General features: G+C 56.1%; 40 protein-coding genes, 1 tRNA gene and 2 pseudogenes (1 of these 43 running past the window's edge). 15 read left to right on the forward strand and 28 right to left on the reverse strand.

Going from position 1 to position 57,671, the window contains the following annotated elements:
• Positions 1 to 13: 13 nt before the first annotated feature.
• The 7 genes from DW189_RS04015 to DW189_RS04045 all read left to right on the forward strand — a co-directional run bounded on the left by DW189_RS04015 (position 14) and on the right by DW189_RS04045 (position 12,912).
• On the forward strand, positions 14 to 3,247 hold the full coding sequence (locus DW189_RS04015) for a SusC/RagA family TonB-linked outer membrane protein (RefSeq protein ID WP_117506956.1): 3,234 nt from the start codon (positions 14 to 16) through the stop codon (positions 3,245 to 3,247).
• Positions 3,248 to 3,272: 25 nt separating this feature from the next.
• On the forward strand, positions 3,273 to 4,898 hold the full coding sequence (locus tag DW189_RS04020; RefSeq protein ID WP_117506957.1) for a RagB/SusD family nutrient uptake outer membrane protein: 1,626 nt from the start codon (positions 3,273 to 3,275) through the stop codon (positions 4,896 to 4,898).
• A gap of 43 nt (positions 4,899 to 4,941) precedes the next feature.
• A complete protein-coding gene (locus tag DW189_RS04025; protein ID WP_117506958.1) occupies positions 4,942 to 7,434 on the forward strand; it encodes a hypothetical protein in 2,493 nt (830 codons plus the stop codon).
• A gap of 83 nt (positions 7,435 to 7,517) precedes the next feature.
• Positions 7,518 to 9,551 carry a S8 family peptidase gene (locus DW189_RS04030; protein ID WP_117506959.1) on the forward strand — a complete coding sequence of 678 codons (2,034 nt, stop codon included), beginning with the start codon at positions 7,518 to 7,520 and terminating at the stop codon, positions 9,549 to 9,551.
• A gap of 28 nt (positions 9,552 to 9,579) precedes the next feature.
• Positions 9,580 to 10,044 carry a lipocalin family protein gene (locus DW189_RS04035; RefSeq protein ID WP_022332947.1) on the forward strand — a complete coding sequence of 155 codons (465 nt, stop codon included), beginning with the start codon at positions 9,580 to 9,582 and terminating at the stop codon, positions 10,042 to 10,044.
• A gap of 339 nt (positions 10,045 to 10,383) precedes the next feature.
• On the forward strand, positions 10,384 to 11,571 hold the full coding sequence (locus DW189_RS04040) for an FprA family A-type flavoprotein (RefSeq protein WP_117506960.1): 1,188 nt from the start codon (positions 10,384 to 10,386) through the stop codon (positions 11,569 to 11,571).
• A 27-nt stretch (positions 11,572 to 11,598) separates the two neighbouring features.
• Positions 11,599 to 12,912 (forward strand): UDP-glucose dehydrogenase family protein, encoded by a 1,314-nt coding sequence (locus DW189_RS04045; RefSeq protein WP_174760568.1) that lies wholly within the window; start codon positions 11,599 to 11,601, stop codon positions 12,910 to 12,912.
• Positions 12,913 to 13,106: 194 nt separating this feature from the next.
• On the opposite strand, the gene DW189_RS04050 is transcribed toward DW189_RS04045, so the two are convergent.
• From DW189_RS04050 to DW189_RS04110, 13 genes are all read right to left on the reverse strand, one after another.
• Positions 13,107 to 13,556 (reverse strand): YhcH/YjgK/YiaL family protein, encoded by a 450-nt coding sequence (locus tag DW189_RS04050; RefSeq protein ID WP_117506961.1) that lies wholly within the window; start codon positions 13,554 to 13,556, stop codon positions 13,107 to 13,109.
• 11 nt (positions 13,557 to 13,567) lie between these two features.
• Positions 13,568 to 14,722, reverse strand: a complete 1,155-nt coding sequence (locus DW189_RS04055) for an endonuclease/exonuclease/phosphatase family protein (protein ID WP_117506962.1) — start codon at positions 14,720 to 14,722, stop codon at positions 13,568 to 13,570.
• 4 nt (positions 14,723 to 14,726) lie between these two features.
• Complete coding sequence (locus DW189_RS04060) at positions 14,727 to 15,332, reverse strand: rhomboid family intramembrane serine protease (RefSeq protein WP_018694885.1); 606 nt, start codon at positions 15,330 to 15,332, stop codon at positions 14,727 to 14,729.
• A gap of 38 nt (positions 15,333 to 15,370) precedes the next feature.
• The gene (gene mutL, locus DW189_RS04065; RefSeq protein WP_117506963.1) at positions 15,371 to 17,434 is read right to left on the reverse strand and encodes a DNA mismatch repair endonuclease MutL; all 2,064 of its coding nucleotides are present in this window, start codon (positions 17,432 to 17,434) and stop codon (positions 15,371 to 15,373) included.
• A complete protein-coding gene (locus DW189_RS04070) occupies positions 17,435 to 17,878 on the reverse strand; it encodes a hypothetical protein (protein WP_032135057.1) in 444 nt (147 codons plus the stop codon).
• Between the two features lie 344 nt (positions 17,879 to 18,222).
• Complete coding sequence (gene dnaJ / locus DW189_RS04075) at positions 18,223 to 19,395, reverse strand: molecular chaperone DnaJ (protein ID WP_117506964.1); 1,173 nt, start codon at positions 19,393 to 19,395, stop codon at positions 18,223 to 18,225.
• A 4-nt stretch (positions 19,396 to 19,399) separates the two neighbouring features.
• On the reverse strand, positions 19,400 to 20,011 hold the full coding sequence (locus tag DW189_RS04080) for a nucleotide exchange factor GrpE (protein WP_022332939.1): 612 nt from the start codon (positions 20,009 to 20,011) through the stop codon (positions 19,400 to 19,402).
• Between the two features lie 66 nt (positions 20,012 to 20,077).
• On the reverse strand, positions 20,078 to 20,788 hold the full coding sequence (locus tag DW189_RS04085) for an SAM-dependent methyltransferase (RefSeq protein WP_055210988.1): 711 nt from the start codon (positions 20,786 to 20,788) through the stop codon (positions 20,078 to 20,080).
• Between the two features lies 1 nt (position 20,789).
• Positions 20,790 to 21,278: a hypothetical protein gene (locus DW189_RS04090; RefSeq protein ID WP_022332937.1), complete on the reverse strand. Its 489-nt coding sequence runs from the start codon at positions 21,276 to 21,278 to the stop codon at positions 20,790 to 20,792.
• 4 nt (positions 21,279 to 21,282) lie between these two features.
• A complete protein-coding gene (alr, locus tag DW189_RS04095; protein ID WP_117506965.1) occupies positions 21,283 to 23,652 on the reverse strand; it encodes an alanine racemase in 2,370 nt (789 codons plus the stop codon).
• Positions 23,653 to 23,772: 120 nt separating this feature from the next.
• Positions 23,773 to 26,268 carry an endonuclease MutS2 gene (locus DW189_RS04100; RefSeq protein WP_117506966.1) on the reverse strand — a complete coding sequence of 832 codons (2,496 nt, stop codon included), beginning with the start codon at positions 26,266 to 26,268 and terminating at the stop codon, positions 23,773 to 23,775.
• Positions 26,269 to 26,288: 20 nt separating this feature from the next.
• Positions 26,289 to 27,290 carry an MlaD family protein gene (locus DW189_RS04105; protein WP_117506967.1) on the reverse strand — a complete coding sequence of 334 codons (1,002 nt, stop codon included), beginning with the start codon at positions 27,288 to 27,290 and terminating at the stop codon, positions 26,289 to 26,291.
• A 13-nt stretch (positions 27,291 to 27,303) separates the two neighbouring features.
• Positions 27,304 to 28,566, reverse strand: coding sequence for an N-acetylmuramoyl-L-alanine amidase (locus tag DW189_RS04110; RefSeq protein ID WP_117506968.1), 1,263 nt, complete (start codon positions 28,564 to 28,566; stop codon positions 27,304 to 27,306).
• 142 nt (positions 28,567 to 28,708) lie between these two features.
• Between DW189_RS04110 and DW189_RS04115 the strand changes: the two genes are divergently transcribed.
• The 3 genes from DW189_RS04115 to DW189_RS04125 all read left to right on the forward strand — a co-directional run bounded on the left by DW189_RS04115 (position 28,709) and on the right by DW189_RS04125 (position 34,966).
• Positions 28,709 to 31,579, forward strand: coding sequence for a putative LPS assembly protein LptD (locus tag DW189_RS04115; protein ID WP_117506969.1), 2,871 nt, complete (start codon positions 28,709 to 28,711; stop codon positions 31,577 to 31,579).
• A 456-nt stretch (positions 31,580 to 32,035) separates the two neighbouring features.
• A complete protein-coding gene (locus DW189_RS04120; protein ID WP_117506970.1) occupies positions 32,036 to 34,138 on the forward strand; it encodes a BACON domain-containing protein in 2,103 nt (700 codons plus the stop codon).
• 63 nt (positions 34,139 to 34,201) lie between these two features.
• Positions 34,202 to 34,966, forward strand: coding sequence for a DNA/RNA non-specific endonuclease (locus DW189_RS04125; RefSeq protein WP_117506971.1), 765 nt, complete (start codon positions 34,202 to 34,204; stop codon positions 34,964 to 34,966).
• Positions 34,967 to 35,126: 160 nt separating this feature from the next.
• Here DW189_RS04125 and DW189_RS04130 read toward each other — a convergent pair whose 3' ends face one another.
• On the reverse strand, positions 35,127 to 35,990 hold the full coding sequence (locus tag DW189_RS04130) for a nitroreductase family protein (RefSeq protein WP_117506972.1): 864 nt from the start codon (positions 35,988 to 35,990) through the stop codon (positions 35,127 to 35,129).
• Positions 35,991 to 36,035: 45 nt separating this feature from the next.
• Between DW189_RS04130 and DW189_RS04135 the strand changes: the two genes are divergently transcribed.
• Entirely contained in the window at positions 36,036 to 36,479 is a 444-nt protein-coding gene (locus tag DW189_RS04135; protein ID WP_117506973.1) for a GNAT family N-acetyltransferase, read from the forward strand.
• 67 nt (positions 36,480 to 36,546) lie between these two features.
• Here DW189_RS04135 and DW189_RS04140 read toward each other — a convergent pair whose 3' ends face one another.
• Positions 36,547 to 37,791 carry a nucleoside permease gene (locus DW189_RS04140; RefSeq protein ID WP_022332926.1) on the reverse strand — a complete coding sequence of 415 codons (1,245 nt, stop codon included), beginning with the start codon at positions 37,789 to 37,791 and terminating at the stop codon, positions 36,547 to 36,549.
• A gap of 138 nt (positions 37,792 to 37,929) precedes the next feature.
• Here DW189_RS04140 and DW189_RS04145 point away from each other — a divergent pair.
• Positions 37,930 to 38,000: transfer RNA gene (locus DW189_RS04145), tRNA-Gln, on the forward strand.
• A 387-nt stretch (positions 38,001 to 38,387) separates the two neighbouring features.
• On the opposite strand, the gene DW189_RS04155 is transcribed toward DW189_RS04145, so the two are convergent.
• On the reverse strand, positions 38,388 to 39,395 hold the full coding sequence (locus DW189_RS04155; RefSeq protein ID WP_022332925.1) for a hypothetical protein: 1,008 nt from the start codon (positions 39,393 to 39,395) through the stop codon (positions 38,388 to 38,390).
• 444 nt (positions 39,396 to 39,839) lie between these two features.
• Between DW189_RS04155 and DW189_RS14205 the strand changes: the two genes are divergently transcribed.
• On the forward strand, positions 39,840 to 40,139 hold the full coding sequence (locus tag DW189_RS14205) for a helix-turn-helix domain-containing protein (protein ID WP_138265195.1): 300 nt from the start codon (positions 39,840 to 39,842) through the stop codon (positions 40,137 to 40,139).
• Positions 40,136 to 40,483, forward strand: coding sequence for a hypothetical protein (locus DW189_RS04160; RefSeq protein ID WP_015546599.1), 348 nt, complete (start codon positions 40,136 to 40,138; stop codon positions 40,481 to 40,483). Before DW189_RS14205 ends, DW189_RS04160 begins: the two co-directional genes overlap by 4 nt.
• 51 nt (positions 40,484 to 40,534) lie before the next feature.
• Here DW189_RS04160 and DW189_RS04165 read toward each other — a convergent pair whose 3' ends face one another.
• The 12 genes and pseudogenes from DW189_RS04165 to mobA all read right to left on the reverse strand — a co-directional run bounded on the left by DW189_RS04165 (position 40,535) and on the right by mobA (position 56,431).
• Entirely contained in the window at positions 40,535 to 43,702 is a 3,168-nt protein-coding gene (locus tag DW189_RS04165) for a helicase-related protein (protein WP_259295427.1), read from the reverse strand.
• Positions 43,703 to 43,873: 171 nt separating this feature from the next.
• On the reverse strand, positions 43,874 to 45,790 hold the full coding sequence (locus DW189_RS04170) for an N-6 DNA methylase (RefSeq protein WP_259295428.1): 1,917 nt from the start codon (positions 45,788 to 45,790) through the stop codon (positions 43,874 to 43,876).
• A gap of 27 nt (positions 45,791 to 45,817) precedes the next feature.
• Positions 45,818 to 45,994 (reverse strand): hypothetical protein, encoded by a 177-nt coding sequence (locus DW189_RS14370; protein WP_018697339.1) that lies wholly within the window; start codon positions 45,992 to 45,994, stop codon positions 45,818 to 45,820.
• Positions 45,981 to 46,421 carry a DUF1896 domain-containing protein gene (locus tag DW189_RS04175; protein WP_117506975.1) on the reverse strand — a complete coding sequence of 147 codons (441 nt, stop codon included), beginning with the start codon at positions 46,419 to 46,421 and terminating at the stop codon, positions 45,981 to 45,983. Before DW189_RS04175 ends, DW189_RS14370 begins: the two co-directional genes overlap by 14 nt.
• A 5-nt stretch (positions 46,422 to 46,426) precedes the next feature.
• Positions 46,427 to 47,449: a DUF4099 domain-containing protein gene (locus tag DW189_RS04180; protein ID WP_310590948.1), complete on the reverse strand. Its 1,023-nt coding sequence runs from the start codon at positions 47,447 to 47,449 to the stop codon at positions 46,427 to 46,429.
• A 12-nt stretch (positions 47,450 to 47,461) separates the two neighbouring features.
• On the reverse strand, positions 47,462 to 47,692 hold the full coding sequence (locus DW189_RS14210) for a hypothetical protein (RefSeq protein WP_147326490.1): 231 nt from the start codon (positions 47,690 to 47,692) through the stop codon (positions 47,462 to 47,464).
• Between the two features lie 214 nt (positions 47,693 to 47,906).
• Complete coding sequence (locus DW189_RS04190; protein ID WP_044054139.1) at positions 47,907 to 50,447, reverse strand: DEAD/DEAH box helicase; 2,541 nt, start codon at positions 50,445 to 50,447, stop codon at positions 47,907 to 47,909.
• Positions 50,448 to 50,454: 7 nt separating this feature from the next.
• Positions 50,455 to 51,354, reverse strand: a complete 900-nt coding sequence (locus tag DW189_RS04195; RefSeq protein ID WP_015546603.1) for a DUF1837 domain-containing protein — start codon at positions 51,352 to 51,354, stop codon at positions 50,455 to 50,457.
• A gap of 18 nt (positions 51,355 to 51,372) precedes the next feature.
• Positions 51,373 to 52,512 carry an ATP-binding protein gene (locus DW189_RS04200; protein WP_117506978.1) on the reverse strand — a complete coding sequence of 380 codons (1,140 nt, stop codon included), beginning with the start codon at positions 52,510 to 52,512 and terminating at the stop codon, positions 51,373 to 51,375.
• Between the two features lie 179 nt (positions 52,513 to 52,691).
• Positions 52,692 to 54,707, reverse strand: a pseudogene (gene mobC / locus DW189_RS04205) (conjugal transfer protein MobC).
• Positions 54,708 to 54,728: 21 nt separating this feature from the next.
• Entirely contained in the window at positions 54,729 to 56,021 is a 1,293-nt protein-coding gene (gene mobB / locus DW189_RS04210) for a conjugal transfer protein MobB (protein ID WP_117506979.1), read from the reverse strand.
• Positions 56,006 to 56,431 (reverse strand): annotated as a pseudogene (gene mobA / locus DW189_RS14590) (conjugal transfer protein MobA). Before mobA ends, mobB begins: the two are co-directional and overlap by 16 nt.
• 581 nt (positions 56,432 to 57,012) lie before the next feature.
• On the opposite strand from mobA, the gene DW189_RS04215 reads away from it, so the two are divergent.
• Positions 57,013 to 57,671, forward strand: the 5' portion of a protein-coding gene (locus tag DW189_RS04215) for an AAA family ATPase (protein ID WP_117506980.1). 115 nt of this gene lie beyond the right edge of the window; only the first 659 of its 774 coding nucleotides appear in the window; it begins with the start codon at positions 57,013 to 57,015; the stop codon falls past the right edge of the window.

The following is a 57,671-nucleotide window of genomic DNA, read 5'->3' on the forward strand; positions in this document are numbered from 1 at the left end:
AAAATTAACGCTTATGGTAAGAAAAATTGTACTATCGTTAATTGCTGTTTTGGTACTCGGGCTATACGCATTCGCCCAAAACAAGCAGGTCTCCGGTACAGTTTCTGACGCAAACGGGAATCCCGTTGCGGGCGCTACTGTCATGGTAGACGGTACTTCGATCGGTACTACGACCAACGCGGCAGGCCAGTACTCACTTTCGGCTCCGGCTGACGGCACCCTTTCGGTGACGTTCATCGGATATGTAGGGCAGCAGCTCCCTATCGCTGGCAAATCGCGCATCGACGTGACTATGCACGAAGATACACAGGCGATCGACGACGTGATCGTCGTGGCGTTCGGTACCTCCAAAAAGGAGGCGTTTACCGGTTCTGCGACCGTCATCAAGGCGGACGACATCGCAAAGTCGCAGCAGTCGAACGTCGCCCAGTCGCTGGCCGGTAAGGTTGCCGGTGTCCAGATATCCAACGAATCGGGTAAACCGGGTGCCAACCCGATCGTCCGCATCCGTGGATTCAGTTCGATCAACGCCGAGAAAGACCCCCTGTGGATCGTGGACGGAACTCCCTACGAAGGAGACCTGAACAACCTGAACCCCAACGACATCGAGTCGATGACCGTTCTGAAGGACGCAGCATCCAACGCCCTTTACGGTGCGCGTGGTGCCAACGGTGTCATCATGGTCACGACCAAAAAGGCCCGTGGACAGGAAGCCACCGTCACGGTAGATGCCAAGTGGGGTGTGAACTCGCGCGCGATGCAGTCATACGACTACATCAAAAACCCGGCCCAGTATTATGAAACATACTACACGGCCCTGAACAGCTACTACCGGTCACAGGGCATGAGCGAGAGCACGGCACACGCCATGGCCAACAAGAACCTGGCCGCCTCGAAGAACGACGGCGGTCTGGGCTACATGGTTTACAGCGTGCCCGACGGCCAGTCGGTTATCGGCACAAACGGGAAACTCAATCCCAATGCTACGCTGGGCAACCGGGTCGTTTATAACGGACAGGACTACCTGCTTACCCCCGACGACTGGGAAGATATTGCTTTCCGCTCTTCGATGCGTCAGGAGTACAACGTGAGCGTATCGGGCGCCACGGATCGCAGTACGTTCTACGCCTCGTTCGGCTACCTGAATAACGAAGGTATCACCGAAAACTCGAATATGGAACGCTACACCGCCCGTCTGAAAGCCGATTACCAGGCCAAAAAATGGCTGAAGGTCGGGGCCAACGCCGGTTACGCCAACTTCACCTACAATTCGCTGAGCGCGGACGGGCAGGGAAACTCTTCGGCCAACCTCTTCGCCTTCACCTCGTCCATACCCCCCATCTATCCCCTCTACGTCCGTGACGGGCAGGGAAATATCATGAAGAACGACGCCGGCATCACGATGTACGACTACGGAGACGGAATGAACGCCGGTTTGACCCGTCCCCTGCTGCCGAATGCGAACGGTCTGGCGGATTCCCGCCTGAACACCGACCGTTCGGAAGGCAATGCCTTCAACGGCACGGGATTCTTCGACATATTGTTCCTGAAGGATTTCAAATTCACTTTCAATGTAGGTGTTTCGCTCGACGAGACCCGCCGGACGACCGTACAGAACCCCTATTTCGGACAGTTCGCCGACGAGAACGGTATCATAGGCAAATACCATACGCGTGATTTCTCGCACAACCTTCAGCAGATCCTCAACTACACCAAAGTCATCGGCAAGCACAATGTCAATGTAATGCTCGGCCATGAATACTACCAGCGCAGGCAGTACCTGCTTTACGGCAGCACGGGCAACATGTTCTCGCCCGACAACGACGAACTGGCCGGTGCGATAATCGACAAGCAGAGCGCAACCTCGTATGTCATCACCTATAATAATGAAGGCTATTTCGGCCGCGCGCAGTACGATTACGACGGTAAATATTTCTTCTCGGCTTCGTACCGCCGCGATGCCTCGTCGCGCTTCCATCCCTCGCACCGCTGGGGCAACTTCTGGTCGGTAGGTGCCGCATGGATCGTAACCAAGGAGAATTTCATGTCCGGGACACACGGCTGGCTCGACATGCTGAAGGTCAAGGCATCGATCGGTTCGCAGGGTAATGACAAAATCGGTGACTACCGTTATGTGGATACCTACCGGCTCGCCTCGTCGAATGGAGAGATGTCCGTGGCATTCCTGGAGAAAGGTAATCCCAACATCACCTGGGAGACCAATACCAACTTCAACGCCGGTATCGAATTCGGCGTGCTCCAAAACCGCATATCGGGTAGCATCGAGTACTTCAACCGCAAGACGACCGACATGCTGATGGCATTCCCCACGGCACCGTCGCTGGGTTACTCTTCCTACTATGCCAACGTCGGCGACATGTCCAACAAAGGTATCGAGGTCGACCTGAACTTCACCCCGATCCGCAGCAAAAACGTGCAGTGGGACATCAACGTCAACCTGACGCACCTCAAGAACAAGATCATTTCATTGCCTCCCGAACGCCGCACCATAGAGGTGGAGGGTTATTACGGCTACGGCGGCAGTAGCTTCTTCTACGGCGAAGGGCTGCCGCTGTATACCTTCTATATGAAGAAATACGCCGGCGTCTCGGAAGACGGACGTTCCATGTGGTATAAGGATGTAAAGGACAAGGACGGGAAGCCGACGGGTGAACGAACGACCACCACAGCCCATTCGGAAGCTAGCGATTACCTCTGCGGCAATGCGATCCCCGACCTTTACGGCGGCTTCGGCACGAGCGTTTCGTTCTTCGGGTTCGATTTCGGCATCAACTTCAACTACCAGATCGGCGGCAAGATCTACGACTCGGGGTATGCCGCAGCGATGAGCACGCCGACCCCGACCGGCAGCATCGGCGTGAACTGGCACAAGGACATACTCAACGCATGGACACCGGAGAATCCGAACTCGAACATTCCGCGTATGCAGTACGGCGATTCGAACACGACGGATACCTCCGACCGTTTCCTGATCGACGCAAGCTACCTGACCCTGCAGAACATCAACTTCGGCTATACACTGCCGTCGAAGTTCACCCAGAAATTCGGAGTCGGCAAGATGCGTATCTACCTCGCCTGCGAAAACGTATTCTATTGGTCCAAGCGTAAGGGACTGGATCCGCGCTACGCAGACAATACGGACAACCAGGGCGTTCTGGGAACCTCGAATTACGCAACCTATTCTCCGATACGCACCATCTCGGGCGGTATCAATATCCAATTCTAATCCATAACCAGCTAATTATTCGGATATGAAAAATATACTGAAAATATCTATAGCAGCCCTTGCTTCGGCTGCACTGCTTAGCGGGTGCATCAAGGAAACATTCCCGACCGACAGGGCCACATCCGACCAGATCGCAGGTTCCCCCTCGGCCCTCGAAGCGATGGTGAAAGGTATCCCCACGGCGCTTATCCAGGTTAAGTCGCTTACCGACTACGGCAATATGCACTGGAATTTCTCCCTCCCGGCCATCCACCTCGCTACCGATTCAGCAGCAGGCGACATGGCCATAACGGGCGATACGGGCTACGACTGGTTCAGCCAGTGGGGCGCCAACGATGCTCTCGCAGAGAACTACGCGGCCAATCTCCTGACCTGGAACAACTATTTCACTTGGATCAAGTCGACCAACGACATCATCAGCACCATCGACCCGGAAGCTCTCACGACCACGACCAAGCATATCCTCGGCTTCGCTTACGCTTACCGGGCTTCGTTCTACCTCGACCTGGTACGTCTCTATGAGTTCAAGGAGAATAAATACACGTCCGCAGACGGAGTGCTCGGCCTTGCCGTACCTATCGTAACCGAGACCACGACCGAGGCCGAAGCTAAGGCCAATCCCCGTGCGTCGGCAGCCGACGTCTACGAGAAAGTGATCTTCCCCGACCTCGAAAAGGCGGCGACATACCTTTCCGATTACTCGGCGACAGATCCCTACACGCCCAGTTTGGCTATGGTCTATGGGCTCCAGGCTCGTGCTTATCTGGAACGCGGTACTGCCGACAACAATCCCGATGCTTACAAGAAGGCAGCAGAGTATGCCCGCAAAGCCATCACCACGAGCGGTTGCACACCCCTGACCCAGGCACAGTGGGAGGATCCGACGACCGGTTTCAATAGTGCGACGGCAAACAAATCGTGGATCTGGGGCCTGCCGATCACCAGCGACAACGTTTCCAACCTGCTGAACTTCCAGGCCCACATCGGTAACGAGGAGTCGTGGGGATACGGACACCAGGTAGGCCGTGCCATTGACAAGGCCCTCTACAACAAGATCGACGACAAGGATTTCCGCAAGCATTCGTGGCTCGATCCCGACCGCAATTTCTACGCGTACAAGAGTTGCCGCCCCAACGGCAGTGCATACTTCGCAACGCTGAAAGACTATGTCAATATCAAGTTCCGTCCCGCCCAGGGCAACTATACCGACTTCAAAGTCGGCGGGGCTACGGATATTCCCTGCATGCGCGTCGAGGAGATGTACCTTATCGAAGCGGAAGCTACGGCGCAAAGCAATATCGTCGCCGCCCGTGAACTGCTCAACGAATTCATGAAGTACCGTTTCACCGACGGCTCGTACGATTGTAGCGAACGCACGCCGACACTCAAGAGTTTCATCGAGGAGCTGATCCTCCAAAAACGCATCGAGTTCTGGGGCGAGGGTATCATCATGTTCGACCTGAAACGTCTGGATATGTCCATGACCCGCGGCTACAAGGGTACCAATTCTCCTTCCGATTATCGTTTGAACACCGACGGCCGCGCTCCCCACTGGAATTTTGTCATTACCCGTGGTGAAATCCAGAACAACCCCGCCGTAGTCAACAACCCCGACCCCTCGGGCAAGATAACGCCTTGGACGGATAAGTAACGGCAATATGCAAAATTTGCTTTAATACCAAAGACCGAATAGTATGAAAACAATCAAATATATATTGTACGCGCTCACAGCGACATTCGTGCTCGCAAGTTGCTCGGACGACATTAAGTATACTCCCGGCGAAGGCGAAGACACGGACTGCTACGGCGTTTATTTTCCCTCGCAGGAAAATGCCGGCGACCAAGAGCTCGATCCGGCGGAGCCTACGACCCTGACCTTCACGGCCATGCGCAAGAACTACAACGATGCGATCACCGTGCCTGTGGAAGTCAGCAGCACCCAGGACGGCCTTTTCACGGTCTCGGAAATCAAATTCGAGGCCGGACAGGAAGCAACCACGTTCTCGGTGGACTTCCCCGGAGCTGAGGTCGGTAAGACCTACGATTGCTCCATCGTGGTGAAGGACAAGAAATACGCACTGCTTTACGGAGAATATTCCAACGGGCTCGATTTCAGCGTCACCCGCGTCCAGTGGGATCTCGTGAAGGGCCCCAACGGTGAAACCAAAGGCACGTGGCGCGACGACTTCTTCACGGCGATAATGGGCTCCAACATAAAGGAAAACGGTGTCCCCAATGCAGAAAAGGAAGTCGAGATTTACGAACGTGCCGACATGAAGGGTTACTACCGTATCAAGGATATTTATGACGAAGCCTACATGGCCAAAATCGTCGGTGGAAGGTATTCCAACGTTCCCTCCGTTCCGACCTATACCATCATCGACGCGCGGGATCCCGAAAAAGTATGGTTCCCGGTACAGCCGACAGGTTTTGAGATCAACGACGTAGGTTACGAAGACAACGGCGCATTCGTGATCGTTTCGTTCTGCCAGGAGAATTATCCCGGCATGGCTTCGGCCACGATGTACGGCACGCTGGAAAACGGCGTCCTCACCTTCCCGCCGAAGGCGATCCTTCTGACGACACCTTCGCTATGGGAAGCAACCAGCTACTTCAAGGCCAATACCGAAATGACCCGCCTGTTGTTCCCGGGCGCGGTAAGCTACGATTACTCGGTAGCCTTCGAGAAGTCGGCGCCCGCAGACGGCAAGGTCGCCATCACGGCTACGCTCGGCAGCGACGTCGACAAGGTGAAATATGCCTTCTTCGAGGGTGCGCTCAGCGAGTCGCTCGCTGCGGCCAAATCGGGAGACATCGACGCAGGGACGATCCCGAGCGAGGAGATCACGGCTTCGGGTACGATCACCGCCGTCATGGAGAAGACCGGCATCTACACCATCGTCGGCAATTCTTATGACGAAAAAGGCAACCTCCAGAAATACGGGTACGTATCGTTCGGTTACGTCAAGGCCGGCGAGGAGAAACCCGTCATAATGAGCGTCCGCACAGAGCTTACGTGGGAGTATGAGTCCCAAGGCTACACCCCGGAAAACTCGATCAAGGGGATCCTGTTCGGCGAGGAGATCGCATCGGGGTACATCGGCCTGTTCACGACGGCTTCGACCCAGGACATGAACGAATCGCAGCTGATCGCGGGTGTCAAGGCATCCGGCAAGGCACTTACCACAGCTCAACTCGAAAAGATTAACGGCACAGGTTACGCTCCGTTCTATACGGGTCTGTCGGCAGGTACAAGTTACACCCTGCTGGTATACGCCGACAACGGTTACAACGGCAAACTGTTCGCCGTAGAACAGACTACTGCCGGCAAGGCAGATCCGCTGCAGCGCAAATACACGATCGACGACCTCTATGTGTTCAGCGATAAAGCCCAACTGTTCAAGACATGGAACCTGTGGGGAATCAGCAACGACGGCTCCGGTAAAACGGATCGCAGCAAGATCGGCCAGGTCGTCTTCTCGGAGAATGAGACCGACGACACCAACAATCTGGATGCAATCAATGTTGCGGGCCTCTCGCTCGGAGCCAATAACGAAGACACGGTTGTCTGGGAGTGGTATAACGGGATCATCTATGTTCTGAAAGGGCAGCCCATGGGCACCATTCCGTACCTGGGAGCGACGCTCTATCTCAAGTATTACATTCTGGACAAAGAAACGGGCATGGGTTCCGACACAATCGACGGCATGATGATCGGAGGTGTCACGGAAGACGGGTATCTCGCCCTGATTTGTGGCCCCGACTGGTCGGATCAGTATAATTTCGACACCATATTAGTCAAGGCATACACGGATGCCAACTATACGAACTCGATCGGCAACTGGGAAAGCTATACGTCCCCGCTGATGGTACCGGCGACCGGTAGCAACACGGGAGCAGCCGCACCGCGCAAGGTTGCTTCGGATAAGATGCTGACCCTCTCGAAGGAAATTTCCATCAACCCCTCGAACTATGTCGAACTGCGCGGCCGCGAACGTGCTCACGCCCTGATCGACGAACTGTTCGGCAAGCCCGTCAACCGCGGCGCGAACCCGCTCGAAGGTGAGGTGTCCGTTCGGATCGCAACTCCCGCGATGAGTTCATTCTCCGAAGGTTTTGTACCCCGGGCAAACACTCTGCAAAGCGGAGGCATGGAGAAAATGCCCCTGAAAAAAATGGCTAAATAATTTCAGTCGTTCACCCAATTAGTGATCAAGAGCGGTCTCCCCTTCCACCGGGGAGGGGAGACCCTCAAAAAATAACTCGGATTATGATTGATAAAAAATTACTACTCATTGCGGCGTTTCTGCTTGCGAGTTGTACGTCAGACCCTATGACCGACGCAACCGACGGCGGTTCGCAGATACCCGCCACATCGCATAAGATCGTCAACACCTCGATCAACGCCGAAGCGGGCAGCCTGCTCGTTTATTTCGACGACGCAGCCATCGGCAGCCTCGAACAGGCCGCCGAAGCCGCCGCCAAGACACGTTCGGTCGCTACCCGCGCGGGTATCGTCTCCGTGGATGAAATACTTTCGGAGCTGAACGTCAGCTCCCTGAACCGCCTGTTCCCGGTAGACACACGCAACGAGGAGCGCACGCGCGCAGCCGGCCTGCACAAGTGGTACGAATTGCAGTTCGACACCGAAGTCGACCTGGATCTCGCCGCACAGAAACTGTCGGCCGTAGCCGAAGTGGCGAACATCCAGTTCAACACGAAGCTCGAAAAAATGTGGGACGGCAAGGCCACCCCGCTCCGTTCGGATGCGCCCGCCATGTCGGCAGACACACGTTCGATCGTATGGCCGTTCAACGACCCGGAATTGAAGCGCCAGTGGCACTATATCAACAAAGGCGACAAGGCCGTGGCACAGACCGCGCGCGAAGGTGCGGACATCAACGTGGAAGAGGCATGGAAACTCACGGCCGGAGATCCCAAGATCATCGTAGCCGTAGTCGACGAAGGCGTGAAATATACGCACCCCGACCTGGCTGCGAACATGTGGGTCAACACCAGGGAGATGACCGGAACCACGGGCGTCGATGACGACGGCAACGGTTACGTGGATGATTATTACGGGTACAATTTCGTTACGAACGGCCCCATCTCCTGGGATGTGGTCGACGCAAAGGGCGACGGCGACTCCGGCCACGGGACGCATACCGCAGGCACGGTAGCAGCGGTCAACAACAACGGCATCGGTGTCTGCGGAGTAGCGGGCGGCTCGGGCAACAACGACGGTGTACGGCTCATGTCGTGCCAGGCCCTGTCCGGTACGGCAGCCGGCTCGGGCACGACGGCCGTCATGGCAAGGGCATTCAAATACGCGGCCGACAACGGTGCTTCGATCATCCAGTGCTCGATGGGTATCAAGGGCGGTGGCTACACCTCCGACGACCAGTACGCCAAAAATGCCAAAGCGGAGCACGACGCACTCGCCTATTTCATCGCCACGTCGAACTGCGACGCGATAGACGGCGGTCTGGTCATCTTCTCGGCCGGCAACGACGCACTCGACCGTGCCGGGTACCCCGGGGCGTTCCGCGATTATATTTCGGTAACCTCGTTCTCGCCCGACTTCCTGCCTGCAAGCTACACCAACTACGGCCCCGGCTGTAACATCTCGGCGCCGGGCGGCGACGCTTACATTGCAAGCAATTCGACCGCTACGGTACTTTCGACGATGCCTTCGGAAATGAACGAGGGTTCGGATTACGGCTATATGCAGGGAACCTCGATGGCCTGCCCGCACGTATCGGGCGTCGCCGCACTCGGCCTCTCCTATGCCGTGGCAAAAGGCAAGCACTACACCCGCAACGAGTTTATCAGCATGCTCCTCACCTCGGTGAACGACATGGAACGGTATCTCGACGGCACCAAAGAATCGAACGGCACGATGTACCTCGAAAACTACCGTAAGCAGTTGGGTACGGGCGCAGTAGACGCTTATCAACTGCTGATGCAGATCGAAGGCACGCCGTGCCTCAAGGTCGGTGTAGGGGCTGAAGAGCTCATTCCCCTGACGCAGTTCTTCGGCGGCAGCGCAACGAACCTCACCTACACCGATGTTTCGATGTCCGCAGCCGACATGGCCAAACTGGGGATCGAGGCTGCACCCACGATGGCGTACGGCAAACTGAAGATCAAATGCACCAAGTCCGGCGTGGCGAAGATCACGGTTACGGCAATCGGCGGCGGCGACAAGGTCGGCACGGGCAGCGTGATGGGCGGCATGACGATCACCAAGGAATTCGCCGTCATCGCCCGCGGCGTACAGGCCGGGAACGGAGGTTGGTTATAATACGAATTACGATAACAGCAAAAAGATCATGAGAAAGACTATCTATATTCTCTTTGCCATACTCGGCATGAGCCTGTTCGCAGGGTGCGACGACGACAACAAAGACAACAACACGCCGTTGGCCAAGCAACTCGTCGGAGAATGGCGCCTGACCTCATGGACAGGCCAGGCTCCGCAGGTGTTCGACGCCTACATCGCATTCGACGGCGGGTCGTTCACCATCTACCAGAAGATCGAATCCGTAAAGTACCAGAAATACACGGGCAGCTACTTGCTCAAAGGCGATGTACTTTCGGGAAATTACAGCGACAACACCCCCTGGGGAAGCTCGTACACGGTCACGGCAGACGAATCGTCCAACACCATCACGCTGACCAGCACGGCCGACACCGGCGACGTGTGCGTATACACTCGTGCGACGATTCCGGAGTCGGTAAAGAATGACGCGGTAAGCATGCAGGGCGTACGCTCGGATTTCTTCCGGTTGCTCTAAGCCCCGGCTTGTAATATTTCCAAAGCCTTCGGCACTTGCCGAAGGCTTTTTTTTACGCCTGTCCCCGATGCCGCAGTGCGGGTTCGCCATGCGCAAACGGCAAGCCCCCGGTCAACGCCACAGGCACCCCGCAGGCCGGAAAACCAGCTGCCCAGCCACCGCATCATGCGGGAATCGCTTTTTTTTCGGAAACAGATTTCACGCATATCCGAAAAAACGGTTATCTTTACGCAAATTTTTAATATCCGACGATAGGGAAAAATCCGGCAAGCAGGAAGGCACGCGCCGCTCCACTTTGGCACATTTTTCACTATCTTTGAAACAAATACGCCACGCACCATGAATATCACCGAAATTTTGCCCGGCATCCATTACGTCGGGGTCAACGATCGCACAACCACCCGTTTCGAAGGTCTCTGGTCGCTCCCGCAGGGGGTTTCATACAATGCCTATCTGGTTGCCGACGAGAAGGTCGCACTGATAGATACGGTCGAAGAGGGCTTCGGCAGCCGTCTGACAGAGAACATCCGCGAGGCCATCGGCGACCGCAAGATCGACTACCTGGTCATCAACCACATGGAACCCGACCACTCGTCGTCCGTGCGCGCACTGCGCATGCTCTACCCCGACATCCGAATCGTGGGCAACGCCAAGACGCTGCAGATGCTCCAGGGATTCTACGGCATCGACACCGGGACGCTCGAAGTCAAGGAGGGCGACAGCATATCGCTCGGCTCGAAAACGCTCTCGTTCTACATGGCGCCGATGGTACACTGGCCCGAAACGATGGTGACATGGTGTGCCGAGGCCGGCACGCTCTTCTCGGGCGATGCCTTCGGCACGTTCGGCGCCATCGACGGCGGCATCACCGACTCGCAGGTAGACCCGTCGCGCTACTGGGACGAAATGCGCCGCTACTACGCCTGCATCGTCGGCAAATACGGAGGGCCTGTACAAAAGGCGCTCGCGAAGGTACGGGGCCTGAACCCCACGACCATCTGCTCGACCCACGGCCCCGTATGGCAGCGCGAGATCCCGCAGGTGATCGACGTCTACGACCGTCTGAGCCGCTACGAAGGCGAACCTGGCGTGGTGATCGCCTATGGCTCGATGTACGGCAATACGGAGCAGATGGCCGAGCGCATAGCGCGCGAACTGGCCGCCGAAGGCGTGGGCCCGATCGTCGTCCACAACATGTCCTACGCCGATGAATCCATCGTCCTGCGCGACGTGTTCCGTTACGACACGCTCATCGTGGGCGGCCCGACCTATAACGGCGGGCTCTACCCGCCCGTGGCACGCCTGCTCGACCTGATCGCGGCACGCTGCGTCCCGCAGCGCAACTTCGGTTGGTTCGGCTCCTTCTGCTGGGCGAGCGCCGCCGTGCGCTGCCTGGGCGAATTCGCACAGAAGATGAAGTGGGAGGCGATCTGCGAACCCGTGGAAATGAAGCAGGGTTTCTCGCCGGCATGGCATGAGGCATGCCACGCGCTCGCCGGGCGGATCGCCGGGTGCATGCACCGCTAAACCAACCAAAATCTTGGACATAATATGATGAAAATCGCAGTCGTAGGTACGGGTTATGTCGGCCTCGTATCGGGTGCCTGTTTCGCAGAAATGGGGCTCGATATTACGTGCGTCGATGTCGACAGGAAAAAGATCGACGCCCTGAACAACGGCCTCATCCCGATTTACGAGCCGGGGCTCGAAGAACTCGTCAAACGCAATGTCGAGGAGGGGCGCCTGCACTTCACGACCGAACTGACGGACTGCCTGGACAAGGTGGAAGTAGTCTTCTCGGCCGTCGGCACACCGCCCGACGAAGACGGTTCGGCAGACCTGAAATACGTGCTCGAAGTCGCCCGTACGTTCGGTCGCAACATCAAGAAGTATACGGTGCTCGTCACCAAAAGCACCGTACCCGTCGGTACGGCGCAGAAGGTCAAGGCCGTGATCCGGGAAGAGATAGACAAACGCGGCTGCAAGGTGCCGTTCGACGTGGCCTCGAACCCCGAATTCCTGAAGGAAGGCGCGGCCATCAAAGATTTCATGTCGCCCGACCGCGTGGTCGTAGGCGTCGAGAGCGAACGGGCGCGCAAGCTGATGACCCGCCTGTACCGTCCGTTCCTGATCAACAATTTCCGGGTGCTGTTCATGGACATCCCCTCGGCGGAAATGACCAAATACGCGGCCAACGCCATGCTGGCGACCCGCATTTCGTTCATGAACGAGATCGCCAATCTCTGCGACCTGGTAGGGGCGAACGTCGAAATGGTGCGCAAGGGCATCGGATCCGATGCCCGCATCGGCAGCAAGTTCCTCTACCCCGGCTGCGGCTACGGCGGCTCGTGCTTCCCCAAGGACGTGAAAGCCCTGGCCCGTACGGCCCAGGAACACGGTTATACGATGCAGGTCATCGAGGCGGTGGAACGGGTCAACGAAGGGCAGAAATCCATCCTGTTCGGCAAACTGCAACGGGCGCTGGGCGACCTGCGCGGGAAAACCATCGCGATATGGGGCCTCGCGTTCAAGCCCGAAACGGACGACATGCGCGAAGCGCCGGCACTGGTGGTGATCGACCTGTTGCGTAAGGCGGGCGCCACGGTTCGGGTTTACGACCCCGTGGCGATGGAGGAAGCCCGCCGCAGGATCGGCGACGAAGGGGTGCATTACGCTGGTTCGATGTACGAAGCCGCGGAGGGTGCCGATGCCATCGCGCTCGTCACGGAGTGGAAACAGTTCCGGATGCCCGACTGGCCGCAATTGCTCACGCTCATGCGCGACAACATCCTGGTCGACGGCCGCAACATCTTCGACAAGGAAGAGGTGCTCAACGCCGGGCTGCGCTACTACGGCATCGGAAAATAATACTCTTACGGCACAGGCATAACGACACAATCCCCGGAGCTTCTGCTTCGGGGATTGTCCTTGTCGCCTACACCGCCTGCTACACCTACCCCGCGATGCGGCTCGCATCCCGAAAACCCGACGCAGCATAACGGCAAAACGAGAGGCGGTTCCGCAGGGAACCGCCTCTCGCGCATCCGTAATCCGGCCCGCCGTTACTTGCGAACCTTCACAATGATCTTGCGCACATCGCCCTCGCCGATCATCGGCGCATGGCCGTCCTCGGGGAAGAAGATCGTGAACTGCCCCGGGCGCAGCGTATAGAAGGTCTGCGGCTCATCGTCGAAGAAACGGATATCCTTCTGGGCATCGAATTCGCCCAGCGGCTTGCGCAGGTCGGCACGCTCGCTCCACCCGAAGGTCTCCTGCTCACCGCGGATCAGCACCTGGATGTCGATATAGGCGTCGTGTATTTCGAGTTTGGCATCCGCCGGTTTTTTCAGCTCAGGTTCCATTACGTTGACATAGATGTCCTTGCCGTCGAGTTCATGGATCCCCGGCTCCATCGTTTCCCAGTCGGTCGAAGCGATGAAGCCGAAGGCTTTTTCCAGACGCGGGCTCACCGGATAATAGAGCGCGCTGTTCTTCAAAGAGTCGAAAATCATAGTTTATCGGATTAGTTATTCAGTAGATTCTTTTGGAGACGCACCACGACGGGCAGGTGATCCGAATATTCGACCTGCGGCACCTCGTAGGAAACCGGGTCGAAACTGTCGGAGCAGAGGACATAGTCGATGCGCAGCGTATTGAAGAAGCCGCGGAAAGTATGCGAATAGCCCGAACCGCTCTTGCTGAAAGCGTCGTTCAGCCCCCCGGCCATCGTGCGGTAGACATAGGACATCGGCGTATCGTTGAAATCGCCGCAGACGATGCACCGCGCACGCGCGTCGGCGATGACATCGGCAATGCTGTCGACCTGTGCGGCACGCAGGATGCTGTTCTCGCGCAGGCGGCTCACGATGCTGCGGATCTTGACTTCGCGTGCCGTGTCGGAGATGAAATCGCGGTTGGTGATATATTCGTTGTCGGCCGCCTTGATCGCCGTCGAACGCAGGTGGTTGTTGAACACGCGCACCGTATCGTCACCGATCAGCAGGTCGGCCCAGACCGACGTATTGGGGGTCAGGACGATGCCCGAGCGCAGGATACGGTATTTGCTCAGGATGAAAAGCGATGCCCCATACAGCGAATCGGGAGCCTGCGTGCGGCCGAAGGCCGCGCTTTCGTATTTCTCGTCCAACAGGGCGAAATCGTCGGATTTCTCGGCCAGGCGGGCATTGAACTCCTGCATGCAGACGATATCGGGATCGTATTCGCCGATCAGGCGCACGATGTCATCAACATTGCTGGCTCCGCTTTCGCCGAAGAAACTGCGCACGTTATAGGTCATGACCTTGAAAGCCCGGCGGTCGTAGCTCTCCTCGCCGTAGCTGCGGCGGAATTCGGGCTTATAGAAGAGCGAAACCTTGAAGAGGCCGATGACGACCAGCGCCAGCATCGTTCCGGCGCGGAGCAACCGCCAGCGGATGACCCAGTAGAGCGCCAGGATGACCGTAGCGACGTAGATCGCCGGGGCGGCAAGCCCCAGCAGGGGAAAGAACCAGACCCCGGCGGGGTTCACATAAGGGACGAAATAGGTGACGGCCATCGTGGCCCCGACAACGACAGTCAGGAGCGTCATCACCAGGTCGAGCAGCCACATGAGCAGGCTGCGGTGCGGTTTCTCCCCGCGCCGGCCGCCGTAATCGTTCTTATAGAATTCGCCGGACATCAGCTCAGAAGCGGATTATGCCGCGCTGCTTCCACCAGTGGAGCAGCAGGAAACCCCAGAGCATACCGCCCACGTGGGCGAAATGCGCCACATTGCCTACGCCGCGCCAGCCGAGGAAAAGTTCGATGACGCCGTAGATGATGACGAACCATTTAGCCTTCATCGGGATCGGCGGGATCAGCAACATGATGACCGCATTGGGATGCATGACGCCAAAAGCGAGCAGCAGCCCCATCACCGCGCCCGAAGCACCGACCAGCGACATGGGCAGCTCGCCGAACGCCAGCGCCGTGAAATACTGGATCAGTGCCGCACCGATGCCGCAAACCATGTAATAGGTCAGGAAACGCTTCGACCCCAATTCGTATTCCAACGTACGCCCGAACATCCACAAGGCGAACATATTGAAGAAGATATGCTCGAAATTGGCATGCACGAACATATAGGTGACGAACTGGTAGGTGTGGAACAACGGCGCTCCCAGCCACAGGGCGCAATACTCCATGATGGCGTTATGTGCCGGTTGGATCAGGGCCGTAGCCATGTAGACCAGGGCATTGATGATTATCAGGTTTTTCACCACCGGGGGTGTTTGAAAATAGCTGTTCATTGCGTAAAATTTTTACAAAAGTACGTTTTTCCACCGGATTATCCCAGTTTGGTACGGATATCTTCGGGGGTTATTTCTGCTGTTATGGCTTTGCCCGAGGGCGAGAAACTGAAATTGCCCGTGGCAGCGAGCTGGGCGAGCAGTACGGCGGCTTCGTCGCGCGACATATTGCGGGGAATGCCTTTCGCCCCGCCGCGCGCCATGACGGCGGCGATCTTCTCGCGGCGCTGATCCGCAAGCGACACGGGCGTAGAAAAGGCTTGCAGCAGGTCGTAGACCATCTGGTCGACGGCATCGGCCGGCATATCGGCCGGCGTGCCCTTCACCTCGATCGTCCCCTCCCCCGCAAAGTCGATGTCGAATCCCAGCGACGCGAATTCCACGGCGTTCTCCTCGAGCAGCGCATATTCGTCGCCCGACAACACCAGCCGCTCGGGAAAGAGCAGTTGCTGGCTCACGGAAGCCCCGTTTCCGAGCATCTTCAGGTAATCCTCGTAAAGAATGCGCTCACGGGCACGCCGCACGTCCACCACGACGAACCTCCCGCCCAGCAGTGCGGCGAGGTACCCGCCGCCCAACGGCAGGGGATCGGTAAATTCCGGACGCCCCTCGACCGCCAGCCGCTGCTGCCCGGCCGTAGCCCCGGAAGGGATGAACTCCAGGGCACTCGTCCCGAACCCGGCGCCGGACTCCACCTCGAAACTGCTCCCCGAAACGAAATCCTCGAACCCGTCGGCCGCCGAGGAAGGGATGGTGAAGTCCTCCCCCGCCGGCGGGGTTTGCGGAAGGGTAAATCCGCCGCCGGCACTGCGCAGCCCGCCGGGCAGGCTGCCCCCGGACGCACTGCGCCCCGACATGCCGCCTCCCGCAGCGGCGCGCGGGGCGAAGCCCGTCCCCGCTGTGTCGGAAAGCGTCTGTCCGCGATCGTCGTACGGGACGTCGAAGCCCGTGAAATCGACATTGGGATCGGGTGCCGTAGGGTCGATATACTCCTCGCGGAACGGATTGTAGTCGCCGTTGGACATGGCGCGGGGCTCGCTGTAAACGGCCCCTTTGCTCAATGCCGGGATCTCCACGATGCCGTCGCGGTCGAAATCCATCAGCGGCACGGCCCCCGTCTTGGCGAGCGTCTCACGCACGGCGGCGTTGATGATCTGCCAGACGGCCTCCTCGTCGGCGAATTTGACTTCGGTCTTCTGCGGGTGGACATTGACGTCGATGCGCGAAGGGTCGATCGTCAGGTAGAGGAAATAGGAAGGCGAACTGCTCTCGGGGATCAGTTTTTCATAGGCCTTCATGATGGCGCTCGTGAGGTACGAACTCTTGAAATAACGTCCGTTGACGAAGAGGTACTGCTCGCCGTTGCGCCGCTTGGCGGCAGCCGGACGGCCGATATAGCCCCCGATGCGGGCGATCGAGGTGTCGGCATCGACCTCCAGCAGGTTTTGCTTGATATGGCGTCCCACCACGTCGACGATACGTCCCGCCAGCGACGTGGCACAGAGCGTATAGACCGGGGCGTCGTTGGCGTAAAGTTCGAAGGCGATATGGGGGTTGCACAGCGCAACACGCTGGAATTCGGCCTTGATCTGTGCGGCCGAAGTCGTACTCTTGTCAAGGAAACGACGGCGGGCGGGCACGTTGTAAAAGAGGTTGCGCACGAAGAACTGCGCCCCCACGGGACACATCACGGGAGTCTGCCCGGCGAACTGGCCGCCGTTGATTTCGGTCTGGGTACCCACCTCGTCGCCCTCCTGCCGCGTGCGCAATTCGACCTGCGCCACGGCCGCGATCGAAGCGAGCGCCTCGCCGCGGAACCCGAACGTATCGAGGGCGTAGATGTCTTCGACGGAAGTTATCTTGCTGGTGGCATGGCGGTCGAAGGCCATACGCGCGTCGATGGGCGACATGCCCGAGCCGTCGTCGACGATCTGGATCAAATCCTTGCCCCCGTCACGGAAGTTGACCTTCACGGTACGGGCGCCGGCGTCGATGGCGTTCTCCATCATCTCCTTGACCACCGATGCGGGACGGTTGACGACCTCGCCCGCAGCAATCTGGTTGGCGACGACTTCGGGTAATAATCTGATCTTATCTGCCATTTATTCCTGGTAATCGTTGGGAACCACCGTGATAGGCTGCTCCTGCCACTCTACGTCGGAAATACCCGTCTGGTCGAGCCCGTTGCGCGGAGCGGATTCGGTGGCAGCGGATTCGGTCTGTGCCGGCGCCGTACGGGCGCGCAGGAACACATCGGCGAGCTTAGGATAAAGGATGTAGATGAACAGCAGGACGATAACTGCGGCACCGGCCATCTTCCAGATGCGCATACGCCCCTTGTCATCCTCCTTGGAACGGCGGGCGGCACGGGCATCGCGCTGCGTACGGATATATTGTCCGGGACGGTACTCACGATCCCCGTCTTCGGCCCTTTCGCCGCGAAGTTCGGCACGGCGCTGCTCGCGCGCCTCCTTTTCGGGATCGTAGTAGCGCGGTATGTAGTTGAACTTGTTGGCGTGTCTCTTGAACGGGGTGAAACCTAACATGGCGTGTCCTCCTAATTATTTTTGGTAAAGATACGAATTCTCCGGCAATTTTATTGCCTGCAAAACCCTTTTTTCCGCCTGCGGCGCCCGTAAAGTCCTGCCGAGGATGCGGCGCCAGACGTCCGATGCCCCGCAGCAGGGAGAGAGGGGGGGGGCAAGCGGTGCGGAAGGGGAAGCACTCCTCAGACAGGCCGACAATAGCCGCGCTCCGGGAAAAGCCCGGCGGGGAATACGCCCGCAAACCTCCATGCACCGCAGCGGAAAGGTCGTTGCGAACGGCGGCGGAATGCCGTGGCCCGCAAAGTCCCCCGACATCCCGCCGCATAGGCAAACCGTTGCTTCCCCTACCGGAAGAAACTCTTCATCCGCTCGAAGATATTCTGGTTCTTGACCGATTCGGCATGCTGGAAACCGGGCTGCTGCGCCAGTTGTTCGATCAGCCGTTTCTCCTCGGCACTGAGCTTCGAGGGGATCGTGATGTCGACCACGACCAGTTCGTCACCGCGGCCATAGCCGTTGACGTCGGGCAACCCCTTGCCGCCCAGCCGCAGCACCTTGCCGGCATGCGTTCCCGGGGCGATCTTGATCTTGGCACGGCCGTCGACCGTCGGCACCTCGACCGTACCGCCCAGCAGGGCTGTCGTGACGGTGATATTGAGGTTGTGGATCAGGTCGTTGCCGTCACGCACCAGTTCGGGATTGGACTCCTCTTCGATCATGACCTGCAGGTCGCCGTTGACGCCTCCGTGACGGGCGGCATTACCCTTGCCCGTGACGGTGAGCACCATACCCTCGCCCACACCGGCCGGAATTCGGATCTCCACGACCTCCTGACCGCGGAGGGTTCCCTCGCCCTTGCACTTGTCGCAGGGTGCGGTGATGACTTTGCCCGTACCGCCGCACGTGGGGCAGACGCCCTGCGTCTGCATGCGGCCGAAGAAGGTGTTCTCCACACGCGTCACATAGCCCGTACCGTTGCAGGTCGAACAGGTCGAGTAGGAGTTGCTGTCCTTGGCCCCCGTACCGCCGCACTTATCGCAGGCGACGGTCTTGTTTATCTTGAGTTTCTTGGTGACGCCGTTGGCGATCTCGGCGAGGGTCAGCTTGACCTTGATGCGGATATCCGATCCCCGGTTCACACGACGCCCGCCGCCCGATGACGACGACGAGCGGAACCCGCCGCCGAAATGTCCGCCGAAAATATCGCCGAACTGCGAGAAGATATCCTCCATCGAGAAACCGCCGCCGCTGAACCCGCCGAAGCCGCCTGCCCCGCCACCCGCGGCGCCGCTCATCCCGGCATGGCCGAACTGATCGTAACGGGCACGTTTGTCGGGGTTCGACAGCACATCGTATGCCTCGGCCGCCTCCTTGAATTTCTCTTCGGCCTCCTTGTCACCCGGGTTTTTATCGGGGTGGTATTGGATGGCCGCCTTGCGGTAAGCCTTCTTTATTTCGTCAGCGTTAGCGTTTTTCTGGACGCCCAGCACTTCGTAGTAATCCCTCTTTTCTGCCATGGCATTATTCTCCTACAACAACTTTTGCGAAACGCAGCACCTTGTCGCCCAGCATATAACCCGTCTGGACAATGTCGACGACCTTGCCCTGCATCTCCTCCCCGGCAGCGAATTTAGCCACCGCCTCGCAGAGGTCGGCGTCGAACTCCCTGCCCTTGACGTCGATCTCGGTGACCCCTTTCTGGCGGAGCGTATCGGTAAATTTCTGTGAAATAAGCGTCACGCCGGCACGCAGCGCCTCGATGTCGTCGCTCTTCTGCATGGCATCGACGGCACGCTGCACGTCGTCGCGCACGGGGAGCATCGCCAGCAGCACGTCACGGCCCCCGGTCTGCACCAAGTCCATCTTCTCCTTGAGCGTACGCTTGCGGTAATTATCGAATTCGGCCTGCAGGCGGATGAATTTATCCTGCCACTCGGCCAGCGCCGCCGTCAGATCCGATCCCGCTCCGGCCTTGTCGCCGCCTTCGGCAGCGTCTGCCATTGTGTCAGTCCCGTCCTGCGAGTCGTCTGACACATTGGCACAGGGTTCGCCGTCGCACGAAGGGTAACCTTCACCGGGAACGAATCCTTCGTCACCGTCAACAGCCTCATTATAAGTTTTTTCCTTTTTCATATCTCGTGTTTTTCAGATTTTCCGTCTTATATTCGAACAAATTGTATACCAACCGCCGGGCCATGCCTACCCGATGATAAAAATCGCCGGGTGCCTGTTCATTTCCGGCAGCCGCACCGACCGCCACTCGCGCACGGCGAGCGTACGGATATATTCGCCGGGGGCGGTAATGTCCATCGCCAGCGTCAGGCGCGTCTCGGGGGCAAGGGTTTGCAGGAGCTGTTCCATCAGCTTCACATTGCGGTAAGGCGCCTCGATGAAGAGCTGCGACTGGCGTTCGGACTGCGCACGGCGTTCGAAGCGGCGGATCGCCTGCACCCGTTCGGGCGGCTTGACGGGCAGGTAGCCGTTGAAGGCGAACGACTGCCCGTTGAGCCCCGAAGCCATGACGGCCAGGATGACGGACGACGGCCCGACGAGCGGCACCACGCGGATACCGTGGCGGTGGCACGCCTCGACGACCAGTGCCCCGGGATCGGCGACGCCCGGCACGCCCGCTTCGGAAACAACCCCCGCCGAGCGGCCCTCAACGAGCGGTTTCACCAGCTCTTCGACCTCACGCCCGGCGACGGTATGTTCGTTCAGCTCGCGGAACTCCAGCGTGTCGATCGGCCGCGCGATGCCGGCCTTCGACAGGAACCGCCGCGCCGAACGGGTGTTCTCGACGATGAAATAGTCGAGCGAATCCATCACGGCACGGTTCGCCGCAGGCAGCACGTCCCACGGTGCCGTTTCGTCCGAAATCGGACACGGGATCAGATAGAGCGTTCCGTACATCTTATTTCAGTTTTTCGAGTTTGGCCCGGAGTTCCCGCTCCCGGGCAACGGCTTTCGTATACAGCACAGCAAACCAGACGCTCAGCGCCATGACACCGGCGATCACCACCCCGAAAACACCGCTCAGGAAAAATGCGCTCACGACCAGCCCCGCAACCGAAAGCATCAGCGGGGATTTGCGGACATTGCAGCCGATAGCCACATAGCCGCCCGCCAGCACGAGCATCACGATTCCGACCACCAGCCTCTCCCCGTTTCCCTGGGCGTTGACCAGTTCAACCACGCCGCTGGCGAGCGCCAGCAACGCCGCGGCGAACATGGCGCTGCGGGCCTTGCCCAACTGGTTGAGGGCCGATTCGGATTCGAGCTGTGCCGTCAGCAGCCGCGCCCCGAGGCACTCGGCGGCCTCATCGCGCCCGGCGGGGCAACCGCAGGAGGGACACGTTCCGGTTCCGGAAGCGATTTCACCGCCGCAATCATAGCATTTCATAACTTTATTCTTTGAGGTAAATCCGTTTTACGCGCCCCGAAACCGAGGTCATGATCTCATAGGGAATTGTATCGAGCACGCGGGCCATCGTTTCCAGGTCGTTGCCCGGCTCGGGCGAGAAGACCACGACTTCGTCGCCTTCCTTCACGCCGGGAATCCCCGTAATGTCGACCATGCAGCTGTCCATGCAGATGCGTCCGACGATGGGGGCGGGACTCCCGGCCACCAGCACCGACCAGCGGCCGCAGCCCAGGTGGCGGTCGAGCCCGTCGGCATATCCGATGGGGATCGTCGCCGTCGTAGTTTCGCGCGTGAGTTTCCCGGCCCGTCCATACCCTACGGCCTCGCCCGCAGACAGGTGCTTGACCTGCACGATACGCGTGCGGAGGGTCGAGACGGGACGCAGCATCCCGTTATGCCGGTAGCCGAAGCCGTAAAGCCCCAGCCCGAGGCGGCACATGTCGAACTGCGCCTCGGGGAAGCGTTCGATGGCGGCCGAATTGGCCGTATGGCGGATGACCGGATAGGGCAGCGAGGCGGCGACGCGGGCGCTCATGCGGTCGAACAGGGCGATCTGCGCCCGGGTATAGGCATCCTCTTCGGGCATGTCGGCACAGTTGAGGTGCGAGAAGACCGAGGCGACCTTGACCTGCGGGGTTTCCGCCAGCGCCCTGCACAGCGCCCCGACTTCGTCGTCCGTGAATCCCAGCCTGTGCATACCCGTGTCGAGCTTGATATGGATCGGGTAACGGCTCTCGCCCGCATGCACCACGGCCCCGGCGAAGGCGCCGAGCGAATGGAGGCTGTATATCTCGGGTTCGAGGCGGTTGGCGATCATCTGATCGAAACTGTCGGCATCGGCGTTGAGCACCACGACGGGCATCGAAATGCCCCGCTCGCGCAACAGTACCCCTTCGTCGGCGAACGCCACGGCCAGGTAATCAACGCCCTGGTGCTGCAACAGCTGCGCGACTTCGAAATCGCCGGCACCGTACGAGCCGGCCTTGACCATCGCCACGAGTTTCGTACCGAAGCTGAGCTTCGAACGGAAGAAATTGAGATTGTGCGTCATGGCGTCGAGGTCGACCTCCAGCACCGTCGTATGGCTGCGGCGCGCGAGGGCGTGCGCCAGTTTCTCGAAGCGGAAATCGCGGGCGCCTTTCAGCAGGATGGCACGCCCGGCCACGGCCCTGCGGTCGATGCGCGCGATGCACTCGTCGGTCGAGGCGTAAAACTCCTTGTCGCAGCCGAACAGCCCGGCATGGCGTTTCAGGCGCGGGCCGATGCCGATCAGAAAGTCGACGCCCGCCCGTGCGACCATCCCCGCGACACGGCCGTAGAGTTCGTCGTCGGAAAGCCCGCTCTGCGAGATGTCCGACAGGACGAGCGTACGGCGGCGGTTCAGCGCCACGCCGTGCAGGTAATCGAGCGCCAGCGCCAGCGAATTGAGGTCGAGGTTATAGGCGTCGTTGATCAGGATCGAATCGTTGATGCCCTCCTTCACCTCGAGACGCATGGGCACCGTGGGCGCCGAGGCGAACGACGGCGCGGGATAGTGCATCGCGGCGCAGAACGCCTCGACGATCTGGGCATTGCGGCGCGATGCGGCGTTGCCGATGACCGACTCCGGCACCTCGGGGAACGACGCGGCATCGAGGGGCTTGCGGTCGGCGAAACGCGCCGCGACCATGCCCCCCAGCGGCTCGTAATAGCTGTGGTAGATGATTTTCGAGGCATTGCGGGCCAGCACCATTTTCTCGTTGCACTTCTGCTCGAGATTGAGGAAATTCTCCTGATGCGCGTCGCCGATCGAGGTAAAAACAACCACGTCGGGACGGATGATGCGCTCCAGCCGCTCCATCTCTCCGGGCTTCGAAATGCCCGCCTCGAAGACCGCCAGCTCCTCGTCGCCTTCGAGCATCAGCACCGAGAGGGGCACGCCCAGCTGCGAATTGTAGCTTTTCGGCGAGCGGTAATATTTCATCCCCGCGGGCAGTTCTTCGGCGATCCACTCCTTGATGACGGTCTTGCCGTTCGAACCGGTGATGCCGACGACCGTACCCCTGAATTGCGCACGGTAGTGCGCCGCAAGGCGTTGCAGGGCGTCGATGGCGTTGTCCACACGCACGAAGCCGCAACCGGCGGGGCACTCGACATCCCGTTCGACGAGGAACGCACGCACGCCGCGCGCCGACATCTGGGCGACGAAGCCGTGCGAGTCGTGGTTGGCACCGCGCATGGCCACGAACATCGGGCAGCAGCCCAGTTCGCACGACAGCGAACGGCTGTCTGTGACAACCGACCGCACTTCGGCATCGCAGCCTGTAAATTTCCCGCCGACAACGGCGGCTATTTCCGAGAGTTTGTAGTTCATCCTGTATCTTATCCGTTTTTCGCCGGGCGGATGGCATCCGGGGCTTCACGAAGCCGGCGGGGCAGGAACATACGCGGAGTATGCGGCTGCCGCGAGCGGAAGCGCCGGAGGCAGCCGTCCTCACGAAAGGTCAAATGTCACGATCGTAATTCCCGCCCCGCCCCGGTCGGCATGCTCGTCGCGGGCGCTTTCGACCTCAGGCACCGTGCGCAGGTAGCGGCGTATCTCCTCCTTGAGAGCCCCCGTGCCCTTGCCGTGGAGAATCGACACCGACCCCACGCCCACCATCAGGGCGTCGTCGATGAAATCCTGCACGGCGTCCAGCGCCTCGGCGGCACGCATGCCCCGCACGTCGATATGGTCTTTGAAGCTGAGCTTGCGGGCCGAAATGCCGGCCGACACCACCGTCCGCGCCGTCTGCGGGCGTGTCGCCTCGCGGAACTCGCTGTTCGAAACCACGGTCAGCATCTTCCGGTCGACCGTAGTCAGTATCTGGCCGAAGGCGACCTGCGCCTTGCGCCCCTTGACCGACTGCACCACGCCGACCATATCCTGTCCGGCCATGCGGACTTTCGACCCGGCCTCCACCTCGCGCGGTTTCGGAGCTTCGGCAGGGGCAGCCCCCGCCGCCTGCGCCTCGCCCCGCTGCGCCTTGCGTTCTTCACGCCGCTGACGGCGGCGTTCGATACGTTCGATCTCGCGGGCGACCTCGGCATCCTTGTCCGCCGTATCGGTCTTCGTCACCGCGTCGCGGAAATCGTCCAGTTCGCGGCGCGCAAGGCGCGTCAGCTCCTTTTCGGCCTGCGCCTCGCGGATCGTCCTGATCGTATTCTCGATCTGCCGGTTGGCGTCGGCGATCAGCTGCTGCGCCTCCAGCTTGGCCTTTTTGAGTATCTCCTGCCGCTCGGCCCTGATCTTCGACAGCTGCCCGGCATAGGTCTGCTCCAACTCCTCGACCTTGCGGTCGGTCAAGCGGATGCGGTCGCGCTTCTGTTCCCAGTAATGCTTGTCGCGGGCGATCTCACGCAGCTGCTTCTCGATGTTGATATGGTCGCTGCCGGCCTTCTCGCCCGCCGCGCGGATAATATCCTCCGGGAGCCCGATCTTGCGGGCGATCTCCACGGCGAACGAACTGCCCGGCTTGCCCGTTTCGAGGCGGAACAGCGGGCGGATATTCTGCACGTCGAACATCATGGCACCGTTGGCGATGCCCTCGGTATTCGACGCATAGTATTTGATATTGGCATAGTGGGTCGTGATGACGCCGTAGCACCCTTTGGCCAGCAGGCGTTCGAGGATGGCCTCGGCGATGGCGCCGCCGATGACCGGCTCGGTACCCGACCCGAACTCGTCGATCAGCACCAGCGTCGACGACGAAGCCCCCGCGAGCATGTTCTTCATGTTGAGCAGGTGCGACGAATAGGTAGACAGGTCGTCGTCGATCGACTGCTCGTCGCCGATGTCGATGAAGATCGAACGGAACACGGGCAGTTCCGAAACCTCCGATGCCGGAACGGGGAACCCGCACTGGAACATATACTGCACGAGGCCGGTGGTCTTGAGGCAGACCGACTTGCCACCTGCATTGGGCCCCGAAATGACAAGGATATGCTTGCGGCGGTCGAGCTGCATGTCGAGCGGTACGACCTCGCGCCCCTGCGCCCGCAGGGTTTGCTGCAGGAGCGGGTGGCGGGCATTCTTCAGCACCAGCCGGTCGTCGTCCGAGACGATCGGTTTCACGCAGCCGTTCTGCGATGCCCAGCGTCCCTTGGCACGCAGCATGTCGATCTCGGCCAGGTAGTCGCCCGACGCGGCGATCAGCCCGGCATCGGGGCGCACCGAATCGGTGAACTCCGAGAGGATGCGGACGATCTCGCGCCGCTCGGCATATTCCAGTTCGCGCAGCTCGTTGTTGATCTCCACGACCTCGACCGGTTCGACGTAGAACGTACGCCCCGTGGCCGATTCGTCGTGGATGAAGCCCTGCAGCTTGCGTTTATTGGCCGCGGCAACCGGGATCACGGCCTTCCCTTCGCGGATCGATATCTGGGCGTCGGCATCGACGATACCGGCCCCTTTGGCGGCGGCGAGCACCGCCTGCAACCGCTTGGCGGCCTGCCCTTCGCGTTCGCGGATGGCGCGCCGAATCTCCAGCAGGGCCGGCGAAGCATTGTCCCGGATATTGCCGAAACGATCGACGATGGCGTCGATCCGCTGCACGATCCCGGGGAATGCCTCGACGCCGCGGCTGCGGGCATACAGCGCCGGATATTGCCCTTCGCGGGCGAGGATGAACGCAACGACGCTGCCGACGAGGCTCAGCGCCCGGTGCAGGGTCACCACCTCCCCCACGTCGAGGAACGTCCCCTCGACACGCAGTTTGGCAACGACATGGTCGACGTCGGGATATTCCCCGCCGGGAAAATCGTGCTCCATGTCGAGCAGCAGGCGCATCTGGTCGGCAAGTTCCAGCCTCCGTCCGATCTCGCGCGCCGAGGCCGAGAAAGTCTCTTCGGCGAGCTTCCCGCGGGCGGCACGCATGGTGCAAAGCGCTGCAACCTGTTCCCGAAGCCGGTCGAAGCCGATCTTCTGCTCGAAGTTTGCAGGATAAATCATCTCTATGTCAGGTTGATGGGCTACTGCAGCCGCTTGAGCGAATCGCGCTCAGCCTTGGCAGCAGCCTTGGCGGCCTTCCTGTCGGCACGCTCCTTCATCTTTTCGGGGTTGCGCCCGAAGAGCGAGAGGTGGACGTAACGGCCGGGGTATTGTTTGACATCGGCCAGCAGCGCCGCGAGGTTGTCGCTGGCCTTTTCGAGCGAATCGTACAGTTCGGGGTCGCTGATGAGCTTGCCGATCGTGCCTTCGCCCTGCGCGATACGCGCCACGAGGTCGTCGAGGTGCTCCACGGCCTGCGAAAGTTTGCGAGCGAACTGCTCCTCGGTGAGCTGCGAAGTGAAACGATCCACGTCGCCGATGATGCTGTCCACGCGCCCGGCATTCTCGCCGAGCATGTCGGAGAATTTCGAAAGGTTGTCCAGTGCGCTCTTCAGGCTGTTTTTCTCCGCCGAGAGTATCTCGGCCATGTCGCCCGTCACGGAGTTCAGGTTGCCGAGCGTCCCGGCGATGTTGTCCGCATTGGTTTCCATCAGGCCGTTCAGGTTTTCGAGCGTGCGCGAAAGGTCGGTGGTGAGCTGCGAGACCTTTTGCTTGAAGAAATCCAGCTCGGAGCCGGCCATGTCCATCAGGTCGCGGTCGCGGCTCGAACGCAGCGTATCGCCCTTCTGGAGGTAGGTGTCGGCCGTGCCGTAGGTGATTTCGATCGCCTTGGCACCCATCAGCCCGTTGCTGAAGATCTTGGCCTCGGAATCGGTCGGGATGCGGTACTGGCGCTTGATGGTGAACTGCAACACGACCTTGTCGCTGCGCGCGGGGTCGAACGAAAGCCGTGTCACGGAGCCGATCTTCACGCCCTTCATCATGATCGGCGACGCGTTCTGCACGCCGTTGATCTGGTCGTAGGCGGCATAATACTCGACGTTCCGGCTGAAAATGTCGAAACCTTTCAGAAACCGGATTCCGGCCCAGGCAACGCCGATCATCGCCACGGCGAATATTCCGATCTTAACTTCCCTTTTCATATTTCGCTTGTTTTTATTTCACAATTTGCGTACCCCGGCAGCACACGACGAAGGCGTCGGGGAAAACCTTGCGCACTTCGGCCAGCCGTTTCTGGGCGGCGGCACGGGTATCGTACTCGCCGACGCAATATTTATAGCGGAACCGCCCCTCGGCGGTATACTGTTTCACCTTGTTGCGGTAGGCTTTGAAACGTGCGGACGAGGTCGGCACGGTCTGCGCGCTGGCCAGCACCTGCACGGTATAACGCAGCGGCCGGGCGGCTTGTTTGGGGGCATCCCCGGCCTTGGCCGGTTTCCGCGGTTCCGGTTTCTGCGCCCCGGACTTGCCCGCAGCCTTCTCCGGCTCCCCTTTTTCCGGGGTGACGGTCTTCGCGGCAGGCGCATCGGATGCCTTGTCCTGCTCCGCAGGGCGCACGGGCTCCTTCCCGATGACGACCTGCGTTTCGGGCTCTTTACCGGGCTTCGGGGCTGCCGCGGCCTCCTCTTCGGCGCGGCGCGTTTCGAGCACATAGGCCGAATAATCCCTCACGCCTTCGTAAATCGAGCGGGCGATCTCGTCCTGCCCCTTTTCCGACTTCATATAGGCCATCTCCTGGGCGTTGGACATAAAACCGATCTCGGTCAGCACGCCCGGCATGTCGGTGGCATAGAGCACGCGCAGCAGCTGGGGTTTGATGCCCCGCGAATGGCGCCCGGCCTTCAGGTAATTATTCTGAATACAGCGCGCCAGCGCCATGCTGTACTCGCCGTAGGTGAATTGCAGGTTCTGGATATAGGCCCGCACGATGGCCGCCGTCCGCTCGTCCGACATGTCGATCAGGTCTTCGCGGTTGTTCTCGAACAGGGCGTTCTCGTTGTAACGCTGCTCCTTGGGACTTTCGCCCATGATGAGCGTCTCGACACCCCGTGCCGCCGAGGATTTCGCGGCATTGACGTGGATCGAAACGAAGAGGTCGCCGCCGGCCTTGTTGGCGATGTCGGCACGCGCCTGGAGGTCGGTTGCCAGATCGGTGCCCAGCGCCTTGTCCGTCTTGCGGGTATAGACCACCTTCACGCCCGGCATCCCCTCCTCGATGAGCTTCCCGAGTTTGAGCGCCACCTTCAGCGTGAGGTCTTTCTCGTAGACATTGCCGTAGTGCGCCCCGGGGAATTTCCCGCCGTGTCCGGCATCGATGACCACAACTTCGACCCCGTGCGCAATATTCCCGGCCGTGGCACCGTTCGTTAGAACGGTAACGGCCGCAAACGCGAATAACAGGAACAGTCGTGTGCGCATATTTAATGGAGCCAAATGTGAGCTTTCTGTAATTTTTTACCTATCTTTGTCGCGCCTAAAAAACCCGGCGGGAGTGCATCGAGGCCCCGATCCAGGCGTTTTTGCCGACATGTCGGCAAAGGTACGAAAAATTATTGGGATTTTGGATAGAATCAGGGTAAAATATCTGTTTTCGGCGGCGGCACTCCTCCTCTTCGCCCAGTTGGTGTTCGGCTCGTCCGTACCCCGGGGAATGCTTGCCTCGGCAGCCGAAGACAGCCTCCGCCAACGCATATCCGATTCCCTCCGGATCCATTCCGAAGCCGCGGCCGAAGTGCCGGAAGCTGCGACCCAAAGCCGCCGCGACCGCCGCGAGCAGGCACGCGCCGCCCGGGAACGGGCACGCCGCCGCGCCGCATTCGAAGCCCTGCCGCAGGAGCAGCGCGATTCGCTCTTCGGCGCACAGCTCGATTCGCTCATCACGCAGAAAGGCGACTCGCTCGAAGGCCGCGGAGCGGACACCATCGCCCGCGACACGGTGAAAGAGAAAAAGCCCCAGAAACCGGGGGCGTTCCTCGACGACCCGATCTCGGGCAAGAACAAGGATTCGCTGGTCTACGACGTGCGCAACAAGATGGTCTATATCTACAACGAGGGCGACATCACCTATCAGAACAGCAACCTCAAGGCCGACTACATGCAGATCAACATGGACAACAAGATGGTCTATGCATACGGCAAACCCGACTCGCTCGAAGGCAAACCGATCGTCACCAAGCCCGAATTCTCCGAGGGCGACGCATCGTACACGATGGATACGATCACCTACAACCTCACCTCGAAGAAGGCCAAGATCAAGGGCGTGGCAACGCAGCAGGGCGACGGCTGGCTGGTCGGCGGGAGCGTGAAGAAGATGCCCGACAACACGGTCAACATCGAAAACGGCAAATACACGACCTGCGACGAGACCGACCACCCGCACTTCTACCTGGCCATGACCAAAGCCAAGGTCATCCCCGGCAAGAAAGTCGTCACGGGGCCGGCTTACCTCGTCATGGAGGACGTGCCGATCTACTTCCTCGGCATCCCCGAGGGTTTCTTCCCGATCAACATGGGGCCAAAATCGGGTCTGCTGATGCCCACCTATGGCGAGGAATACACCAAGGGGTTCTTCCTGCGCGACATGGGTTACTATTTCACGCTGGGCGACTACGCCGACCTGGCCGTACGCGGCGGGTTCTACACGCTCGGTTCGTGGGAGGCATCGGCCGCATCGCGCTACATCAAACGTTACAAGTACAGCGGCAGTTTCAACATGCAGTACTCGAACATCAAAACGGGCGAAAAAGGCGAACCGGACTATATCAAGCAGAGCAACTTCCGCATCCAGTGGACACACTCCCAGGATCCCAAGGCCAACCCCGGGTCGACCTTCTCGGCATCGGTAAACTTCGCGACCAGCGGTTACAGCAAATATTCGGCGACCAACCTCAACGACATCCTCTCGACGCAGACCAACTCGTCGATCGCCTACTCGAAGAACTGGGCGGGCACACCCTTCTCGCTCTCGGCGAACATGTCCATCTCGCAGAACTCGCAGAACAAGAGCCTCTCGGTGACGCTGCCGACCGTGGTCTTCAACGTCTCGCGTTTCTACCCCTTCAAACGCAAGGAACGCATGGGCAAGGAGCGGTGGTACGAAAAGATCTCGATGCAGTATACGGGCAAGATGACCAACTCGGTGACCACGACCGAAGACAAGATCTTCTCGAAGGAGACGTTCGACAACATGAAGAACGGTATCGAGCATAACATCCCCGTCTCGGCGTCGTTCAACCTGTTCAACTACATCAACATCTCGCCGTCGGCGACATACAACGAAAAGTGGTACTTCAAAAAAGTCGAATTCGACTGGAACCCCGTCACGAACAAGGTCGACACGCTGCCGACGCAATACGGGTTTTACCGCCTCTACAACTACAACTTCAACGTCTCGGCATCGACGACCGTATACGGCATGTACGACTTCACCAAGAAGCGCAAAGACCGCAAGATACAGGCCATCCGCCACACGCTCACCCCCTCGATCGGATTCTCCTACACGCCGGACTTCGGCGACCCGAAATACGGCTATCACAAAACCATGCAGACCGACTCGACGGGACGCTTCACCAGCTATTCGCCCTATTCGGTCAACGCATACGGCGTCCCCAGTTCCGGACGGTCGATGTCGATGAACTTCGCGCTGTCGCAGAACCTCGAAATGAAGGTACTGTCGAAGCGCGACACCTCGGGCGTGAAGAAAATCAAACTGATCGACGAGCTGCGCATCAGCGGGTCGTACAATTTCCTGGCCGACTCGATGGGGCTCTCGACCATCCCGATCTCGTTCCGCACGACGATCTTCCAGAATTTCGGCATCAACCTCTCGATGACGCTCGACCCCTACCGGCTGACGCCTGACGGCAAGCGCTACAACAAGCTCTTCTTCCCGGGGCGTATCGTCTCGACGGGCTGGTCGTTCGGTTATACGTTCAAATCGCGCGACGACCGCTCGCAATCGGCCATCAACGACATTACGAGCATCCCGCCCGAATACATGAACCCCTACTACGACCCCTACGGCAATATGGATCCCGTACTGCGGCGGCAATACATGTCGCAGATGTACTACGATTTCTCGCTGCCGTGGAACTTCGGGTTCAACTATGCCATCAACTACAACATATCGACAGGCAACTACCCGCCCAAAGGCTACAAGAAGAACGTCACGCAGACCGTCAGCTTCAACGGCAGCCTTACCATAACGCCCAAGACCGGCATCACCTTCCAGGGCGGTTACGACATCAAGGCGAACAAACTCACCACCTCGTCGATCTCCATCTCGCGCGACCTGCACTGCTGGCAGATGTCGTTTTCGTGGATACCTTTCGGGTTCCACCGCAGCTGGAGCTTCAACATCGGCGTAAAGGCGGCATCACTCTCAGACCTCAAATACGACAAGAGCCAGTCGATGTACGACAATATGTACTAAATCCCCACCCCGGCTTATCCCCCGCCCTCTTCCATCCCGGACGATCCGCATTGCCGCTGCACAATGCGGCACGGACGCCGTTTCCCGTCGTCGGTACCGGTTGCAGTATCCCAAACGGGCAAAATCGGCAAACGAACAGACGTTTGTGTATATATTTTGACCGGAAAGCGGAATTTCACAGTTTTTTAAACGGGAAGAGATTATTTTTTGCTATATTTGGTACGAGAGTGTTTTTAACCAAAAAATTTAGCCTTATGAATTACATTCTGTCCACCAGCAAGGGGGGGGGGAAATCCGACCTATCTTCCGCCCGTAATTGAGACGATCGACATCGTGACTGAAAAGGGGTTTGCAACATCGCCCACACCACCCGACGCCTATGACGATTGGGGCAGCGGCGGCGGTGCAGGAGGTATCGGATCGGGAAGCGAACACGAACTCTAATACCGCAGCCCTATGAAAAGTCTCTCTAAAATCACACTGTTTGCAGCTCTCACCGCTGTAACAGCCACAGCCTGCCAAAAGGAAGACAATGGCATCGACACCTCTTCCGGCAAACTCGTCAAGATGACTTTTACGGCCGGGAACCCTGAGCTCAAACCGGAAGTCCGCACCGAGATCGACGGATTGACCCCTTATTGGTCTGTCGGCGATCAGATCGGCATCAGTACCGACGGGACGAAGTCCAACTACCCCTTCACGAACGATGCGACGGAGCGCGCCGCAACAACGACTTTTTCCGGTAACGCGAACATTTCATCAACGATTTACGCTTATTATCCATTCACGGCCAACGGAATCGACAAAGTAGGCGATAATACGGGCGCAAAGGTCGATCTGCCGGCAAACCAAACCCCGACAGCCAACTCGTTCGACGGCAAAGCCGACATCCTGGTCAGCAAACCGCTCACACTCGATTCCGAGGGACAGCAAGTCGCCAATCTGGAATTCAGGCGGTTGAGTGCCATTGTCAAAGTCGTACTCAAAGACCAGTCTACAGACACCAAATTGGCCGACCAGCACGTATCGTCACTGTCCATTACGACCGATGGCGACAACACACTGGCAGGCCGGGTTGTTGTAGACCTCTTGAACTACACGATGTATGCACCCTATTTTAACGGCTCCAACACCGTAACGGCGACCTATACGACAAATACGGAATACGTTATCAACGGTGTCAGCGGCACCTATTTAAGCGTGTATCCGCGATTGTTGGCTGCGGGATCGAAACTGGTCGTCGAAGCAGCGACAGAAGGGTTTGTCATCAAAAAAGAGATTGTCCTATCCAATGAAATCAATCTGGAAACAGGAAAGATCACCACTTTGAATGTCAATCTTTCAGACGAACACATCACAGCCGCGGCAACCGGTCTGAGCCTGCCGTTTACCGACGATTTCAGTAACCTGACAGGAAACTCCGCAACAAATATCCTGTCCCGCAAAGACAAAAACGGAAACAACTTGTATGTGGCGAACTCCTATGTTTATCAATACAACTCCCCGCATGGCCTACGCATGAGTTCGAGCGACAACTCCGGGTATATCGTCACCAGCGAACTGGATCTCTCCGCACCGTTCTCGGTACTGATTTCGGCCAAAGTCTGGCCGAAAGATACTTCCGGAATCAAAGTAACCGCCGGAGAATCCGCGGCAATCACGACCGCAGACCTGACCGAGGAGTTCAAAACCTACCTGCTGAAATTCGACGCACAAAATTCGAAAACGAAAATCAGGATCGAGCCCTCCGCCGCAAAAGAAAGAATAATTATCGAAAGCATACAGATCGTTCCCGGCCATGACATCACCCTGCCGCCGGTACTGAAAATCACATCGGAAACGACCTTGTCCGTTCCTGCGGAAAGCGCTACCAAAACCATCAACTATACGGTTGATAATCCCACAGACGGGGTGTCGGTCGTCGCATCGTCGAACGTTTCCTGGCTCAATTCATTCGTTTATGACGTCGACGGCGTTTCTTTCACGATAGACGCAAATCAGGGCGAGGAACGTTCCGGCACCATCACATTATCGTACGAAGGCGCCGAAGCGCAAACCGTAAGCGTCACCCAGACAAAACCGGGGGCTGTAATGTGGGAAACCGAGACTTTCGAAAATTACACCGTGCCCAGCACTACCAGTTATGGTTCCAGCGGCACATTCAACGGAGTAACCACTGGAACCCCGCAATGGAGTTATAGTGGCTGTGGTAATCCTAATCAGGCCAACACAGACAAAACGGCGCTTGCCAATGCCGGAGTCGTGGTAATAAACGACAAATATGCAGCCATCGGTAAAAACGGCTCAATGTCCGTAACGATCCCAGGAGGCATTACAGCCCTTAAATTCAATGCGTTGACCTCAAGCAAAGGTTCGGCAACAGTCACCATAACAGCCAATGGTGCCACGGCAGCAAGTATCACTATTCCGGGAAACAGTAAAAGCGCATTCGAAATACCGACAATCGACTGTCAAGGTTATGACGCCACTATTACCATAAAACAAAATAATCAGAACAGAACGACGATAGGCGACATAACCTGGCAACCGGCGAATTGAACTCCGGGCGGGGAAGGAGGCGATCCTTCCCCAGACCCTACCCCGGGAACAGGAACAGCGGCATTGGGAAAATCGTGGGCGGAACTGCCCGCAGCGAACACTTCGGTGACCGAGATATGCCACTACATCACCGACGTGGCGGCGGGCAACGGCTCCTACCCGCGCAATTTCGCAATGGGTTATGACAAGGCGAAAAAGGCGGCCCTATGGGCAGCATATCCGCTGCACGCCTATTATACAGCCCCGAACGCTTCGAAAGAGAGGGCCTACTCGGCCGACCCGTCGCTGGGAAAGACCGAGCAGATGGTGGGCGGTGTGGGAGCCCCCTATAACAAAGGGCATCAAGTCCCCAACGCCGACCGGAAAGTGAGCAACCTGGCGAACAAGCAGATTTCCTACTATTCGAATATGACGCCCCAGCTCGCTACATTCAACAGCGGTGCATGGGGCACCCTGGAAACCAGAGTCCGCGGATGGATGTGCGCCGATACGCTCTATGTGGTAACGGGATGTTATTTCGATGGGACAGAGGGTACGACGACCGACAACGGCGGTAACCCATGCCCCGTACCGACGCATTATTACAAGGTATTGCTGCGCACCAAGCAGGGCACCACGGGACAATCCGTAACCACCCTTGCGGCCGACGAACTGCAATGCATCGGATTCTGGTATGAACAAACCACAGACAAGACCCAGACACCGGACGGTTGTGCGGTACCCGTGACGGAGATCGAAGCCAAATGCGGGTTCGAATTCTTCGTCAACGTGCCGAACGCTCCGAAAAGCAGCTACTCCCCGGGGGAGTGGGGTCTTTCGGGCAACTGACACCGAGCCGCAAAGGAGAAGCGGCCCCTGCACAGCAGAGGCCGCTTCTCCTTGTATCCCGGCGACAACCGGGTGGAGCGGACAGATGACGCGAACCGCCAAAAAACTCGAAAAAAGCAACTGAAATATCCCGGGCACAGCTCCGGGAAGCCCCGCACGCCTATCTCCGCTCCAAAGGGGAAGGCGTGCGGTCGATATAATTCGGGTAGCGGAACTGCGGCATCCCGAGCGCCATGACGGCACAGATATGGCGGCCGCCGAGCTCCAGCATCCTGCAGAGCCCCTTTTTCCTGTCCTGCCGCACGGCGGTCAGCACGAAGCCCATATATATCTGGCTCACCCCGAGCACCTCGGCCATCAGCGAAGCGTTTTGGTAGGCGAGGTTGGCATCTTCGGCGCCGAAACGGCTCTCCTTCGGCGCATGGATCAGCAACACGGCCGTCGCACCCCGCAGGATGCGGTCGTTGCCCCCGGCATATTCGCGGCGCATTTTCCGGAAAACGGGGACATAACGGTAGACATCGGGCAGCAAACGGCTCAGCCACGGGCGCACGAGCGGGTGGGAAAGGCGATCCGCGAGTTTGCCGAACACGCCGAGCGTATATTCGCTCATACGGCGCAGCAGCACAGGGTCGGTCACGAGCGTATAGCCCAACTGCCGGGCATTGGTGGCCGTCGGAGCGAGGTCGGCGGCCGCAACGATCCGGTCGAGCATCTCCTGCGGCACGGGGCGCTGCGAGAGCGCCCGGTTCGAGCGCCGCGCAGCCATCAGCAGTTCGACCTGAGCAGGTGTGGGCATGGCCGCATAGTCGACCGGATGCACCTTGGCGGGCGGAAATTCCGCATGTGCCACAGACCCCGTCGGGCAGGCCGCGACGCAGTGCCCGCAGACGATGCAGTTCTCGGGTTTCGAGAGCGCCACGGGGCCGCTCGCCTTCTCCTGTACGAAAATCTGCGAAGGGCACACCTTCACACATCGGCCGCAACGGATGCAGCTCACACCATCCACACGGATCGTATCCATATCTTCCGAAATTTTAAGTACCTTTGTCATCAATTACAAACCGCCATGTCCCCTGTCCTCACAAAACATTTCAGCGAACTCTCCACCCGGGAATACCACCGTATCGTGCAGGCACGCGAGGCCGTCTTCTTCCTCGAACAGCACATCACGGAACCCGATGCCGACGCCGTTGACCCGCAGAGCGTATTCATGTGGATGGAGGACGGCGGCCGCGTAGTGGCCTTCCTGCGGATCATCCCGGCGGGGATCGCCTACGCCGAAGCCTCGGTCGGCCGCGTGCTGGTCGATGCTGCATACCGCCGCCGCGGGCTGTGCCGCAGCCTGATGTCCGAAGCGCTGCGCTATATTGCCCGGACATGGGGCCCCCAGCCCATCCGCATCTCGGCACAAGAGCACCTGGCCGGATTTTACGCCACCCTCGGGTTCGCACCGGTCTCGGACACCTATTTCGAAGCAGGTATCCCGCACGTCAAAATGCTCCGCCCGTAGCCCGGCACCCGGGTAAAAAAATTCCGGCGGCGAGAGGTTTCCCCGCGCCGCCGGAACCATACTTATATTAATGGTTCACCGAGACCATCTCTTCGGGGTTGTGCTTGTATTTGAACACGACAGCGAAGACCACGGCCACCACGAGGGCATAGCCGGCGAAGATATACCACGAATCGGGCCATCCCCAGGCATCGACGACGGCACCGGCGGCATACGAACCGAAGAACGCACCGAAGCCGTTGGTCATAATCATGAAGACGCCCTGTGCCGAAGAGCGGATCTCGCGGCTGGTCTCCTTCTCGACGAACAGCGAACCCGAGATATTGAAAAAATCGAATGCCACCCCGTAGACGACCATCGAAAGGATGAGGAACGCGGCACCCGAGCCCGGGTTGCCGACGCCGAAGAACCCGAAGCGGAGCACCCACGCCAGCATCGAGATGAGCATCACTTTCTTGATCCCGAAGCGCCGCAGGAAGAACGGGATCAGCAGGATGCATAACGTCTCGGACATCTGCGACAGCGAAAGCAGGATCACCGAGTGTTTCACGATCGCCGAATCGGCATACTGGGGCATCGAGCCGAAGCTCTGTATATAGGAGTCCCCGAAGGCGTTGGTTATCTGCAACGCGGCGCCGAGCAACATCGAGAAAACGAAGAAAATGGCCATGCGCTTCTCCTTGAAGAGCGTGAACGCACGCAGCCCCAGGGTATCGACCCACGACCTGGCCTTGACATTGCGGTCGACGGGGCAGCCGGGCAGCGAGAACGAGTAGACGGAGAGCAGGAACGACAGCACCGCCGAGACATAGAGCTGCCACTCGGTCAGCTTGATCTGCACGCCGCCGATATGCGTCAGGTCGACGAACCACATCGCGGCGATGAAGCCTACCGTACCCCACACGCGGATCGGGGGGAAATGTTTCACGGTATCGAGCCGGGCCAGGTCGAGGGCATTGTATGCCACCGAATTCGACAGGGCGATGGTCGGCATGTAGAACATCACGCTCAGCAGCATACAACTGTATAAAGGCCCATAGGCCGTTTGCGAAGCCGCGGCAATCAGGAACCCGCCGCTCACCAGATGGCAGATGCCGAGCAGCTTCTGCGCCGGGATCCACCGGTCGGCAATGATACCCATCACTGCGGGCATGAACAACGACGCAACGCCCATCGTGGCAAAGAAACTTCCGATTTGCAGCCCTGTGAAGTCGAGGCCACCGCCAAGGTAGGCGCCCAGCGAGATGAGCCACGAACCCCAGATGGCATACTGGAGGAAGTTCATGACGATAAGGCGGAATTTAATTCCCATAATTCTCTGATTTTAGGTTGTTTTTATTTACAAGTTCATTCGGTCGGAAAATGATTAAAACAAATGTACTAATTTTTTTTGTGAATTTTCTTTGCAATTGAAAAATAAAGTTCTACTTTTGCATCACCAAAACGTCATTGAGCTATGGTGTAATGGTAACACAACAGATTCTGGTCCTGTTATTCTTGGTTCGAATCCAGGTAGCTCAACTGAAAAAGCGAGGAAGTCTCCTCGCTTTTTTCATTCTTCCTCCACGCTCCTCCCCCCCCCGAACAGCCTGTTTCGCAATGCGAAACAAACAAACCACGCTTCCGTCGGATATCAGCATTATCACCCACACCTGAAATTTTAATTTCAAAATCCGAGCCGTACTCAAAACCAGGCATCAAAAACAGACAATCAATCTGCACGCACACCCGTTTTCCGTCTTGTTTTACCCGAAGCCTTACCCTACTTTTGTATTGCACAGGAGATATGAAGAATTCAAGTGGGATTGTGCAAGGGGCGGGCTACACCCGCAAAAGTGACGCAAGTGGAAAATCCGTCAGGATTTGAAGCACAGGATAGACACCAAGGAGCTAGACGCAAGGTTCCGTTTATTCCTGGAAGACTTCGGGGGAGGGTTCTAAGCCCTCCCTTTCCAATTCTGCCACGACAGCTCGCTGCCGCTTGAAGAAATGGATCCGCTGCAATTCCCCGCTGCATGATATCAACGTCGCAAACCGGCTCAGGGCCAGCACCCAGCGTTTGGTGTGCTCGAACATGTCCGGATCGGAGCTGCGCAGCGAGTTGATCGAGAACGCCTCGAGGCAGCTCGCCCGGTAATGCCGTGCCGAAAGGTAGCAGTAAGTCGCTTCGATATCCATATCCGAAATAAAGACCGACACAGGCCGCCCGCTGCGGAACTGCCCGGAAACACAAATCTCTTCCAGGTCGTCGAGCATTTGCAACAACTCGGCTTTCAGCACTTCGACGCTTTCGTCCCTAATCAGATGCATGTTGCGGAATGCGCAGATGGCGTTGACCCAGCGTTTGGTACAACTGCCGTCGAATATCAGGGTCGTGGCAGGCATCAGCTGCGCTTCGTGCACCAGGTCGCGGTAGCTCTGCAAAAGCACCTCCGGCACTTTCATATCCTCGAATTTAGCCCCCGAACAGTCGATGAGCCCCTGCTGGTAGAGCCATTTGAAAAGTTTGAAATTGGTCAGTTTCGGATAACGCATGTAAAGCATCCGCGGAAACGAATTTCCGGCGATGGCCTGTTCGGCATCGACGTCGGAGGAAACCTCACGGTAGAAAAGGGTATCCTGGTCGATAACCCCCGTGTAATCTTCGAGCGCCGTATGGTAATCACTGAAACTCAGCCGGAAAAGCACATTCCCGAAATCCAAGGCCCCGACCGTGCGGTCGAGCGAAAAATTCATCTGCGCCGAAAGTACGCCCGCCTCCCCGAAGGTGAAAGGCACTTCGCCGCGCAGCCGGCGGTAAGCCGCCTCGCGGCCGATATTGAGCTTGTCCGTCAGAATGGCCGCCGCATTGGTATATTCCGGGGTACTATTTTGTATAGCACCGATCAGTGCCGCATTTAGTTTTTCCAGAGGCATAGTGCAAGTGTATTAGCGTAATAAAATTCTCAATCCCAACCGCAAATTTAGTAAAATATTCATCACAAGGAACATTTCAGGGCAAAAGAAATGCACCGTAAAAAAGGGAACCTCCTGTTGGGGCTGACTGTTTTTGAGATACCGTTCTGTAAATCAGAACGGTATTTTTATTGAAAAGAGCAAGGGTTACGAATTGGTGACGGAAGTCTTACATTTTGTTGCACCCTTATACAATATATCCAAGAACTCACGACAAATATAGTTAAAATATTATACATAAGCAAATTAACGAATAGAAAAGCATTAAATACTATTTAAGCATATCCAACTCGGATATGCTTTTTTGTGCTACGAGCGGGTTGATTATTTAGTTGCCTGTTTTAACTAAATTATTACTATCGGAATGTTTCCTATCATTGCATCGTCTAACCAACGATCATTGCAATGAAGCCATTGAAAGGTAATCCGACTCTGCGTTTATTACGTCTGGTATTGCGACGATTCAATCGTCTCGAACTACTCATCCAAAACAATTCTCGACCTTTACCCGATGACCTGATCGACACTCCGGCAGTCCGCATGCTTACCCGGATGTCCGATCGTACCCTCTCCCGTCGTCGGAGCGACGGCACGATCCCTTATGTCAAGCACGGCGGCAAAATCTATTACAGCAGATCGCGCGTTCTCGAAGCCCTCCGGAATGAACCCAACACCACATCAACCAATAAAGTAAAGAAGTCATGAAAAAGATGATTCTTATCGAGCGAAGCAAATTCGCTCTGCTCGTTCGTAGCCACATGAAAGCCTCGAACATGCTCCTCGTATTGCAGCATGTCTGCCGGGAGCGTCGTATTTCTCTTTCGATGACGCAGGAGGAAGTCTGCCAGCTCATCCGACTCGATCCGGATTTCGTCGAGAAATACAAACGTCGCGGGAAACTCTGTCCCGTCGAGGATCAGGATGGCAAACAATACTATAATGTACTGGATTTCATCAATCTGAAAGACATGCAGGAGAGTAAGCGTATTTTCTATCAGACGATGGAACAAGCAGTGCCGGATACGGCGATTACGATTGATCGGGAATAACCAATCAAATTCAACGAGGCTGCCTAACAAATTTTAGACAGCCTCGTTTTTTTATAACTTCGGCCCTTTGGCCTTCACGTTTGTCGCGGGTCGCACGAGAAGAATATGATTGCGAATAAAGTCCGATTCGGGCGGAGACACGACGTGTTCCCGTTCTTCCGGCGGTTCTTCTTGGCTCCCGGATGCCGCAGAAAGCAGCTCTGCCTTCGACGGTCTGGCTGTCTCGTCCACAATCTCCGCGTTTTCGATCTTCGACTCACTGCCGTTATCAGTTATTTTCGCCTGCATCTCCTGCTGCTTCTGTGCGATGTCGAGTTGAATCTTCCGAGTCAGTGACTCTGCCTCGGCCTTGAGCCGCTTCAGCTCCTCCTCTTTGGGCCATACGGCTGCGATCTGTTGTTCGAAGGTCGGAATGTCGCGGGTAAATTGCTTTTTCTCTTTCTCGTAGGTCGCCATCAGTGACGGTATCGTGTCGAGCGCCCGGATGAAGTTCGTCGCCGCGGTTTTCGGCTCCGCAGCCAGATGCCCGTTGTTGAACGTGTACTTGATGCCGTCCAACCCTTCGACCATGAATTTATTGACCGTAAGTGCCAGCCCGTCTTTCTGCATTCGCTCGGTGCGGACAAGAATGCGGAAATCGAACAGCGTGCCGATTTTCTGGTAATCGTCACCGGTATTTACCGTGCGGTCGATCTCCACGAGGCGCTTGCCATGGGCGACAATATCCGTGGATTCCACGCCGTCGATCCGCAGGGGATTGGCCCGCTTGCCTTTGGCGTCCGGCGGCGCCACCTCGTTGATATAGTCCCAATCGCATTTCAGACGTTCGAGCATCGCATCCCGTCGTCCGATCTCCGCCGTGTAGCGTTGCAGTTGGCTCTGCGCCTCATGCCGGGTGCGCATGAAGATTGTCTGCTCGCTTTCCAGCGCTGCGATCCGGCCTTCGAGCTTGGCTTTTTGCAGCAGGTCGGTATTTCCCGACACCACGGCCATCCACTCCGCGAAGTTCATCCCCGAATCCTCGCTGATGGCCCCCTCGTCCAGCCGCCGCGCACCTAACCGGTTGCGCTTGAGCTGATCGATGAACTGCTGTTTGTTGTGCAGCAGATTCAATTTGTAGGCATCGAGCGTGCGCAGAACGGCATAGACATAGGCTTTGACCTTATTGCCGGCATACTCCTTGGCGACTATGTTGCCTTTCCGTGCGCCGCGGCCATTGCGCTGTTCCAGATCCATCGGCCGCCACGGAATGTCGAGGTGGTGCATGCAGACGATTCGTTTCTGGGCATTGACTCCCGTTCCGAGTTTCTGCGTCGAGCCGAAGAGTACCCGGATTTTCCCTTCGTTCATGGCATCGAACATCGCCTGCCGCACCTTGTCGCTCGCGGCTTCCTGTACGAAGCGGATCTCCTGCGCCGGAATACCGTGGTCTTCGACCAGTTTGCGTTTGATCTCCGAATAGACGTTCCAGATGCCGGGCTTATAGGTCGAGAGATCGCAAAAGACCATCTGCGTACCTTTCTGATCTTCGTATCGCCGGTAGTATTCTGCGATGTTGGCGGCACTGCGGCTGGCCTTGTTGCCCGGCGAATCCGCATACGCGGGACTTACCAGCCGCATGTCGAGCGAGAGTTTGTTAGAGTACATCGTCACCAACAGCATCAGGGCTTTGACCTCTCCGTCGCTCAGGTCGGTGCGTCCGATATGTTCGGGATCGCCCGTCTTGGCGAAGAGCACCAGCTTGTCCAAAAACGCCTGCTGATCGTCGGTCATAGGTATCTGGCATAGCTCCTCGTCCAGCTCGGGACGGTCTATTCCCACGTCTGCGGCCGTGTGGTAGTCGGTAATCTCGTTGTAGAACATGGCCAGCTCCGGAACCTTGATGAAATAGCGGAAACGCTCTTTGGAGATCACTTCGTTGGTCACCGAAAACTCGAACTCCGATGTTTTCTGCGCGAATACCGCGGCCCACGCATCGAAGCAGGGAATGTCCTGTCGCTCCAGTTCTTTGGGACGCAGATACTTGAACAGCAGATACAGCTCCGTCAGGGAGTTGGCGATGGTCGTTCCCGAAAGGAACGTCGCGCCGAGATCGCGCCCCGTGCGCTGCTGAATGGTGCGGATGGCGTACAGCAAATTCATGGCTTTCTTACTGCCGTCGGTATTTCCCAGTCCCGACACGCGGCTGTGGCGGGTGTTGAACATCAGATTCTTGAAGTTGTGCGACTCATCGACGAACAGATGATCTATTCCCATCTGCTGAAAATCTACCGTATCGTCCTTTTGCGCGTCGATTGTCTCCTGCAACTCGTGGAGCTTGGCATCCAGATTCTCCTTGCGCTTCTCCAGACCGCGCAGAATCCAGCCGTCCACATGTCCGCCCTGCTTTTCGTAGGACGCCAGATTTTCATCTATGTCGTCCATCTCCTGCCGAAGAATCTGCTGCTGCACCTCGGCCGACTGGGGTATCTTGCCGAACTGTTCGTGCGTAAGGATGATGCAGTCCCAGTTGTTGTTCTTGATGTCGCTGAAGATCCGCAGGCGGTTCTCCGGCGTGAAGTCCTCCTTGCCGGGATAGAGCAGACGGGCATTGGGATAGGCCGTGCGGAAGGTTCGGGCGATCTCGTGGATGTTGGCTTTGATACCGATGATCATCGGCTTGCGGGCCAGTCCCAGACGGTGCATCTCATACGCTGCGACGCACATGATGAGCGTCTTGCCCGTACCGACCTCGTGGTCGCAGATGCCGCCGCCGTTCTGCTTGATCATCCAGATCGCATCCTTCTGGCTGGGATACAGGTCGTCGATGCCCAGCCCCCGCAGGTCGAGCCCCGGAAACTGCTGGTGGCTGCCGTCGTAGCGTGGACGGACATAGCAGTTGAATTTGCGGTTGTAGAGATCGGTCAGCCGCTCCTTGAAATCGTCGGGCTGCGCATGCAGCCATTCGACGAACACCTGCCGGATTTCGGTGATGAGCGTGTCGGCCTTCTGCCGGGCCTCGAAGTCGGGAATCCGGATGGTCTTGCCGTGTTCGTCCTTGCCGCCGTCCTTGTTGATGTTGGGCAGCGTGTTGAGCATGGCATGATGCAGCAGATCCATACCGTCGTAGACCTCGAAGTCTCCTTTGACGACGTATTTTTGGGAGATCAGAGGGCTGTACCCGTGGTTCTCGATGCCGAAGGCATCCATCTTCGCCGAATAGCTTACCGATACGGGCACCTGAAAGAAATGCTCGCAGAAGCCTTCGTAAATATCGGTCGGTATCCATCGCTCGCCGAGGTTGAAATCCAGCTCCTCGAACTCGATGCGTTTGGGTGCGGCCTCACGAAGCAGCGCGAGCGAGCGGCAGCTGGCATCGTCGTCGGGATTCTCCTTGAGGTAATTTTCGATTCATTCGGCTTTGGCGACGACATTCCCTGCCGCGAGCCGTTCGCGGATTTCATACCCCTTGACCATCGGATTATAGAAAATGAGATCGCCCAGCTCGTCGATCAGCTCTTGCCGGGAGCGCGATGCGAGCGACTCCATATAGGAAAACTCCACCCGTCCGAACTTGTTGAGCGAGGCGGCCAGCGCTTCGGCCGCCGTATCGACGTGCTTGAGCTCGTAAGGGTCGAACGATACGGGGCGTCGGAGGATGTCGGAGAGCTGTTTTCGGCCTTCTACGAAGCGTTCGAGCCCCAGCACCTCCCGCCCGCCGGGATCATTCAGGATGAAAGCGGCATTCTCTTTCTTGTTCAGATCGCCCAACAGAGCCGTGAAGTTCTCGTAACATCCGTTGAGTTTGCGCCGCAGGCCCTTGTATTCGATCTCGTTCTGCATTTCGAGCCGGTAGAGCAGCTGGTAGGTATCCCGCAACGGGATATAGCGTTCGGCCCGGTATCGGGACAAGGTTCCCAGCTCTTCGGGATGGAACGTGCAGCCCTGTCGTGTCAGGCCGCCCAGACGCCCGACTTGCCCTTCGAACAGAACCAACGACCGCTCTTTGTAGTGCGGAAGCATCGTGCCGGTAAAGGGCCGCGGATCTTTATTCTCCGAAGCCGGCGTAGCGACTGCTGCCGGGGCATCCGCTGCATCCGCGGCCTCCGCCGGTTGTGCGAACAGATTTCCCTGTGTGAAGAGATCGGACATGCCGGTCGTATCCGTATTGCGCCCCGCTCGCCGCCGCTGTCCCAGCGGACGGCGGGCGATCGGAACGGCGGCAGCGCTGCCGAAAAGCGATGCGGCCGGAGCCGATATTTCCGGAGTCGGTGCAACGGATGCCGGCTCCGGTGGCGGTACGGATTGCGGAGCCGCGACCCGATTTTGTCTCCGGGCGATCGGCGGCACGGTTTGCGCCTGCGGAATATGGAGCGGACGAAGATATTGCGTATATCGTTCGGTGTCGAGGCGGGCTGCGAAATCATTTGCGAGGATTCCGCGCAGCCGCTCGGCGATCCGTTCCGGGCCTCCGTCGTAGTGCAGGACGAGAGCGGATTGTCCATAGAGACCTTTTTCATGCGAAAACGTCGTATGGATCGCGTGCTTGAAATCCCGATGGTAGTCGTTCAGGTAAATTCCGTTGCCGATCTCGGACGAATTGACGAAGCGTTGCTCGTCGGGGGTAAGTTTCCGCTTTTCGCTCTGTTTCTGTAGGACGACAAGATCGCTGGCCACTTCCGTGCCGGCATACTCCGTAAAGAGATTGTTCGGTAGCCGCACGGCCGAAACCAGCCGCGCATGCTCCATCAGATAGCGGCGGACGGGTTCGTTGCCGGGAGCGTCCATGACGCCCGCCGAGGTGACGAACGCCAGAATGCCGCCCTCGCGGAGCGTATCCAGTCCCTTGATGAAGAAATAGTTGTGAACGGCCTTGAGCGCTTGTCCTCGAACCGGGTCGTCGCTCTTCCGAAAGGATGCGTCGAAAATCCGGGTATCACCGAAGGGAATATTGGACGTTACCACGTCGAAATAACTGTCATAGGCCGATTCGATGGTTGGGAAACCGTCGATGACGACCTGCTCTCGTTCCCGGGCCAGTGCAGAGAGCACTTGTCCGGTCAGCAGGTCTTTCTCGAAAGAGAGGATTTCGACTTCGCCGTCGGCGGCTTCCCGGAACGACGAAGGGAAAATCCCGGCCCCGGCGCTGGGGTCGAGCAGCCTGCGGGGAACGACTCCTGCATTCCGGAGCGTCTCGGCGAGCGCACGCACGATGGCCGGCGGTGTGTAGAATGCCGTCAGCGTAGAATTGCGCATGCTCTGCACGAAGTCTTTATACCGCTGTTCGCTGCCGGCATAATGGCGCAGCAGTTCGTGCAGCTCCCTCACCTGCGGAAAGAGTTCCCGGTCTGTCTTTCATTGCGCGAGGTCGTCGTCCGCAGCGGCCGGCTGCAAGACGCATTTCAACGCTCCGAAGCCGCTGTACGCAGCCAGGGCATCTCGCTGCTGCGGGGTAAGTACCGTCGATGGAGCGAAAGCGATGCGCAGGGCGGCGATATTCGCCTCCAGATGTTTTCTTTTATTGTATGCCATGCAGTTCGATGTGGGTTTGGATGAGTCCGGTGAGTTCCAATAGAAGATTTTTATAGGACGGGCTGCTCTCGAAGTCGTCGGTCAGGTCGTACATCTCGAACACCTCTTCGCAGACGGGAAGCAGTTTCAGACAGAAAGCGGTGCGCTGCCGGGCTGCGACCTCCGGGAACCATTCCGATACGACCTCGAAGATCGCATCGTATTTCGAAAAACGCAGGTCTTGGTACAGAACGGCGTTCGAGAGTTCCAGGGCTTCGTAGACGCTGTTGCCGTTGCGAACGGCACGTTCATAGGTTTGGGCCGCATGGTCGCTCCGTTCGGCGATGAAGTGTTTGTCGGAGAGCAGTTCGGGATGGCTTTCGCGCAAATAAGCGGTAAGAGTTGCCGCGAAGTACGGCAACTCTTTCTCTTCTACATGTCGTTTCATAATGGCTAACCGATTTTCATGCCTTTGGGTTGTGCGCCGGGAAGCGACGGAAGACGCCGGCGGACGCGCTGGCGCGGACGCGGGTTCTCCTCGCCCAGACGCGAACGGTAATTGCGGGCGTTGTTGCCGAACAGGGGCCGGCCCGTGTCGCTGTAACGAAGGTCGGTGCTGATCGTCTTGCCGCCGACTTTCATGCCGGGGATGAAGACGACCTCGTGGTTGGCCAGTTTCGCCTGAATGTCCGCACTTACCTTGACTCCGAAAACCGTATCGTGGATGCGCAGATGCGGATTATTGTCGTTGCGGAACACCACGTCTCCGCGGTTGGCGTCCACGCGTGCATGGCCCGAGATGACCCGACCGTCCTTGAGGTGGATGTCTTCGACGAAGATCTCCTTGCCGGAGCGCAGCGCCTTGATGTCGTCGCCGATCTCTTTGCCGTAGATTCGGGTGGGGAGCGTCAGCGCATCGACCGGAAGCGTCGTCAGGCGGTTCGTCGCCTCATGGACGCTGACATAACACTCGCACTCGCGGCCCGAGGTAAAATCTTTCATTTTCTTGGTGGAACCCAGATGTCCGTCGGTTTCGAGGCGCTCGATTTCCTTGTCCGTGAAGAGCTCCTTATACGGCGATATTTTGTACTGCGGCTCGTCCAGACGTGTGAAGATACGGAGTTGGACATTGCCCGCATCGTCGCGGATCGGCGAAATCGTGCCGAGGCCCAGATCGACCCAGCGGCCGTCCACCTTGTGTTTGAGCGGTACCAGTTTGTTGGGGATACGTCCCTTGAGGATGTCACCCATGCTTTGATTCTCCAGCAGGATTTCTTTGTTCAGGCCCAACGCCTGAATCTGATCCCACGGAAGTTCCCGTTCCTCGAACTTATAGCGGTCGGCGAACTTGGCGATACGCCCCTCGTTGTTGAGTTCGTAGTCGGAGACCTCTTTGGCCAGGGAGCCGTCCTGATCCTTGCCTTCGCGGACTTGGATGATGGAATCGAGGATACGGTCGAGTTTTTCGATTCCGATCCGGAAGAAACTTCAGCCCAGGTCGGACGGGCGTCCGTATTGGTTGCGAAGATTTTCGAAAAAGGTTCCTAAAACCGTTCGGCTGTCGAACGAAAGGGCTCTGCGCCGATCGCCCGGAGCCGTGCTCACGGTGTTGAACTCTCCCGTCTGCTCGTCCATCTCGCTGACCAGACGCAGATCGTTCGTCTTTTTGTCGAGGACGGCCAGCACGTCCTTCGATAGCTTTTCCTGTTCTCTTGCCATAATGCAGATAATTAAATGAATAAATCGAATGAATGGTGAAAATCCGCCGGCAAGATAAAGCCTTTTTCAGTTCATAACACCAAAGGCGTCCCTTCTGGCGAGAAGAGGCGCGAGGTGGCAGAAAATGGCATACTTTAATGTAAAAATATCTTTATCGAATAGAGATACTAATCTCTTGAAATTTACTCCTTGATAAATTTTTCATCAATATTAGTCACAACAACTTTTGTGCTTCGATATATTCTATTGAATCCTTTTGGAGCTTGGATAATACTTTGTGTTTATCTACTTTTTTAAGTTGTCCATTTTCTGAAATAAATGCACCTCTGCACTCCTTGAAAATTTTTTGCGCAGAATATCTCGACAATCCCATATTTTGCAAAGCGATTATTTCTCTGTTCTGAGTTCCATACTCTAAAAGCATCGCCCAATTTTCTCCGGCATTATCTTCTCCCAAAATATTTTTAACCATCATATGATAATGATTGAAATATTTTTCAAGCTGAAATCGAAGAACAATCTCTATTTCATCTATAATATTCCCAATTAAAGCATTTATATGTGTTTTGTCATTTTTATCAAAATCAACCAAATCACCATTATTTATTCGAAGTTTCCGATTGTGGTCATGGAAATAGTCAATAGATTCCGAGATAATTTGGTTCAAACTACTATTGTTGATCCATTTATTCATTAACATGGCAAAGTATTTCAGCGAATTTTCTTTCCCGAGATATTTGTCATTCCAACTATATAGTTTATATAGTTTTGTTAATGTTTCTAAAATATTGGGATAGTTGATTTGTGCCGGCAATAATATATTACGCTTTTGAGCATGTAAATATTTCAACTGTTTATATGCACTATTTTGGGTCTTCAGTTCTATTGATTCATTCGCAGACAATATCAAATATGGCGTTTCATTTTGAGCCGATTTAGATTTGGCCAATTCAATAATCTTCGTTTTGTTTCGTTCTATTAAAGCTGTTATTATAGGGCTTTTATACCCATTCTTAGGTTCAAGTGTATCTATACAAATGATATTGGCTATATATCTCAATATGTTCTGTTCTATATCTGTTCCAGAAATCTCTTGTTCTTGAATAATCTTCTCAATCTTTTTCAGATTATGGTCGATTCTTTCGTATATTGTTGGTACGAGTTGTATATCTTTTTCCTTGAAAAATGATGGCTTATCCCAACTTACATCTCCATGTTTAACACAAAACACATTTCCTTGAAGCTCTTTCGCAAGACGTCCTGCTCTACCTGCCAAGTTCCAAAAGTCAATAGGTCTTAAAATCTTCTTCGCTTTTTTATCATCTAAAATAAATAGATTTTGCGTGGGCATATTTACACCTTCCAGCAAAGTTGAAGTGCAGAAAATATATTTCAGATGACCGTCTCGATATAAATCTTCTATCAAATTACGGATCAATTGCGGCATATTTCCGAAATGGTATGCGATTTCTTTTTGAACCAAGTCTGCAAGGTAGTAATCGGGGTGTATATAAGCTCTGATAATAGACGCCGCTCGCTTCAACGCTTTATTGTCGGAGCATTCTATGGTCGCCGCAAGTTCTTTCGCATAACTAATTGCTTTTGATTTCGCATTACAATATATCAAATTGCTACGTTGTCCGAAGCGAAGCAATACATCATTGATGGACGAAATATCTGCCAATACCGGATGATTTATCGGTATGAATTCATCATTCAAACAATAGGATAATTCCTTCTCTAATAAATCTATGAAATATAAGTTTTGTGCAACTGGAGTTTCTTGCGTCTTAAAAGTATTTTCTGCCTTTCCATTCCGAAACATGGATAATAAGATCTCAGGATTGGAGACATTGGGCGAGGCAAAATAAAGTTTTATATCCGGATATTTTTTCAGCGTTTTTTCAATAGACGTATAGGTAGTTATACTGCGGGCGTCTTCCGTTTGTGCTAATTTGTGCGCTTCATCCACGAAAAGGAAACCTATCGAAGGATTCTTTTCCTGCGATATGTAACTGATCAAACGCTCGGGCGTAAGAATCAGAACATAATTGCATTGTTCATTTATTGGCAGCTCCGCGATATTTGAGTTGGTGACTATTTTATAATTATTGGTTTCCAACAATGCTCCCATTTCAGATTTCAGTTCAATGGCGTATTGATTTATCAATGCACGACTTGGAACCAATATGATAAAGTTTTCCTGCGGTGTATTTTGAATTGCACATCGCAGGAACGCTTTGATGACAAAAGACTTTCCCATAGAAGTCGGCCCGGAAAAACTGAATTCGCGTGATGAAATCAATTTCGAAAACAAATCGTATTGAATATCCGTAAAAACGTGCCCTACGCCATCGGGAACTTCCTGTATAAGTTTTTTTGCTTCATTCTGAACCGAGCGATCGAACGGCAAATTAGAGGTGTTATTATTGTCGGCTTCTAAATAAGATATAGCGGGGAAATTGCCCAAGTTACTATAAACAGCTTTTGCAACGGTGTGATAGTACACATTATCCTTGTAGTAAGGATTTAGATAGGTAATGATTTTATATGCGTAATTACGCGCATCCGAGATAGAAGAGGTCGATAATAAGTCTGCAAATCGCAATAAGTCGCGAATTTCTTTTTCGGTATATTTTTCTTCGGTGTCAATATTCAATGTGCGCAAAACAGAACGTTCAACGCACACTCTGTATAATTTTAGAAAATATGAATCCGAAATAATCGTTTGGGCTATCTGATTTGCAGCTGTCATCTTCCATCTATTTTTTTAATTCAGCAATCATCTTTTTTCTCTGTTTCTTAAGCTCGGAGAATGGAACGATGTATATGTAGAAACTATATCCTCTGAAATCGTCTTGTTTAATATGATCATTTATCGTCGGAAGAATGGCCCGCACTGCGTTCTCAACTTTCTCATAGATAGTTTCTCTGAAATCTGCATTATTTAACTTCCGTTCATCATCCGTAATCTCGACATCGAATCCCAGAAATATCCCAAATGAGTGGTCGATATTTAGATCCTCATCATTTTCTCTTGGGATCAGCAATTTTTTCAGCAGGTCTACAGAATGTTCATCATGCGCCTCTTTTAAGAAATTTGAATTGACGAGTTGAATTTCATAGCGCAACTTATTCAAATCCTCTTTCAAAAGATTTTTCAAAGATTCAAAAGCCTTCTTTACGCCTTTTTTTAAGTCAGAATATAGTTTGGATTCACCGAATATGAATTGGAATGTATTGTCATCTATTTTTAATAGATGAACACCGTCCGCCCCATTTACATAATGGTTTGGATCGGTCTTCAATTCAAGTTTTGTTAACAGTTTAGGTGCTTTCAAGTGAGCCTCTAACATGGTATATAACAAAATCTCACCCAATTCTCCATCATTGCTCTCTGCCTTTCTTAAACGTTCTTTCGCTTTGGATACAAGAGTAGTGTATTTCTTTTGGCTGCACAATTCATCATATGCGCTTCGGGAAAGAGCATATGCCGTTAGAATATCTCCAAGCTCCTCTACCAAAGTAGCATATGAAAACGCATTATTCGATATTTTCAATGAGAACAAGTTCAATTTATTCCCATTCTCGATTGGTTCGTTTTCAAAGATTTTATGGAAGAGGTTCAAGAATTTTTCAGGAACATCAATTCTTAACGGCATAACGCATCTATTTATATTTTACCACTTTATGATTTCTCCGGCCGAAGTTTTCATATTCTTCTCTCCATTATAGATCGCAAAGCATTGTTCTGGGTTTGCTCCCGATAGCTTAGCCCATTTGGCGATGCCCTTGAAGAAATCCGGAGAATAGGTCGCTCCCGATTTGATTTCGTAAGCGTACGGCTTGCCGTCGATATATTGCAGCAAATCAACTTCGTTGCCGGTGCTGTCGCGCCAGAATGTTAGATTGGGTTCTTCCCCCTTGTTATAGGCTTGTTTCACGAACTCGTTAATTACAAGATTCTCGAACAAACCGCCTCGTAAAAAGTGTGTCGATACCTGCTCGGCTGTCCGTATGTCCAGCAACGAGCACGCCAAGCCCGTATCGTAGAAGTAGAGCTTCGGGGTCTTGACCAATCGTTTGGCGTAATTGTTATGATCGGGTTTCAACAGGTAACAAATGTAGCTTGCCTCCAATACGGAAATCCAAGTCGAGATAGTCGAAACGGCAACGCCGCACTCATTGGCCAGCGACGAAAGGTTGAGCAGCTGTCCGATACGCCCTGCACACAGTTTAATGAAGCGAATGAACTTGCTCAGATCGCCGATGTTCTTCATCAGACGCACATCCCGTTCTACATAGGTTTGGATATAAAACGGGTAGTAATCCGACGGTGCTATATCCTTATCATAAAGACGAGGATAACCTCCGTTGAAAATCTCGTCATCGACTGTCCGTGGAAGTATTTCGCTCTCTTTCATCTCCGCATGAGAAAACGGCAGAAGTTTCAGTATGGCGGTTCTTCCGGCCAACGATTGGTTGATATTTTCCATCAACAGGAAATTGTGCGAACCGGCCAGCAAATATATCCCCTCGCGTCCCTCTTTATCCGTATGCGTCTGGATATAGGAGAACAGAGCCGGAACCCGTTGGGCTTCGTCGATAATCGTTTTGTCCGGATAAGTCTTAAGAAAACCTCTCGGATCATCCGTTGCGAACAAACGCATATCGGGGTCTTCAAGCGAAACATATTTATAATTGGGAAAAGCATGACGCAGCAAAGTCGATTTACCCGACTGCCTGGGGCCGGTCAAGGTCACTATTGGATATTTTTGCGTAAGTTCTGAGAGCTTTTTATGCAGTGTTCGTTCAATCATACTCAATCCTTTTTTTGCAAATTTACGATTAAAAAATAAATTTGCAAATATGCTGTGGGCGGAAATAGATCTTGTACAGGGTTGTATAAGTATGAGCGTATCTAAATTTGTAAAATAGAGCATAGCGATTTTTTCAAAAAAAATCGCTATGCGAAATGGAGATTTTACCAAACCACTATCTATTCGGATTTCTCTAATAACTTTTCCGCCAATTTTTCATACTTTTCTATCCGTTTCATTTCAGCTTCGATGATGTCGAGCGCATCCTGCTTGATGCGGCGGTAATTCTCCTTGATCTTCTCCTGCATGATGTCCCGTCCGTCGGTGTCGAGGAACGACGATATTTCGGGTATGGGTTTGTACTCCGCCATTTCTTTTTTCACGGCGTCGTTGTCCACGACGATCCGGGCATGGAAAATCTTCTGCTCGATCTCCTCTCCGAAGTTGTCGCTCACGGCTCCGACGAATATGCCTTGCGAGAGCGTCGAGATTTTCGACGCAGGAATAAGACTGTCGAGCTGGGTGTTTATCGACGTCGAGGTATCGCTGCGGTTGATGCTTACGGATTGTCGTTTCTGCACGATCTTTCCGAATCGTTCGGAGAGCGTCCGGGCCGTTTCTCCTACGACCTGTCCGCTGAAGATATTGCCTACGGTATTCTGAATCACGGCGGCTTCCTTGTCTCCGTAGTCGCGCTTTAGCTGGCTGAAATCCTGAAAACCCAGGCACACGGCGACCTTGTTGGAACGCGCCGTTGCGATCAGGTTGTCCAGCCCCCGGAAATAGATCGTCGGCAGCTCGTCGATCACCACACAGCTTTTGAGTTGCTTCTTGCGGTTTATCAGCTTGACGATGCGCGAATTATACAATCCGAGCGCCGCGCCGTATATGTTCTGCCTGTCGGGATTGTTTCCCACGCAAAGAATCTTCGGTTCCTCGGGGTTGTTGATGTCGAGTGTAAAGTCGTCTCCCGACATGACCCAGTAGAGCTGCGGTGAGATCATACGCGAGAGGGGAATCTTCGCAGAGGCGATCTGCCCCATCAGCTGCTCTGCGGCTCCACCTTTCCATGCATCCACGAAGGGCGAAAGATAGTTCTCCAACTCCTCGTGAGCCATCAATACGGTGAACAGATCTTCGTAGGGTTTGTTCAGCAGCTCGATGGCATGGGGAAAGGTACAGTATTTTCCGCCGTCGTAAATCTTCAGGAACCAGATGATCGCCGCGAGCAGCACGATCGGCGATTCGACGAAGAAATCTCCCTGCTTCTGTATCCACGAACGGTTGAGATTGAGCATGATGACATAGCTGGCCTCGTATGCGTCGGTGATGTCGGACATGAGATTCGGCGCGAGCGGATTGCATCGGTGCGAACGGCGCGGGTCGTCGAAATTTATGACATAGAATCTCGGCGGCGTCGCTCCGTAAGCCTTGAGGTTCTTGCGCAGATGGTTGTAAGCGATAACCGACAGGTCGTCGAACTTGAAGTCGTAGACGTAGAGCGCATATCCCTTTTCGATGGCCTGCTTGATGTAGTTGTTGATGAGGGCATAGGATTTTCCCGAGCCGGGCGTCCCTAAAACGATACTCGCCCGGAAGGGATTCACGACGTTGATCCATCCGCTGTGCCTGCGTCTCCGGAAGACGAACTCGGTCGGAAAGTTGAACGAATCGTCGTTTTTCAGCAGGCGTGTCTCCTGCATGAAACTCTCGTTTTCGGCATTGAACGGATCATCCGTCATACGGTTTTTCAGCAGACGGCTGCTCCATAGTCCGGCCGCCAGCATGCCGAGGAATCCCGCCAGCAGCGTCGCCGTATAAAGCGCCGCCCGCAGGGTCGTCACGACATTCATCCCGAGCAGCCAGCCGTTGCCATAGAATAGCAGTATGCCGATGCCGCCTGCCGCGGCGATATGCTTCCACGATATTTTCTCGTCCTTCACGCCACGGTTTCCCATGCACGACAATGCGAGAAATACCGTACAGAAGAGTTTGGTGCAGAGCGGCGATGAGAACAAGGCAGCCGTCCGCTGGAAATTTTGCAGGATGCGGTCTGCGACGGAAATCGTTCATCCCGTCTGCGCAAACCACTCGTAACAGAACCAGTAGATGTGAATGGCGAGAAACAGAAAGCTGATCGCCCGCATGAAATCCGCGACTTTGGCCAAGCCGCGCAGATCGTCTTCTTCTTGCATGATCGTAACGTATCGAGATTGTTAAATTCTTTTCCGGATTTTCCGCCGCCGCTTCTTCCTGCGGGGGAAGAGCCGGTATTCGGGAGCTGTTTCCCACTCCTTTTCGGGCTTATATTCCATGAGTTCGCCTATTACGTCGGGCATCGAAACGTAGTGGGTCTCGATGTACTCCTCGAACTCTTCGACCGAAGATAGTCCCGGCTGGGGCGGTTCGAGGGGTGCCAACGGCCGTAACTCTTCCTGTATGGGTGTGGACGACTCTTGCTCCCGACCGTTGAACCACGCCTCGAAAGCGTCGGCCGCATACTCCTTTCCGAGCCGGGAGCCGTTGAACACCTGATGTGTCGTGCGGTCGATGAAAGTGACTCCGTAAATCCGCCCGGCATCGTTCTCCCGGAAAACTGCGTCGATACCGTTTTTCCGAAGTTCGGCTGTGAACTCCTTGCGGTTGCGGCTTCCGCTCCGGGCACGGTCGATTTCGCGGCGTGTACGGTCGAGCGTTTCGGGATGTTGCCGAAGCCGTTGTTTCGAGGCGTCGAATTTTTCTTCCAGCGCCTTCCATCCGAAGAAATCGCCCAGCCGGGACGCTTTGACCGCGGCTCCCGTGCGCTGCCCGTCGTCATCGAGCACGTGGTAAACGAGCCCCCGATACGGTCGACCTCGTACGTCTCCTCGGACCTCTTCGGCTGCGAGGCCATAGCGTTCGAGCAGCGTATTGAACTCCGCGAGGGACTGGAATCCGTACTGCTGTTTGAGCGTCATCACGACGTTGCGCAGCTGATGCTTCAGATCGCTCCGAAGGTAATCGACCCGGTGCAATTCTTCCGGTTCTGTTTGCACGCCGCCGTCTTCGGGCACATGCAGGCCGTACTCGTGTTCCAACTCCCTGCAAACCGCCATGGCGCGCCGCAGTTCGTTGTTGTGGTCGATCTTCCGGCCTTGCTCGTCCACCCTCACCGAGACGACGTGCATGTGTCGCCGTGCGATGTCTTCGTGCAGAAAGACGACGTAGGGCTGGCGGCCGTATCCCATACGTTCCATGAACTCGGCGGCAAGTCGTGTGAGCTGCGCTTCCGAAAGCCGGTCTTCGGGCGAGGGGTTGAGCGAGAAATGCACGACCGGTTTTCGGACTCGGGGATTGAGCGCCGTGTAGTACCCGAAGGCTTCCGCACACTCCTCGATACTGAATCTGCCGTCGCTGCATTCGGGTATTCCCTGCATGTATAATATCCGGCCTTCGCCGGCTTCGACCTTAATGCGGTTATACTGGAGTACGCCGTAGACATTGGCCCCGGAGTTTACTTTCGGCACCATTGCAGCAGCTCCTTCGTAAGTTCGACGACCGCCTTCACGAGTTGTTCCAGCCGTTGCGTTTCGAGCGTCAGACGGTAGAGATAGGCCAACGCTTTCTTATCGCCGAAGGTCGTGTGTATGGCTTTGACGCACTGGTTGTAGTTCACCCCGATAGCCCGGAACTGGGCGTAAAATCCCGTCAGCCGGACATAGAAATCGTAGGTGTTCTTGTCTCGAACGACGACCGTAAAAGGTCATCCGAAGATGCGGTGGCAGATGAAATCGGCTTTATTTTTCATTCCGGAGTGTTCGTACATGCGCAGGAAACGCTCGTTCTGCTCGCTTGTCAGGCGAACGTAATAGCGGTGTATGCGCGGATCGTCGAGGGCTTTGCGGCCCGCGGCGGAGGTCGGTTTATCGGCAGCATCCATAGGGCATCGGTGTTTTGAGGTTACGACTCGGGAGTAACCGTCCGCCGCGCCGCAGGTCGCGGCGGCACTTTCGGCGGCTCGGAATATTCCGAGCGGCTGAAAGTACCCCTTGCTATATGCGGGCGCATATAGAAATCCGGCCAGGGGCCGGATGAAGGTGCGCGCCTTCGGCGTCGCAGCGGGATTACTCCTTTCGGAGGCAAAGGTAGAGCGTTTTATTTTATGTTGTATCAGATATATACCTGCCAACGGACGCCGATACGCGCCTTTGGGCGCCACCCGTTTTCGGAGCCGTCGAACGGGGGCGTTTTCTCATTTTCTTTGTGTGCGGATCAGTACTTACGAATCTACCTGCCCGCGTAGTCTCTTACTCCCGTACATCCGTCATTGCGCGGCTATGCGGATACGGATGTAGATGTCTGCATAGATGCCGTGGTTTGTATGTAACAGCTTACATCCGTATCTGCCGACAAAAGTATGTGAATCCGCAAAGGCGTATGAATCGCCGAAGATACGTGAATACGCAAGTACGTATCCGCGTATCGGAACAAGTTAAATATTAATCGCTTAATTATTCTCGTATGGAACAGAACCCGTTATGCATCGCTTTCGCCTCCCAGAAAGGTGGCGTCGGCAAATCGACCCTCACGGTGCTGGCCGCCTCGTGGCTGCACTACCTGCACGGCATCCGCGTCGCGGTGGTGGACTGCGACTACCCGCAACACTCCATCCTCAAACTTTCGAACCGCGACAAGGCCGTCGTGCAATCTTCGGCGATCTACGGTAGACTCCTCGTTTCGCTCGCCGAGAACAAAGGGGTGAAGCCTTATCGTATTCTCTGCTGCAAACCTTCCGAAGCGATGCTCGAATGGCGGAAATGGGCCGCCGTCGCCGAAGAACGATACGATGTCGTGCTGTTCGACCTTCCGGGAACGGTGGGCAATGAAGGCGTCCTCTCCACGATCGTCGAGTTGGACTACCTCTTTATTCCGATGAAGGCCGACCGCATTGTACTGGAAAGCACGCTCAATTTCGCCTCTGTTCTCAACGACCGCCTGATCAAGACGGGACGGGCGCATCTTCGGGAGCTGTTCCTGTTCTGGAACTTGGTGGATCGCCGCGAGCGGACGCCGCTCTATGAACAGTACGAGAAAGTCCTCGATCAGTTGGGGCTGCGGCATCTGCGCACGCATATTCCCGTGCGGAGCAACTTCAACAAGGATATTCAGGAAGCGGGCGG

The sequence above is a fragment of the Alistipes sp. AM16-43 genome (assembly GCF_003435745.1).
Lineage (GTDB): Bacteria > Bacteroidota > Bacteroidia > Bacteroidales > Rikenellaceae > Alistipes > Alistipes onderdonkii.

Excerpts from the sequence above, each read along its gene's own strand:
- DW189_RS04015 (WP_117506956.1), top strand. The coding sequence starts at position 14 with ATGGTAAGAAAAATTGTACTATCGTTAATTGCTGTTTTGGTACTCGGG.
- DW189_RS04020 (WP_117506957.1), top strand. The coding sequence starts at position 3,273 with ATGAAAAATATACTGAAAATATCTATAGCAGCCCTTGCTTCGGCTGCA.
- DW189_RS04025 (WP_117506958.1), top strand. The coding sequence starts at position 4,942 with ATGAAAACAATCAAATATATATTGTACGCGCTCACAGCGACATTCGTG.
- DW189_RS04030 (WP_117506959.1), top strand. The coding sequence starts at position 7,518 with ATGATTGATAAAAAATTACTACTCATTGCGGCGTTTCTGCTTGCGAGT.
- DW189_RS04035 (WP_022332947.1), top strand. The coding sequence starts at position 9,580 with ATGAGAAAGACTATCTATATTCTCTTTGCCATACTCGGCATGAGCCTG.
- DW189_RS04040 (WP_117506960.1), top strand. The coding sequence starts at position 10,384 with ATGAATATCACCGAAATTTTGCCCGGCATCCATTACGTCGGGGTCAAC.
- DW189_RS04045 (WP_174760568.1), top strand. The coding sequence starts at position 11,599 with ATGAAAATCGCAGTCGTAGGTACGGGTTATGTCGGCCTCGTATCGGGT.
- DW189_RS04050 (WP_117506961.1), bottom strand. The coding sequence starts at position 13,556 with ATGATTTTCGACTCTTTGAAGAACAGCGCGCTCTATTATCCGGTGAGC.
- DW189_RS04055 (WP_117506962.1), bottom strand. The coding sequence starts at position 14,722 with ATGTCCGGCGAATTCTATAAGAACGATTACGGCGGCCGGCGCGGGGAG.
- DW189_RS04060 (WP_018694885.1), bottom strand. The coding sequence starts at position 15,332 with ATGAACAGCTATTTTCAAACACCCCCGGTGGTGAAAAACCTGATAATC.
- mutL (WP_117506963.1), bottom strand. The coding sequence starts at position 17,434 with ATGGCAGATAAGATCAGATTATTACCCGAAGTCGTCGCCAACCAGATT.
- DW189_RS04070 (WP_032135057.1), bottom strand. The coding sequence starts at position 17,878 with ATGTTAGGTTTCACCCCGTTCAAGAGACACGCCAACAAGTTCAACTAC.
- dnaJ (WP_117506964.1), bottom strand. The coding sequence starts at position 19,395 with ATGGCAGAAAAGAGGGATTACTACGAAGTGCTGGGCGTCCAGAAAAAC.
- DW189_RS04080 (WP_022332939.1), bottom strand. The coding sequence starts at position 20,011 with ATGAAAAAGGAAAAAACTTATAATGAGGCTGTTGACGGTGACGAAGGA.
- DW189_RS04085 (WP_055210988.1), bottom strand. The coding sequence starts at position 20,788 with ATGTACGGAACGCTCTATCTGATCCCGTGTCCGATTTCGGACGAAACG.
- DW189_RS04090 (WP_022332937.1), bottom strand. The coding sequence starts at position 21,278 with ATGAAATGCTATGATTGCGGCGGTGAAATCGCTTCCGGAACCGGAACG.
- alr (WP_117506965.1), bottom strand. The coding sequence starts at position 23,652 with ATGAACTACAAACTCTCGGAAATAGCCGCCGTTGTCGGCGGGAAATTT.
- DW189_RS04100 (WP_117506966.1), bottom strand. The coding sequence starts at position 26,268 with ATGATTTATCCTGCAAACTTCGAGCAGAAGATCGGCTTCGACCGGCTT.
- DW189_RS04105 (WP_117506967.1), bottom strand. The coding sequence starts at position 27,290 with ATGAAAAGGGAAGTTAAGATCGGAATATTCGCCGTGGCGATGATCGGC.
- DW189_RS04110 (WP_117506968.1), bottom strand. The coding sequence starts at position 28,566 with ATGCGCACACGACTGTTCCTGTTATTCGCGTTTGCGGCCGTTACCGTT.
- DW189_RS04120 (WP_117506970.1), top strand. The coding sequence starts at position 32,036 with ATGAAAAGTCTCTCTAAAATCACACTGTTTGCAGCTCTCACCGCTGTA.
- DW189_RS04130 (WP_117506972.1), bottom strand. The coding sequence starts at position 35,990 with ATGGATACGATCCGTGTGGATGGTGTGAGCTGCATCCGTTGCGGCCGA.
- DW189_RS04135 (WP_117506973.1), top strand. The coding sequence starts at position 36,036 with ATGTCCCCTGTCCTCACAAAACATTTCAGCGAACTCTCCACCCGGGAA.
- DW189_RS04140 (WP_022332926.1), bottom strand. The coding sequence starts at position 37,791 with ATGGGAATTAAATTCCGCCTTATCGTCATGAACTTCCTCCAGTATGCC.
- DW189_RS04155 (WP_022332925.1), bottom strand. The coding sequence starts at position 39,395 with ATGCCTCTGGAAAAACTAAATGCGGCACTGATCGGTGCTATACAAAAT.
- DW189_RS14205 (WP_138265195.1), top strand. The coding sequence starts at position 39,840 with ATGAAGCCATTGAAAGGTAATCCGACTCTGCGTTTATTACGTCTGGTA.
- DW189_RS04160 (WP_015546599.1), top strand. The coding sequence starts at position 40,136 with ATGAAAAAGATGATTCTTATCGAGCGAAGCAAATTCGCTCTGCTCGTT.
- DW189_RS14370 (WP_018697339.1), bottom strand. The coding sequence starts at position 45,994 with ATGGCATACAATAAAAGAAAACATCTGGAGGCGAATATCGCCGCCCTG.
- DW189_RS04175 (WP_117506975.1), bottom strand. The coding sequence starts at position 46,421 with ATGAAACGACATGTAGAAGAGAAAGAGTTGCCGTACTTCGCGGCAACT.
- DW189_RS14210 (WP_147326490.1), bottom strand. The coding sequence starts at position 47,692 with ATGGCAAGAGAACAGGAAAAGCTATCGAAGGACGTGCTGGCCGTCCTC.
- DW189_RS04190 (WP_044054139.1), bottom strand. The coding sequence starts at position 50,447 with ATGACAGCTGCAAATCAGATAGCCCAAACGATTATTTCGGATTCATAT.
- DW189_RS04195 (WP_015546603.1), bottom strand. The coding sequence starts at position 51,354 with ATGCCGTTAAGAATTGATGTTCCTGAAAAATTCTTGAACCTCTTCCAT.
- DW189_RS04200 (WP_117506978.1), bottom strand. The coding sequence starts at position 52,512 with ATGATTGAACGAACACTGCATAAAAAGCTCTCAGAACTTACGCAAAAA.
- mobB (WP_117506979.1), bottom strand. The coding sequence starts at position 56,021 with ATGGTGCCGAAAGTAAACTCCGGGGCCAATGTCTACGGCGTACTCCAG.